Origin of the sequence: uncultured Leifsonia sp. (assembly GCF_945957465.1) — a bacterium.
GTDB lineage: Bacteria > Actinomycetota > Actinomycetes > Actinomycetales > Microbacteriaceae > Leifsonia.
The window spans coordinates 112,340-166,695 of record NZ_CAMFLC010000003.1 but is presented as its reverse complement, the minus strand read 5'-3'; the positions used below and the strand labels follow the sequence as shown (position 1 = coordinate 166,695).

General features: G+C 69.2%; 59 protein-coding genes, 2 tRNA genes, 1 other RNA gene and 1 pseudogene (1 of these 63 cut by a window edge). 36 read left to right on the top strand and 27 right to left on the bottom strand.

Going from position 1 to position 54,356, the window contains the following annotated elements:
* Positions 1-153 precede the first annotated feature (153 nt).
* Genes Q0Q23_RS03090 through Q0Q23_RS03060 form a run of 7 tightly spaced genes read left to right on the top strand, consistent with a single transcriptional unit; the run spans position 154 to position 6,090 of the window.
* Positions 154-1,218, top strand: a complete 1,065-nt coding sequence (locus Q0Q23_RS03090; RefSeq protein ID WP_295119107.1) for a response regulator — start codon at positions 154-156, stop codon at positions 1,216-1,218.
* Positions 1,215-2,225, top strand: coding sequence for an ATP-grasp domain-containing protein (locus tag Q0Q23_RS03085; protein ID WP_295119104.1), 1,011 nt, complete (start codon positions 1,215-1,217; stop codon positions 2,223-2,225). Before Q0Q23_RS03090 ends, Q0Q23_RS03085 begins: the two co-directional genes overlap by 4 nt.
* The gene (locus tag Q0Q23_RS03080; RefSeq protein WP_295119101.1) at positions 2,222-2,974 is read left to right on the top strand and encodes a PHP domain-containing protein; all 753 of its coding nucleotides are present in this window, start codon (positions 2,222-2,224) and stop codon (positions 2,972-2,974) included. Before Q0Q23_RS03085 ends, Q0Q23_RS03080 begins: the two co-directional genes overlap by 4 nt.
* On the top strand, positions 2,971-3,126 hold the full coding sequence (locus Q0Q23_RS03075) for a hypothetical protein (protein ID WP_295119098.1): 156 nt from the start codon (positions 2,971-2,973) through the stop codon (positions 3,124-3,126). The genes Q0Q23_RS03080 and Q0Q23_RS03075 overlap by 4 nt, the downstream gene beginning before the upstream one ends.
* Positions 3,123-3,512, top strand: coding sequence for a response regulator (locus Q0Q23_RS03070; RefSeq protein WP_295119095.1), 390 nt, complete (start codon positions 3,123-3,125; stop codon positions 3,510-3,512). Before Q0Q23_RS03075 ends, Q0Q23_RS03070 begins: the two co-directional genes overlap by 4 nt.
* Positions 3,509-5,287: a cell wall metabolism sensor histidine kinase WalK gene (locus tag Q0Q23_RS03065; RefSeq protein WP_295119092.1), complete on the top strand. Its 1,779-nt coding sequence runs from the start codon at positions 3,509-3,511 to the stop codon at positions 5,285-5,287. Before Q0Q23_RS03070 ends, Q0Q23_RS03065 begins: the two co-directional genes overlap by 4 nt.
* Positions 5,284-6,090: a carbon-nitrogen hydrolase family protein gene (locus Q0Q23_RS03060; protein WP_295119084.1), complete on the top strand. Its 807-nt coding sequence runs from the start codon at positions 5,284-5,286 to the stop codon at positions 6,088-6,090. Before Q0Q23_RS03065 ends, Q0Q23_RS03060 begins: the two co-directional genes overlap by 4 nt.
* 18 nt (positions 6,091-6,108) lie before the next feature.
* Here Q0Q23_RS03060 and Q0Q23_RS03055 read toward each other — a convergent pair whose 3' ends face one another.
* Positions 6,109-7,305: a pyridoxal phosphate-dependent aminotransferase gene (locus Q0Q23_RS03055; protein ID WP_295119080.1), complete on the bottom strand. Its 1,197-nt coding sequence runs from the start codon at positions 7,303-7,305 to the stop codon at positions 6,109-6,111.
* A gap of 183 nt (positions 7,306-7,488) precedes the next feature.
* On the opposite strand from Q0Q23_RS03055, the gene Q0Q23_RS03050 reads away from it, so the two are divergent.
* From Q0Q23_RS03050 to Q0Q23_RS03035, 4 genes are all read left to right on the top strand, one after another.
* Positions 7,489-9,225: a S1C family serine protease gene (locus Q0Q23_RS03050; protein ID WP_295119077.1), complete on the top strand. Its 1,737-nt coding sequence runs from the start codon at positions 7,489-7,491 to the stop codon at positions 9,223-9,225.
* Positions 9,226-9,373: 148 nt separating this feature from the next.
* Positions 9,374-10,417 (top strand): glycosyltransferase family 2 protein, encoded by a 1,044-nt coding sequence (locus Q0Q23_RS03045; protein ID WP_295119075.1) that lies wholly within the window; start codon positions 9,374-9,376, stop codon positions 10,415-10,417.
* Between the two features lie 2 nt (positions 10,418-10,419).
* Positions 10,420-11,238, top strand: a complete 819-nt coding sequence (locus Q0Q23_RS03040; protein WP_295119073.1) for a CDP-alcohol phosphatidyltransferase family protein — start codon at positions 10,420-10,422, stop codon at positions 11,236-11,238.
* Entirely contained in the window at positions 11,231-12,112 is an 882-nt protein-coding gene (locus Q0Q23_RS03035) for a glycosyltransferase family 2 protein (RefSeq protein ID WP_295119070.1), read from the top strand. Before Q0Q23_RS03040 ends, Q0Q23_RS03035 begins: the two co-directional genes overlap by 8 nt.
* On the opposite strand, the gene Q0Q23_RS03030 is transcribed toward Q0Q23_RS03035, so the two are convergent.
* The 6 genes from Q0Q23_RS03030 to Q0Q23_RS03005 form a co-directional block, all read right to left on the bottom strand.
* The gene (locus Q0Q23_RS03030) at positions 12,109-13,032 is read right to left on the bottom strand and encodes a hypothetical protein (RefSeq protein WP_295119067.1); all 924 of its coding nucleotides are present in this window, start codon (positions 13,030-13,032) and stop codon (positions 12,109-12,111) included. The genes Q0Q23_RS03035 and Q0Q23_RS03030 overlap by 4 nt on opposite strands.
* Positions 13,033-13,094: 62 nt before the next feature.
* A complete protein-coding gene (locus tag Q0Q23_RS03025) occupies positions 13,095-13,394 on the bottom strand; it encodes a helix-turn-helix domain-containing protein (RefSeq protein WP_295119064.1) in 300 nt (99 codons plus the stop codon).
* A gap of 126 nt (positions 13,395-13,520) precedes the next feature.
* Entirely contained in the window at positions 13,521-13,838 is a 318-nt protein-coding gene (locus tag Q0Q23_RS03020) for a hypothetical protein (RefSeq protein WP_295119061.1), read from the bottom strand.
* 138 nt (positions 13,839-13,976) lie between these two features.
* Positions 13,977-14,711, bottom strand: a complete 735-nt coding sequence (locus Q0Q23_RS03015) for an ABC transporter ATP-binding protein (RefSeq protein WP_295119058.1) — start codon at positions 14,709-14,711, stop codon at positions 13,977-13,979.
* Positions 14,712-15,575 (bottom strand): ABC transporter permease, encoded by an 864-nt coding sequence (locus tag Q0Q23_RS03010; protein WP_295119136.1) that lies wholly within the window; start codon positions 15,573-15,575, stop codon positions 14,712-14,714.
* 99 nt (positions 15,576-15,674) lie between these two features.
* On the bottom strand, positions 15,675-16,367 hold the full coding sequence (locus Q0Q23_RS03005; RefSeq protein ID WP_295119055.1) for a phosphocholine cytidylyltransferase family protein: 693 nt from the start codon (positions 16,365-16,367) through the stop codon (positions 15,675-15,677).
* A gap of 310 nt (positions 16,368-16,677) precedes the next feature.
* On the opposite strand from Q0Q23_RS03005, the gene Q0Q23_RS03000 reads away from it, so the two are divergent.
* From Q0Q23_RS03000 to Q0Q23_RS02990, 3 genes are read left to right on the top strand one after another with little or no spacing between them, the layout of a single operon-like run.
* On the top strand, positions 16,678-17,772 hold the full coding sequence (locus Q0Q23_RS03000; protein WP_295119052.1) for an ABC transporter ATP-binding protein: 1,095 nt from the start codon (positions 16,678-16,680) through the stop codon (positions 17,770-17,772).
* On the top strand, positions 17,748-19,325 hold the full coding sequence (locus tag Q0Q23_RS02995) for a hypothetical protein (RefSeq protein WP_295119049.1): 1,578 nt from the start codon (positions 17,748-17,750) through the stop codon (positions 19,323-19,325). The genes Q0Q23_RS03000 and Q0Q23_RS02995 overlap by 25 nt, the downstream gene beginning before the upstream one ends.
* Positions 19,326-19,374: 49 nt before the next feature.
* Positions 19,375-19,653 carry a DUF3039 domain-containing protein gene (locus Q0Q23_RS02990; protein ID WP_295119046.1) on the top strand — a complete coding sequence of 93 codons (279 nt, stop codon included), beginning with the start codon at positions 19,375-19,377 and terminating at the stop codon, positions 19,651-19,653.
* A 9-nt stretch (positions 19,654-19,662) separates the two neighbouring features.
* On the opposite strand, the gene Q0Q23_RS02985 is transcribed toward Q0Q23_RS02990, so the two are convergent.
* Positions 19,663-20,967, bottom strand: a complete 1,305-nt coding sequence (locus tag Q0Q23_RS02985; RefSeq protein WP_295119043.1) for a nicotinate phosphoribosyltransferase — start codon at positions 20,965-20,967, stop codon at positions 19,663-19,665.
* A gap of 44 nt (positions 20,968-21,011) precedes the next feature.
* Here Q0Q23_RS02985 and murI point away from each other — a divergent pair, with 44 nt between their 5' ends.
* From murI to Q0Q23_RS02965, 4 genes are all read left to right on the top strand, one after another.
* The gene (gene murI / locus Q0Q23_RS02980) at positions 21,012-21,830 is read left to right on the top strand and encodes a glutamate racemase (RefSeq protein WP_295119040.1); all 819 of its coding nucleotides are present in this window, start codon (positions 21,012-21,014) and stop codon (positions 21,828-21,830) included.
* 50 nt (positions 21,831-21,880) lie between these two features.
* The gene (gene rph, locus Q0Q23_RS02975) at positions 21,881-22,636 is read left to right on the top strand and encodes a ribonuclease PH (protein ID WP_295119037.1); all 756 of its coding nucleotides are present in this window, start codon (positions 21,881-21,883) and stop codon (positions 22,634-22,636) included.
* Positions 22,636-23,232 carry an RdgB/HAM1 family non-canonical purine NTP pyrophosphatase gene (gene rdgB, locus Q0Q23_RS02970; protein ID WP_295119034.1) on the top strand — a complete coding sequence of 199 codons (597 nt, stop codon included), beginning with the start codon at positions 22,636-22,638 and terminating at the stop codon, positions 23,230-23,232. The genes rph and rdgB overlap by 1 nt, the downstream gene beginning before the upstream one ends.
* A gap of 80 nt (positions 23,233-23,312) precedes the next feature.
* Positions 23,313-24,215, top strand: coding sequence for a cation diffusion facilitator family transporter (locus Q0Q23_RS02965; protein ID WP_295119031.1), 903 nt, complete (start codon positions 23,313-23,315; stop codon positions 24,213-24,215).
* A gap of 18 nt (positions 24,216-24,233) precedes the next feature.
* Here the strand turns inward: Q0Q23_RS02965 and Q0Q23_RS02960 are convergent, their stop codons facing one another.
* From Q0Q23_RS02960 to Q0Q23_RS02945, 4 genes are all read right to left on the bottom strand, one after another.
* A complete protein-coding gene (locus Q0Q23_RS02960) occupies positions 24,234-24,941 on the bottom strand; it encodes a DedA family protein (RefSeq protein WP_295119029.1) in 708 nt (235 codons plus the stop codon).
* A gap of 147 nt (positions 24,942-25,088) precedes the next feature.
* Positions 25,089-25,170: transfer RNA gene (locus tag Q0Q23_RS02955), tRNA-Leu, on the bottom strand.
* A 27-nt stretch (positions 25,171-25,197) separates the two neighbouring features.
* Positions 25,198-26,235: an LLM class flavin-dependent oxidoreductase gene (locus tag Q0Q23_RS02950; RefSeq protein WP_295119026.1), complete on the bottom strand. Its 1,038-nt coding sequence runs from the start codon at positions 26,233-26,235 to the stop codon at positions 25,198-25,200.
* 57 nt (positions 26,236-26,292) lie between these two features.
* The gene (locus Q0Q23_RS02945) at positions 26,293-27,573 is read right to left on the bottom strand and encodes an MFS transporter (RefSeq protein WP_295119023.1); all 1,281 of its coding nucleotides are present in this window, start codon (positions 27,571-27,573) and stop codon (positions 26,293-26,295) included.
* A 91-nt stretch (positions 27,574-27,664) separates the two neighbouring features.
* Between Q0Q23_RS02945 and prfB the strand changes: the two genes are divergently transcribed.
* From prfB to Q0Q23_RS02915, 6 genes are all read left to right on the top strand, one after another.
* Positions 27,665-28,777 (top strand): peptide chain release factor 2, encoded by a 1,113-nt coding sequence (gene prfB / locus Q0Q23_RS02940; protein ID WP_295119020.1) that lies wholly within the window; start codon positions 27,665-27,667, stop codon positions 28,775-28,777.
* Between the two features lie 127 nt (positions 28,778-28,904).
* Positions 28,905-30,002, top strand: a complete 1,098-nt coding sequence (gene ftsE, locus Q0Q23_RS02935) for a cell division ATP-binding protein FtsE (protein ID WP_295119017.1) — start codon at positions 28,905-28,907, stop codon at positions 30,000-30,002.
* A complete protein-coding gene (gene ftsX / locus Q0Q23_RS02930) occupies positions 29,999-30,904 on the top strand; it encodes a permease-like cell division protein FtsX (protein WP_295119014.1) in 906 nt (301 codons plus the stop codon). Before ftsE ends, ftsX begins: the two co-directional genes overlap by 4 nt.
* Before the next feature lie 67 nt (positions 30,905-30,971).
* Positions 30,972-31,448 (top strand): SsrA-binding protein SmpB, encoded by a 477-nt coding sequence (smpB, locus tag Q0Q23_RS02925; RefSeq protein WP_055919602.1) that lies wholly within the window; start codon positions 30,972-30,974, stop codon positions 31,446-31,448.
* A 45-nt stretch (positions 31,449-31,493) separates the two neighbouring features.
* The gene (locus tag Q0Q23_RS02920; protein ID WP_295119007.1) at positions 31,494-32,267 is read left to right on the top strand and encodes a tyrosine-protein phosphatase; all 774 of its coding nucleotides are present in this window, start codon (positions 31,494-31,496) and stop codon (positions 32,265-32,267) included.
* A gap of 77 nt (positions 32,268-32,344) precedes the next feature.
* Positions 32,345-33,076, top strand: coding sequence for a DUF5666 domain-containing protein (locus tag Q0Q23_RS02915; RefSeq protein WP_363316230.1), 732 nt, complete (start codon positions 32,345-32,347; stop codon positions 33,074-33,076).
* A 21-nt stretch (positions 33,077-33,097) separates the two neighbouring features.
* Here the strand turns inward: Q0Q23_RS02915 and Q0Q23_RS02910 are convergent, their stop codons facing one another.
* A complete protein-coding gene (locus tag Q0Q23_RS02910) occupies positions 33,098-33,766 on the bottom strand; it encodes an SIMPL domain-containing protein (RefSeq protein ID WP_295119004.1) in 669 nt (222 codons plus the stop codon).
* Positions 33,767-33,893: 127 nt separating this feature from the next.
* On the opposite strand from Q0Q23_RS02910, the gene ssrA reads away from it, so the two are divergent.
* Positions 33,894-34,289: a transfer-messenger RNA gene (gene ssrA, locus Q0Q23_RS02905) on the top strand.
* Between the two features lie 80 nt (positions 34,290-34,369).
* Positions 34,370-34,861 (top strand): hypothetical protein, encoded by a 492-nt coding sequence (locus Q0Q23_RS02900; protein WP_295119001.1) that lies wholly within the window; start codon positions 34,370-34,372, stop codon positions 34,859-34,861.
* Here Q0Q23_RS02900 and Q0Q23_RS02895 read toward each other — a convergent pair.
* Entirely contained in the window at positions 34,858-35,298 is a 441-nt protein-coding gene (locus Q0Q23_RS02895; RefSeq protein ID WP_295118998.1) for a CGNR zinc finger domain-containing protein, read from the bottom strand. The two genes, Q0Q23_RS02900 and Q0Q23_RS02895, sit on opposite strands and share 4 nt — an antisense overlap.
* A 73-nt stretch (positions 35,299-35,371) precedes the next feature.
* On the opposite strand from Q0Q23_RS02895, the gene Q0Q23_RS02890 reads away from it, so the two are divergent.
* A complete protein-coding gene (locus Q0Q23_RS02890) occupies positions 35,372-35,680 on the top strand; it encodes a hypothetical protein (protein ID WP_295118995.1) in 309 nt (102 codons plus the stop codon).
* Entirely contained in the window at positions 35,677-36,726 is a 1,050-nt protein-coding gene (locus tag Q0Q23_RS02885) for a transporter (protein ID WP_295118992.1), read from the top strand. Before Q0Q23_RS02890 ends, Q0Q23_RS02885 begins: the two co-directional genes overlap by 4 nt.
* Positions 36,727-36,742: 16 nt before the next feature.
* Here Q0Q23_RS02885 and Q0Q23_RS02880 read toward each other — a convergent pair whose 3' ends face one another.
* A complete protein-coding gene (locus Q0Q23_RS02880) occupies positions 36,743-37,183 on the bottom strand; it encodes a MarR family winged helix-turn-helix transcriptional regulator (protein WP_295118989.1) in 441 nt (146 codons plus the stop codon).
* Positions 37,180-37,389, bottom strand: a complete 210-nt coding sequence (locus Q0Q23_RS02875; protein ID WP_208041735.1) for a hypothetical protein — start codon at positions 37,387-37,389, stop codon at positions 37,180-37,182. Before Q0Q23_RS02875 ends, Q0Q23_RS02880 begins: the two co-directional genes overlap by 4 nt.
* Before the next feature lie 70 nt (positions 37,390-37,459).
* Between Q0Q23_RS02875 and Q0Q23_RS02870 the strand changes: the two genes are divergently transcribed.
* A complete protein-coding gene (locus tag Q0Q23_RS02870; RefSeq protein WP_295118984.1) occupies positions 37,460-38,347 on the top strand; it encodes a hypothetical protein in 888 nt (295 codons plus the stop codon).
* 62 nt (positions 38,348-38,409) lie between these two features.
* Here the strand turns inward: Q0Q23_RS02870 and Q0Q23_RS02865 are convergent, their stop codons facing one another.
* The 6 genes from Q0Q23_RS02865 to Q0Q23_RS02840 all read right to left on the bottom strand — a co-directional run bounded on the left by Q0Q23_RS02865 (position 38,410) and on the right by Q0Q23_RS02840 (position 44,919).
* Positions 38,410-39,618, bottom strand: coding sequence for a toxic anion resistance protein (locus Q0Q23_RS02865; RefSeq protein ID WP_295118981.1), 1,209 nt, complete (start codon positions 39,616-39,618; stop codon positions 38,410-38,412).
* 268 nt (positions 39,619-39,886) lie between these two features.
* Positions 39,887-40,735, bottom strand: a complete 849-nt coding sequence (locus Q0Q23_RS02860) for an alpha/beta fold hydrolase (protein WP_295118978.1) — start codon at positions 40,733-40,735, stop codon at positions 39,887-39,889.
* A complete protein-coding gene (locus Q0Q23_RS02855) occupies positions 40,723-41,736 on the bottom strand; it encodes an adenosine deaminase (RefSeq protein ID WP_295118975.1) in 1,014 nt (337 codons plus the stop codon). The genes Q0Q23_RS02860 and Q0Q23_RS02855 overlap by 13 nt, the downstream gene beginning before the upstream one ends.
* 74 nt (positions 41,737-41,810) lie before the next feature.
* Entirely contained in the window at positions 41,811-42,797 is a 987-nt protein-coding gene (locus Q0Q23_RS02850) for an NAD(P)H-quinone oxidoreductase (protein WP_295118972.1), read from the bottom strand.
* A complete protein-coding gene (locus Q0Q23_RS02845) occupies positions 42,797-44,041 on the bottom strand; it encodes an ABC transporter permease (protein WP_295118969.1) in 1,245 nt (414 codons plus the stop codon). The genes Q0Q23_RS02850 and Q0Q23_RS02845 overlap by 1 nt, the downstream gene beginning before the upstream one ends.
* A 2-nt stretch (positions 44,042-44,043) precedes the next feature.
* Complete coding sequence (locus Q0Q23_RS02840) at positions 44,044-44,919, bottom strand: ABC transporter ATP-binding protein (RefSeq protein ID WP_295119130.1); 876 nt, start codon at positions 44,917-44,919, stop codon at positions 44,044-44,046.
* 191 nt (positions 44,920-45,110) lie between these two features.
* On the opposite strand from Q0Q23_RS02840, the gene Q0Q23_RS02835 reads away from it, so the two are divergent.
* Together Q0Q23_RS02835 and Q0Q23_RS02830 are read left to right on the top strand one after the other, a co-directional pair.
* Positions 45,111-45,494: a helix-turn-helix transcriptional regulator gene (locus Q0Q23_RS02835; protein WP_295118966.1), complete on the top strand. Its 384-nt coding sequence runs from the start codon at positions 45,111-45,113 to the stop codon at positions 45,492-45,494.
* A 5-nt stretch (positions 45,495-45,499) separates the two neighbouring features.
* Complete coding sequence (locus Q0Q23_RS02830; RefSeq protein ID WP_295118963.1) at positions 45,500-45,973, top strand: SRPBCC family protein; 474 nt, start codon at positions 45,500-45,502, stop codon at positions 45,971-45,973.
* A 22-nt stretch (positions 45,974-45,995) separates the two neighbouring features.
* Here the strand turns inward: Q0Q23_RS02830 and Q0Q23_RS02825 are convergent, their stop codons facing one another.
* Positions 45,996-46,802: an inositol monophosphatase family protein gene (locus Q0Q23_RS02825; RefSeq protein WP_295118960.1), complete on the bottom strand. Its 807-nt coding sequence runs from the start codon at positions 46,800-46,802 to the stop codon at positions 45,996-45,998.
* 122 nt (positions 46,803-46,924) lie between these two features.
* On the opposite strand from Q0Q23_RS02825, the gene Q0Q23_RS02820 reads away from it, so the two are divergent.
* A tRNA-Lys gene (locus Q0Q23_RS02820) sits at positions 46,925-46,997 on the top strand.
* A 401-nt stretch (positions 46,998-47,398) separates the two neighbouring features.
* Here Q0Q23_RS02820 and Q0Q23_RS02815 read toward each other — a convergent pair.
* Positions 47,399-47,977 (bottom strand): response regulator transcription factor, encoded by a 579-nt coding sequence (locus Q0Q23_RS02815; RefSeq protein ID WP_295118959.1) that lies wholly within the window; start codon positions 47,975-47,977, stop codon positions 47,399-47,401.
* 21 nt (positions 47,978-47,998) lie between these two features.
* Complete coding sequence (locus tag Q0Q23_RS02810; RefSeq protein ID WP_295118956.1) at positions 47,999-49,036, bottom strand: sensor histidine kinase; 1,038 nt, start codon at positions 49,034-49,036, stop codon at positions 47,999-48,001.
* Between the two features lie 565 nt (positions 49,037-49,601).
* Here Q0Q23_RS02810 and Q0Q23_RS02805 point away from each other — a divergent pair.
* Together Q0Q23_RS02805 and Q0Q23_RS02800 are read left to right on the top strand one after the other, a co-directional pair.
* A complete protein-coding gene (locus tag Q0Q23_RS02805) occupies positions 49,602-49,910 on the top strand; it encodes a hypothetical protein (protein ID WP_295118953.1) in 309 nt (102 codons plus the stop codon).
* A gap of 592 nt (positions 49,911-50,502) precedes the next feature.
* Positions 50,503-50,808 (top strand): nucleotidyltransferase family protein, encoded by a 306-nt coding sequence (locus tag Q0Q23_RS02800; protein ID WP_295118950.1) that lies wholly within the window; start codon positions 50,503-50,505, stop codon positions 50,806-50,808.
* Positions 50,809-51,166: 358 nt separating this feature from the next.
* Here Q0Q23_RS02800 and Q0Q23_RS02795 read toward each other — a convergent pair whose 3' ends face one another.
* Complete coding sequence (locus Q0Q23_RS02795; protein WP_295118948.1) at positions 51,167-51,616, bottom strand: hypothetical protein; 450 nt, start codon at positions 51,614-51,616, stop codon at positions 51,167-51,169.
* Between the two features lie 99 nt (positions 51,617-51,715).
* On the opposite strand from Q0Q23_RS02795, the pseudogene Q0Q23_RS02790 reads away from it, so the two are divergent.
* Positions 51,716-51,868, top strand: a pseudogene (locus Q0Q23_RS02790) (glutathione-dependent formaldehyde dehydrogenase); the annotation flags it as partial.
* Between the two features lie 59 nt (positions 51,869-51,927).
* Here Q0Q23_RS02790 and Q0Q23_RS02785 read toward each other — a convergent pair.
* Positions 51,928-53,034 (bottom strand): AI-2E family transporter, encoded by a 1,107-nt coding sequence (locus Q0Q23_RS02785; RefSeq protein ID WP_295118945.1) that lies wholly within the window; start codon positions 53,032-53,034, stop codon positions 51,928-51,930.
* Between the two features lie 241 nt (positions 53,035-53,275).
* On the opposite strand from Q0Q23_RS02785, the gene Q0Q23_RS02780 reads away from it, so the two are divergent.
* Positions 53,276-54,356: the 5' portion of an ROK family transcriptional regulator gene (locus Q0Q23_RS02780; protein ID WP_295118942.1), read on the top strand. Its footprint extends 131 nt past the window's final position; 1,081 of the gene's 1,212 nt are visible here — the first part of the coding sequence; it begins with the start codon at positions 53,276-53,278; its stop codon lies off the right edge, out of view.

Genomic DNA, 54,356 nt, shown 5'->3' with positions numbered 1-54,356 from the left:
CCAGCGAGCTACCGAGCTGCTCCACCCCGCGGCACAAGAAATGACTCTAGCACGGTCGTCGTGCGCTGTGAAATCCGTTGTCGGCCCGGGCGCGTCCGGGGTGACTAGACCGCTCGTCCCACTAGAGTCGTGCCAGGACCCAGGAGAGTACGTATGGCGAATTCCCAGAAGTACCGCGTGTGCGTGATCGAGGACGACCCCGACGTCGCCTTCTACATGAAGACCGTGCTCGAGAAGCGCGCGGACGCGCAGGTCGTCGCGGTCACGGATCCGTCGATCGCCCCGGACACCATCGCCTCGTTCGACCCCGATGTCGTCATCACCGACATCGAGATGCCCGGCATCTCCGGCATCGACCTGCTGCGGGAGGTGCGCAGCCGGCATCCAGGCCTGCCCGTCGTCGTCATGACGGCGCACGTGTCGGTCGACTATGCGGTCTCCGCGCTGCGCGCCCAGGCCGACGAATTCCTCACCAAGCCGATCGCCTCCTCGGAGCTCGTCTCGATCGTGAACCGGCTGGCCGAAGAGGGGCGCACCAAGCGGGCGGCGAGCCAGCAGCAGGTGGTCCTCGCCATCGGCGCCCACCCGGACGACGTCGAGATCGGCGTCGGCGGCATCCTCTCCGCGCACCGCGACGCGGGCAACCAGGTCGTCATCCTGACCCTCTCGCGAGGTGCCAGGGGCGGCGACGCCGACGACCGGCAGCATGAGTCCCTCGCCGCCGCGGAACTGCTGGGCGCCCGGCTCTTCCTCGAAGACCTCGAAGACACCCGCATCTCGGCCGCGGATCCGACGGTGAGCATCATCGAGCGGGTCGTCGCCGAGGTGCATCCGGACATCGTCTACACGCACTCCGCCCACGACCGGCACCAGGATCATCGGGCCGTGCACGCGGCGGTCAGCGTCGCGACCCGCAACGTGCGCACCGTGTGCTGCTTCCAGAGCCCGTCGGCGACCATCGACTTCCGGCCGACCCGGTTCGTGCCGATCGACGGCTTCACCGACGCGAAGCTGCGCCTGATCGACTGCTTCCGCTCTCAGACGGAGGTGCGCTCGTACCTCGACCACGACTTCGTCCTCGCCACCGCCCGCTACTGGTCGCGGTTCGGGGGCGGCACGAACTGCGAGCCGCTGGAGGTGATGCGCGACACCGCGGACATCTCCGTCCCGGCCTCCGCCATCCAGACCGACGCCCGAATCCGGAGGAACCAGGAATGACCGCATCGCGCACCCGCGTCCTTGTCACGGGAGCGGGCGGACCGGCGGGGATCGCCGTCATCCGCTCACTGCTCAAGCGCGACGACGTGGAGGTCATGGCGGCCGACATGGACGGTTGGGCGAGCGGTCTCTATCTCGTTCCGGAGACCGACCGGCGCATCGTGCCTCCGGGACGCGTGCCCTCGTTCGTGGACGACGTGATCGCCCTCTGCGCTGCCGACGGCGTCGACGTGCTGTTCTCGACGGTCGATGTCGAACTGCCCGGGCTGGCCGCCCGCCGCGACGACCTGGCCGCCGTCGGGACCGCGCTCGCGGCCCCGAGCCACGAGACGCTGGTGACCTGCCTCGACAAGTACCGGCTCGCGCAGGCGGTCACGGGCAAGGCGAGGATCCCGGAGACCCGGCTGCTCGACCGTGACGGCATCGGCGCCGAGTGGGTGTTCCCGGTGATCGTCAAGCCGCGCAGCGGCGCCGGTTCGCGCGGAGTGCGCCTGATCGCCGATCGCGCCGCGCTGGAGGCGCTGGGGGAGGACACCGGCACCCTCATCCAGGAGAACCTCCCCGGCGAGGAGTTCTCCGTCGACGTCCTCGCCGGACTCGACGGCTCGGTGATCGCGGCCGTGCCGCGCTCGCGCGAGCGCGTCGACTCGGGCGTCTCGATCGCGGGACGCACCGTGCGCAGGGACGAGCTCTCGCAGACCGCATCCGCTGTCGCCGAGGCGATCGGCCTGACCGGCGTCGCCAATGTCCAGCTGCGCTACAGCAGCGAGGGCGTGCCCGCACTGCTGGAGGTCAACCCGCGATTCCCCGGCGCGATGCCGCTGACGATCGCCGCGGGAGTCGACATGCCGTCGCTGCTGCTCGACCTGGTGCTGGGACGACCGGTGCCCTCGGCCGTCGACTTCTCCGAGCTCGCCAACGTGCGCTTCCTCGAAGACGTGTTCCTGGACCCCGCCGACGTGCTCGTCTCCGAGAACGCCGCCCACGCGGAGGGACCGGGGGAGTGACCGAACGCCTGCGCGCGCTGTTGCGCGGCGACTTCCACGTGCACTCCTCCTTCTCGGACGACGCCAGGAGCACACTCGGCCAGAACATCGCCGCCGCGTCGGCGGCCGGCCTCACCGAACTGCGTCTCACCGACCACGTGCGCGCCTCCACCACGTGGGTGCCGGAGTTCCTCGCAGCGGTGGCGGCAGAGCCCGTGCCGGACGGCCTGACCGTGCTCACCGGCGTGGAGGCCAAACTCCTCGACGCCTCCGGCGCGGTCGACGTCCCGGCGGGCCTCACCGTCGGTGCGGCCGGAGTCGACGCGATCGTCATCGGCGACCACCAGTTCCCCGGAACCGACGGGCCGTGGTCGCCCGATGAGACGCGGCGGAGGATCGCCGAGGGACTGTCGGCGGACGATGCGCTCGACCTGCTGATCGAGGCCAGTATCCGGGCGATGGAGCGCACCAGGCACGCACAGCTCGCCCACTGGTTCTCCATCCTCCCCAAGGTGGGGCTCGCAGAAGAGCAGCTCGGTCCCGACCGACTCGCCGCCTGGGCGGCCGCTGCCGCGGCCACGGGGACGCTCGTCGAAGTCAACGAGAAGTGGGCGTGTCCCGGCCCGGAGGCCGTCGTCGCCCTCCGAGCCGCCGGAGCGCGTATCGTGGCGTCCACCGACAGTCATGACGCGGCCGACGTCGGCCGCTACGACCGGGTGACGGCCGTGCTCGACGCTGTGGATGCGATGGAACGGGAGGAGCGGCAATGAGCCCCGTCGACCTCACCCGCGCCCAGCGCGAGGAGCTCCAGCGGGAGATCGACCGCAACCGGCGCTGGGAGCTCCGCCTGCCGGTCTACGGCGGGATCGCCCTCGTCGTCATCGCAGCGGTCGTCGTGGTGCGGGTGGTGTTCTTCTCGTGACCGACCTCAAGCGCATCGTCATCGCGGACGACGACGACGACATCCGCCGTCTCATGGTGATCGCGGCCAACCGGGCCGGCGTCGAGATCGCCGCGGCCGTCGACAACGGGCGCTCGGCGCTCGAGGCGGTCGCCGCGGGCGGTATCGACCTCGCCGTGCTCGACATCTCCATGCCGGGGCTCAACGGGGTCGAGGTCGCCGAGGCGATCCGCGGCGACGAGGCGACCAAGGGGACGCTCATCCTGATGGTGTCCGCCTCGGTGCAGCTGCTCACCGATCACGGTGTCGTCGCGGACCGGTCCGACAGCTTCATCATCAAACCGTTCAGCCCGCGCGCTCTGTCCGAGCGCATCCGGGCGATGCTCGGCCTGGGAGAGCCCGCATGACCCTCGATCGTTGGCTGGGCCGGCTCCCGCTCGATTCCCCGTCCGTCTTCCTGAAGCTCGTGCCGACGCTCGTCGGCTTCGTGATCGCACTCGGCCTGACCTTCATCCCCAGCGTCGTGAGCGCGCATCTTCCCGTGTTCATCGTCGGTGCGAGCGCGGTGATGCTCGGAGCGCTGCTGCTCTCGCTGCTCGTGCCGTGGAGTCGCATCGATGGTCGCTGGACGGTCGGCGTCCCGCTGGTCGCGATGCTGTCGATCGGGTTGATGCGCATCGGCACAGGGGGTTCCACCTCGGCCGTCGGGGTCATCCTGCTGCTGCCGTTCGTCTGGATCGCCACGGAGGAGGGCCGGCGCAACATCGCCGTCGCCGCGGCGGGCATCTTCGTCGTGCTCATCGGCCCGATCCTGGTCGATCATGCCGGCACGACCCCGGCGGATCTGCTCCGGGCCTTCTTCTCCCCGGTCATCTATCTGATCGTGGCCGCCGTGGTCAACGAGATCGCCCACCGGTCGCGCGTGCAGCTCGCGGCATCCCGTGCGGTGGCGGCTCAGCGCGAGGAGCTCCTCGAGCAGGCCGTGCGCACCCAGGACGAGCTCGTGCTCAACGAAGCGCGCCTCAAGACCGCCAACCGTCTGATCCAGAGCATCTGGAACGCCGTGACGGAGCAGTCGGTGATCGGGACCGACCTGGACGGCGTCATCGATGTCTGGAACCCGGGCGCCGAGAAGATGCTCGGGCTGACCGAGAAGCAGGTCGTCGGCCACGACCGTCGCGTGATCGAGTTCCACCTGGTCAGCGAACTGGAGCAGCGGCTGCGCGACATGGACGCGCGCTTCACCACGGTCACCAGCGCCGACGACTTCTCGGCCCTCGTCGACACGGTGCGTGCCGGCTACGCGGACGTCCGGGACTGGACCTATGTTCGTGCCGACGGCAAGCATGTTCCCGTTCAGGTGGCCGCGACCCCGCGCATCGACGAGAACGGTCACCGGGTCGGCTTCATCTTCGTCGCCACCGACATGACGCAGGCCCGCGAGTTCGCTCGGTTGAAGGACGAGTTCGTCGGGCTGATCTCCCACGAGCTGCGCACCCCGCTCAGTTCGATCCTCGGCTACCTGGAGCTGATGCGCGAGGACGAGGAGTCGCCCCTCTCCGACGAGCAGCTCCAGTACCTCGGCGTCGCAGAGCGCAACGCCCACCGGCTGCTGCGGCTCGTCGGCGACCTCCTCTTCACGGCGCAGGTCGAGTCGGGGAGGTTCCCGATCGACATCACGGACGCGGAGCTGCGCGCGGTCGTCCAGGCCTCGGTCGAGTCGGCGACGCCGGTGGCGGCCGCGGCCGGCGTGGCTCTGGAGGTGGACGTGCCCGACGAGCCGCTCGCCGTGCGCGGAGACGCGGTCCGCCTCGGCCAGGCCGTCGACAACCTCGTCTCCAACGCGCTGAAGTTCACCCCGGCGGGAGGCACGGTGACGGTCTCGTTGCGTCGAGAGGGCGACGAAGCCGTCGTCGCCGTGACCGACACCGGCATCGGCATACCCGCGGTCGAGTTGAGCCAGCTCTCTCAGCGGTTCTTCCGGGCATCGACGGCCACGCGCAACGCCGTCCCGGGCGTCGGTCTCGGACTGACGATCACCAAGGCGATCGTCTCAGCCCATGGCGGCCGGCTCGACATCGCGAGCGACGAGGGCGTCGGCACCTCGATCAGCCTCCACCTGCCGCTCGAGACGCCGGCTCGGGTCGCCGAGGCGGTCCCCGGGGCGGAGGCAATGCCGTGAGCGCGGTCGCGGTAGCCGTCGCCCAGTTCACGCCGGGCGACGACCGCGTGCACAATCGCGACGTGGTGGCGGGACTGGTCGCGGTCGCAGCCGCACGCGGGGCACGCCTGGTCGTCTTCCCGGAGTACTCGTCCTACTTCACCGATCCGCTCGGTCCGTCGTTCGCCCGGAACGCCGAGCCCCTCGACGGCGAGTTCGTGCAGTCGCTGGCGGCCGCGGCGCGCGAGCACGGCGTCTACGCGATCGCCGGGCTGGTGGAGCAGACGGGGATCCGCGGCAAGTTCGCCAACACCCTTGTCGCGGTGGGCCCGGACGGCGCGACGCTCGCCGTCTATCGCAAGCAGCACCTGTACGACGCGTTCGGATCCACGGAGTCGGACTGGGTCGTTCCGGGCGACCTCGCCCTGCCCGAGACCTTCTCCGTCGACGGACTCCGGGTCGGCATGCAGACCTGTTACGACCTGCGGTTCCCGGAGGTGACGCGCCGGCTGGCCGACGCCGGCGCCGAGCTGGTCGCGGTTCCCGCGGAATGGGTGCGCGGGCCGCTCAAGGAGTACCACTGGTCGACGCTGCTCGCCGCCCGTGCCATCGAGAACACCCTGTACGTCGCCGCGGCGGACCACACCCCTCCGATCGGGGTGGGCCACAGCATGGTCGTCGATCCGATGGGCGTCGTGCTCGCGGGTCTGGGCGAGACGACCGGTGTCGCCGTCGCCGAGGCGTCCGCCGAGCGCGTGTCCGAGGTGCGCAGGCGCAACCCGGCGCTGCAACTGCGACGTTACCGGGTGGAGCCGATCGACTGAGCCGCTTCCGCGCCCGGCTCAGGTGCGCAGGGCTGCGAGGCGTGACGCGGCCTCCTCGAGCACCTCGACCCGCTTGCAGAAGGCGAAGCGCACCAGCGACGCCGTCCGGAGGGCGTAGTCGTCGCGGCAGAACGCCGCCAACGGCACCGCGACGACGCCCGCGAGCTCGGGGAGCCTGCGGCAGAACTCCATCGCGTCCGCGTGGCCGAGCGGTGCGGCGTCGGCGACGACGAAATAGGTTCCGTCGGTCGGATGCACGCCGAACCCGGCGGCGCGCAATCCGGCCGAAAGCACGTCGCGTTTGTGGGCGAGGGCGCCGGCGATCCCGGTGAAGAACGAGTCGGGCAGGGCCAGCCCCGCGGCGATCGCCGGCTGGAACGGCGCGCCGTTCACGTAGGTGAGGAACTGCTTGACGGCCAGGATCGCGGTGACGAGCTCGGCCGGCGCGGTCAGCCAGCCGACCTTCCAGCCCGTCGTATTGAACGTCTTGCCGCCGGACGAGATCGTCACCGTCCGCTCGCGTGCGCCCTCGAGCGTGGCGATCGGGATGTGCGGCGGCCCGAAGGTGAGGTGCTCGTAGACCTCGTCCGTCACGATGATCGCGTCGTGGCGCTCCGCGAGCTCGACCACGGCCTGGAGGGTCTCGCGGTCGAGCACGGCGCCTGTCGGGTTGTGCGGGGTGTTCACCAGGATGACGCGTGTCCGGTCGGTGACCGTGCTGCGCAGCCGGTCCAGGTCGGGCCGGAAGGCGGGCGTCTCGAGCGGGACCGTGCGATGCACGCCACCGGCGAGGGCGATCACGGCGCCGTACTCGTCGTAATAGGGCTCGAAGGTGACGACCTCGTCACCCGGCTCGAGCAACGCCAGGAGCGTCGCCGCGATGGCTTCGGTGGCGCCTGCCGTGATCAGGACCTCGCGGTCGGGGTCGGGTTCGAGCCCGTAGAAGCGACGCTGGTGGTCGGCCACGGCCTGGCGCAGCGACGGGATGCCGATGCCGGGCGGATACTGGTTGACCCCGTCGCGGATGGCGGCGACCGCCGCGTCGAGGACCGCACCCGGCCCGTCCTCGTCGGGGAAGCCCTGCCCCAGGTTGATCGCCCCCGTGCGCACGGCCAGGGCGCTCATCTCGGCGAAGATCGTGGGTCGCACCGCGCCGTCCGCGCCGAGCAGGCCCGCTCCGCGGGCTGCTGCCCGCCAGGCTCCCGAAACCGTCATCGTCGCACTCCCGTCGTGGCCGTCGATCCCAGGCTAGGGCAGGCGGGGGGTCTCCCTCTCACCGCATCCATTCGGTACGTTGTGGAGAGTCATCGGGAGGCGGAAGGTCGCCCACAGGACCCGCAAATAGAACGCTCAGGTTGGCATCCCAAGCTGTCTAGTGCTTGGAAGGAGCACCACACCATGACCGACACCCCGATCACCCCGGAACCCGCGAAGCCCCAGCACGACGCCGAGACCGAAGCGGTCGTGGATGCCGGCGCGGCGCAGAGCGCTTCGCCCGCTGCCGAAGTGCCGCAGCCGGCTCAGCCGCAGGCGGCTCAGCCCGCTCAGCCGACTCAGCCGCAGGCGCCGTCAGCCGACCACGGCTGGACCGCTCCGGCCGCCCAGGGCGCGGCCCCCGGATCGCAGCCCACCGCTCAGCAGCCGACGGCGCAGCAGCCGACGGCGCAGCAGCCGACCGTCCCGCAGCCCTCAGTGCAGCCTCCCGCAGCGCAGCACGCTCACCAGGCGCAGCCGACCCCGCTGGCCGGCGCCCAGCAGCCCTACGGCCAGCCCACGGCTCCGCAGCCGAACTACGGCAACGGCTCCTTCGGGCAGCCGAACGCCTACGCGCAGGCTCCGTACGGCCAGCAGCACGGCGGCCCGCAGCCTCCCTATGCCACAGCTCCCGGCACGGCCACCGCCGAGAAGCCGGCGCGCAAGCGCAACACGGGCCTGATCATCGCCACGCTCGCCATCGGTGCGCTCATCGGCGGGGTCGCCGGTGCGGGTGCCGGCATAGGCCTCTACTCGGCCACCGGCAGCAACGCCACCATCAAGACCGTCTCCGGTCCGCAGAACATCACCGTCAACGACGCCAACAACGCCACGACCGTGACGGCGGTCGCCGCCAAGGCGTCGCCGAGCGTCGTGACCATCTCGGTCACGGCCTCCAGCGAGGGCGGCACCGGTTCGGGCGTCGTGCTCTCGTCCGACGGGTACATCCTGACGAACACGCATGTGGTCACCCTCGACGGCGCCGCCTCCGACGTCAGCATCAGCGTGACCGACAACAACGGCAAGATCTACACCGCCAAGATTGTCGGCACCGACCCGATCACCGACCTGGCCGTCATCAAGCTCGACGGGGCGAGCGGGATGACCCCGATCACGTGGGGCGACTCCAGCAAGCTCAACGTGGGGGACACCACCGTCGCCATCGGAGCTCCGCTGGGCCTGTCCGGCACCGTCACCGACGGCATCGTCAGCGCTCTCAACCGATCGATCAGCATCGCCTCCTCCGCGGTGCCGAAGTCGAGCGACGGCAACGGCGGCGGGAGCTCGCAGAACCCGTTCAACTTCGACTTTCCGAACCAGGGCGGGGGCCAGCAGCAGCAACAGCAGCAGAACTCCAACCAGGGCACGATCTCGCTGCCCGTCATCCAGACGGACGCATCGATCAACCCGGGCAACTCGGGCGGCGCACTGCTCGACAGCAAGGGCGAGCTGATCGGCATCAACGTCGCCATCGCGAGCGCCGGCGGAAGCAGCTCCAGCGGCAGCCAGTCCGGCAGCATCGGCGTGGGCTTCTCGATCCCGTCCAACCTCGCCAAGCGCGTCTCCGACGAGCTGATCAAGGACGGCTCCGCCACCCACGGGCTCCTCGGGGCCTCGGTCAGCGACGCCAGCAGCTCCAGCAAGGCGACCACGGTCGGCGCGCAGATCAAGGATGTGACCTCCGGTGGCGCCGCAGCGAGCGCCGGGCTGCAGTCGGGTGACATCATCGTCAACTTCAACGGCCTCCCGATCACCGACGCCACCGACCTGACCGCGCAGGTGCGGGCCCTGGCCGCCGGCTCCAAGGCCGACGTCACCTACATCCGCGACGGGCAGACCAAGACCACGTCCGTGACGCTCGGTTCGCTCCCCGCGAACTGAGCCGACCGACGCCCGCCCGGAAGGCCGCCCCGCACCCGCGGGGCGGCCTTCCGCAGTACGGAGAGGCGCGCTCACCGGATCGCCCCGCCCCCGGATCGGGCGTCCCCGGCTGGTAAGCTCGGCCCGACCCGAACGACGAATGGATCAGATGCCGGACGACAGCGTGAACACCCTCCCCGGTGTGTCCTACGTGATGCCCGTCCTCAACGAGGCGACCCATGTGCGGGCCGCCGTGGACAGCCTCCTGGCCCAGGACTACGCCGGTCCGTTCGAGGTCACGATCGCCCTGGGGCCCAGCATCGACGGCACCACGGAACTGGTCGCCGAGCTGGCCTCCGTCGACGCGCGCATCCGCGTCGTCGACAACGTGGTCGGCTCGACACCCGCTGGACTGAACCTGGCGATCCGCCGGTCGCAGTACCCGGTCGTCATCCGCGTCGACGCGCACAGCGTGCTCCCTCCCGACTATGCGCGCATCGCCGTCGAGACCATCCTCGAGACGGGCGCGGACAACGTGGGCGGCCTGATGGACGCCCAGGGGACCACCCCGTTCGAGCGCGCCGTCGCGCGTGCCTACGGCAGCCGGGTCGGCCTCGGCGGCACCAAGCTGCATGTCGGAGGGGCCGCGGGACCTGCGGAGACGGTCTACCTCGGAGTGTTCGACCGCGAACGGCTGTTGGAGGTCGGCCTGTTCGACGAGGAGATCAAGCGCGGCCAGGATTGGGAGCTCAATCGCCGCATCCGCCAGGCCGGCGGCACCGTGTGGTTCACGCCGCGGCTGCGCGTGGTCTACCGGCCCCGCCCCAATCTCTACCGGCTTGCGCGCCAGTTCTTCTCCACCGGAATCTGGCGCGGCGAGCTGGCCAGGCGGTTCCCCGCCTCCAACGGACTGAGATACTTCGCGCCTCCGGTGATGGTGCTCGGCGTGGCACTCGGTGTGCTGCTCGGGCTCGGCGGCGTGCTGCAGGCCGCCCTCGGAGCCGCACCGTGGCTGCTCTGGGCCTTCGCGATCCCCGTCGCGTATCTGCTCATCGTCATCGCATCGGCCCTGGTCTGGGGACGGCGCGATGGCTTTTCATCGTTCCTGTGGTTGCTCGTAGTCTTGCCGTGCATCCATTTCAGCTGGGGGATCGGGTTCATCCTCGGATACCTCTCCCTCACCAGGAACATCACCGCACACACCGGAAGGTAGGCATGACAGCAGCCGGACCCGCTGCGCACGGAGCGCGGCCGTCGTCGATCGCGGAGCTCAAGGCGGTGGCGCAGCCGCCCGAGGTGCGCGGTCGTCGCAACGCCGAGCACTGGACGGCGTCGCTGTACCTGCGCAACCTCTCGCCCTACCTCACCTGGTTCCTGCTCAAGACCTCCATCTCGGCCAACGGCGTCACCGGCCTGATGATCCTCACCGGCTGGGCGACCGCCGCCAGCCTGCTCATCCCGGGCATCGGGGGCGCGGCGCTGGCCCTGGTGCTCGGGCAACTGCAGATGCTCATCGACTGCTGCGACGGGGAGGTCGCCCGCTGGCGCAAGACGTCGTCTCCCGCGGGCATCTTCCTCGACAACGTCGGGCACTACACGACCGAGACGCTCATCGCGATCGCACTGGGCGTGCGCGCGGCCGGGTATCCGTTCGAGGCGCCGCAGGACTTCCTGTGGACCAACCTCGGCACCCTCCTGGCGCTGGTCATCGTGCTCAACAAGGCGCTCAACGACATGGTCCGCGTGGCCCGCGCCAACGCCGGCCTGCCCAAGCTGGCCGACACCCGGGCCGCGTACGCCCCCACCCACGGCGTGGTCGCACGCCTGCGCAGGGCCGCCCGGTTCGTTCCGTTCCATCGTCTGTACCACTCGGTCGAGTTGACGATCATGATCTTCCTCTTCTCGATCGTGGGCCTCTTCATCGGTGCGACGCTCGCCGACCGCATCCTGCTCTCGGTGCTGGTGCCGCTCTCGGTGCTGGCCGCGATCGGGCACTTCGTCGCGATCATGACCTCCAAGCGGGTCCGTGGCTGACCCGACGGTCGGCGTCGTGGTGCTCACCCAGGGCACCCGGCCGCACGATCTCGTACGCGGCGTGGAGTCCGTCTTGCGCCAGCAGGGTGTGACGACCGACGTCGTGGTCGTGGGCAACGGCTGGGACCCCGCCACGGCGGCGCCGGCGCTGCCCGCGGGCGTGCGCGCACTCGCCCTCTCGGAGAACCTGGGGATCCCGGCGGGCCGCAATCAGGGCGTGCCGCTGGTCGAGGGGGAGTACCTCCTGTTCCTCGACGACGATGCCGACATCCCCTCGCCCACCTTCCTGTGCGACGCCATCGCACTGCTGCGCGCCGACCCGTCCGTCGGGATGATCCAGCCGCGGTTGCGCGCACGCGACGGCCGGCCGTCGCCGCGTCGGTGGATCCCGCGTATCCGCAAAGGCGACCCCGAGCGCTCCTCGGCGGTGTTCTCGGTCCTGGAGGCCGTGATCGTCCTGCCGCGGAGCGTCTTCGAACGTGCGGGAGGCTGGGCCGATCCGTTCTTCTACGCGCACGAGGGCATCGAGCTCGCCTGGCGCGTCTGGGACCAGGGCAAGCGCGTCTGGTACGCGGGAGACCTCGTGGCCGAGCACCCGGCCGTGTCGCCGACCCGACACTCGTACTATTACCGCCTCAACGCCCGAAACCGGGTGTGGCTCGCCCGCCGCAACCTCCCGGCGGTGCTGGTTCCCCTCTACGTCGGATCGTGGACCGGCATCCAGCTTCTGCGCTGGTTCCGCAAGCCCGAGATCCTCCGGGCGTGGTTCGGCGGCTGGCGCGAAGGCTGGTCCGCCGACCCGGGGCGGCGTCGCCCGATCCGGTGGCGGACCGTGGCACGGATGGCGCTGGCGGGGCGTCCGCCGATCGTCTAAGCAGGTTCCTGGCCGCCGGGATTCGTCGTCGGCCGGTTCTCGATCGCGGCCGGAGCGTCCTCCGTCCGGGGATGCTTGTCGCGGCGCACGATCCGGCCTGGCAGTGCGCCGAGCGCCGTACCGGCTCGGACGACGCGGCGGCCGGTGCTGCTGCCGAGGCGGTGGAGGGCGCCGGGTCCTTCCGCCGGGGTGAGGGCCTCGGGGATGACGAAGGGTACCGGACCGAACGCCAGGCGCGAGTTCGCGACGACGCGCCGCCCCAGGATGTTGTTGCCGGTGCCGCCGACCACCGCGCCGATTCCGAACGGGATGGCGCGGGCCACGATCGAGGCGCCGCCGCGGACCGCGAACTGCCGGATGAACACGGTCCTCAGCCGGTCGACCAGGGGCCCGACGACCATCGAGGGAAGAGTGGTCGTGACCAGTTCGCCCCAATAGGCCGTGCGTGTGACGCCGGCGCCGGTGATCTGCCCGGCCAGCTGGCGCACGAGGTCGGAGCCCTCCCGTCCGAGCATCATCGTGAGCACGAGTGCGCGGGCGCGCGCCGGGTCGTCCACGGCGATGCCGTGCAGCTCGCTGAGCGACTGGGCGTAGAGCGCCGTCGCCTCGAGGAAGCCGGCCGTCTCGAGTCCGGAGAGTGCGAGGGTGATGCCGGTGCCGATGGCCGGGATGACGGCTGTCGCACCGACGGCCGCGCCGCCGGTGGTGACCGCGGCGAGATAGCGCCGCTCGAGGATCGCGGCGAGTTCGGCTGCGGATGCGCTCGGGTGCCGGCGGCGCAGGCTGCGCAGGTGAGCGAGAACGGCAGGACGTTGGATGCCGAGGAAGCGGTCGAGTGTCGCGTCGACCGCGCGGGGGGTGTCCCCACCGCGCGGCGGTCCGCCGGTCGCGGAGACGAGGGGCTGGGGTCGCTTGGCCATCCCTACCGAGTGTAGGCCTCTGTGCGAAGCCCTCCAGTGCCGGTCGGCAGTCGATCTGCTGCTCAGAGACGGCGAGCCCGCTCTCGAAGGAACTCCGCCGCGGGGAGCACCTCGAACTCCACGGGAAGATGGTCGCGCGAGAGCCCGGCAGTGAGGGTGGCGACGTCCGTTCCGAGGACGCTGGCGATCCGAAGGATGGTCACCAGACTGGGATTGGCGATCCCGCGCTCGATCTTGCCGTAGTTCGTCACGTGCATCTGGGCGAGCTCGGCGATGTTCTCCTGGCTGAGGCCGAGCTCGATCCGAACGCTGCGTACTTTCTCCCCGAACTGCGCTGCAGCGGGCGACATCGAATGATTCATGCTTCATGACTATCCGGTTGCGTCTTCCCGGACCAGAGCGCTCGGTACGTCGGCGTGAGTGCCTGAGGTCGAGGCGTCGGAAAATGCTGGCAGCGGCGGCGCAGCATGCGGCGCCGCTGCCAGAGCTCAGAAACTCACCTGCCAGAGGTATTCGTGTCCGTCGGGCGGGAACCAGCGAACGACCAGGAGCGTGTCGCGGGCGGGGTCGCCTCCGAACAGGCTCGCGCGCACCGCCTCGCCCGGTCGGATGGACGAGGGGGAACTGACCCGCAGGGAGGCGCTGCCCGCGATGCTCACGGTGACCCCGCGCAACTCGTCGGAGCTGGAGTTGACGATTCGGAAGTGCGGGGCACCGCTGCGGTCGATGGTCCAGGGCACCCGGTAGGCGAGGCGCCGGGGTCGGAGCGGGGCGAGGGGGCTGCGAAGGTTCCGAAGGTGTTTCATGCGGCCCAAGTTAGCCACGCCCTCCGACGCTCGAGCCCCGAAATCGGGCCTAGAGACCCCATCCGTGGACAACTCGCCGAGATTCTTTCTGTGGAGGAGTTCTCGTCCCCCCGAAAAGCACGTCTGACCAGCGGTTATCTAGCTGCCGTAGTCCTTGTTGTACAGGTCGAGGACCTCGTCGATCGGGCCGTCCAGGACGAGTGCGCCCTTGTCGAGATAGAGCCCCCTGGCGCAGAAACGTCGCAGATCCTTCTCGTTGTGCGACACGAAGAACATCGTGCGGCCGCCGGCGAGCAGCTCCTCGATCTTCGCGTAGCACTTCTCGCGGAAGGAGCGGTCGCCCACCGCCAGCACCTCGTCGACGAGCAGCACGGGCTCCTCGAGCTGCGCGATCACCGAGAATGCGATGCGCACCTTCATACCGCTGGAGAGATGCTTGTAGGGAGTGTCGACGAAGTCGCCGATCTCGGCGAACGCGATGATCTCGTCGAACCGGGCCTCGATCTGCTGCCTGGTCATGCCGTGCAGCCCCGCCGTGAGGAACACGTTGTCGCGGACCGTGAGGTCGTCGACGAAGCCTCCGGTGATCTCGATCAGGGGAGCAACGCCCTCCGTGACGCGCACCGTGCCCTCATCGGGCAACAGCACGCCCGCGACGAGCTTGAGCAACGTCGACTTGCCCTGGCCGTTGCGTCCCACCACCCCGATGGCCTCGCCGGGCTCGACACGGAACGACACGTTGCGCAGCGGCCAGAAGTCGTCGGGCCGCGACCGCCGCTGGCGCGAACCGAACAGGTCTTTGAACGACCGCCGTGCGCCGCGGTTGCGCTTGAACCGCACGCCGAGGCCGGCGACGTCGATGACGGGTGCCACCTAGATCTCCTTCAGGATGTCGCGCTCGAAGCGCTTGAACACCAGCCAGCCGACGCCGAGGAGGATCAGGGACATCAGCGCGGCCACGATCACCAGGTACCAGTCCAGCTCCTCGGGGAAGAAGGCCGACCGATACAGGCTGAAGATTCCGGTCAGCGGATTGAACGCCGACCAGAAGTGCAGGGAGAACAGCGTCTCCGCCTGCGCTCCCGGATGCGCGGCCACGTACGCCGCGCAGTGCTTGGCCGCGACCCCGGCTCCGCAGCCGCCGGGCAGATCGCGGGCGCTGTAGATGATCGGCGACGCGTAGAAGAGGAAGCGCAGGGCCAGTTTGGCTGCGCGCTCGAGGTCGCGGAAGAACACCACCAGCGGTGCGACGATGAGGCCGACGCCGACGGTCAGCACGATCTGGATCAGGATCGCGAGCGGGAACAGCAGGATGTCGACGTTGACCTTCGCCCCCGTGGCGATCGCGAAAATGGCCAGCACCGGCAGCGACAGCAGGAACTCGATGCCTTTCGAGGCGACGATCCGGTTCACCCAGATCGTGCGGGGGATCATCGTCGACCGGATGAGCTTCGCCTCGCGGATGAACGCTCGTGTGCTGTCGGAGACGGCGCCGTTGAACCACATCCAGGGCAGCAGCGCCGCGAGGAGGAAGACGATGTAGGGGTTCTCGCCGACGCTGCGGTGGAAGATGACCGTGAAGACGAACCAATAGATCGCGCTCATCACGAGCGGATCGAGGATCGACCACAGGTACCCGAGCGCGCTGGTCGAGTAGCGGACACGGAGGTCGCGTCGCGTCAGCAGCCACAGGGAGTGGCGGTACCGCGCGAAACGGGTTCGCTGCGCAGGGCGCAGGTCGACGGAGGTACTGGTCACGAGAACCTATCGTATTGATCGAAGGCTGCGCGTTCGCAGCACACCGACGCGTCGGCCCCTACCCGTGACCGCCGGCGACTAGACGAAGAGGTTCGCGCGCTCCAGGTCTTCCTGGAAGTCCACCTCGACGGCATACAGATCGGAGATGTCGACGGGCTCCACCAGCATGCGGTCCTGGTCGATGGCCAGCTCGATGCCGCGCTCGAAGTAGTCCTGGTCGCCGACGCGCTGCAGCTGGCGCAGCAGGGCGGTCTTGTCGGCGCTGGAGACGTAGTTGATGCCGACCGCTTCGCCGAGGCCGCCCTTGACGGTCTTCGACAACTCCTGGATGTAACCCTCGGGGCCGGTCGTGTACTTGACCTCCTCGTCGGCGACCGACGAGGTGTTGACCGTCACGAAGGTCTGGTCGCGGGCCACCATCGCCGCGCCGCGCACGAGGACGGCGGGGTCGAAGACGACGTCGCCGTTCATCCAGAGCACGCCGCCGGGGCCGGAGGCCTGGAGGGCGCGCATCAGGCTCTTGGACGTGTTGGTCTGGTCGTACTGCTCGTTGTAGACGAACTCCGCGTCCGGGAACGCCTCGATGATGTGCTCCAGCTTGTAGCCGACGACGATCGTGACCGTGACGTCCGAGCCGAACGCCGCATGGATGTTGTCGAACTGCTGCTGCATGATGGTGCGGCCGTCGCTCAGCTCCGTCAGCGGCTTCGGAAGGCTCCGGCCGAGACGGCTGCCCATGCCCGCTGCGAGGATCACTACCTGGGTCGTCACAATCAATCTCCTTGAATCTGCGCCGAACCGTGCAGCAGCCCTACGGTGTGCTGTGCAGCGAGCGGATGGCGTCCGGTGCCGGGACCCGCTCCTCCCGGAATCGTTCTCAGGGAGTTCATTCGCGCTTTACGTGTTTCGACACGCCTTCATGCCTACGCCAGACTACCGGCGGCCCTCGTCCGGGGGCAGGGGTTGACGTCCGTTGTTGTGGGGTCGTTATGTTCCTCACAGGTGATTCCTAGGCGAGGAGATGTCCCCCGGTGACACGGCGGGGGGTACGCAAGCTCGGCTTGCTTGGTACGGTGGCGAGGTGAGTTCCGAGCGCGCGCAATCCGGCCGTACCGAGCCGGGGACCGACGTGCCCGAACCGCTTGGTCGTGACGAGGGGGAGCCGATGGCCGAGGCCACAGACAGCGGGACGGAGCAGGCGCCGCCCGCGGCGCGCCCCGTCCGCAAACGCACGCAGCCCAAGACGGCGGCGGCCTCCGCCGCGTCGAGCACGCGCGCGCCGGCACCGCGCAAGCGCGCAACGCCGGCCAAGCCCCGCACTCCCAAGGTGGTGGCGGCGGCCGACGGTGTGCGCGGGTCGGAGCGGTCCCCGGTGCCCGAGCCCCCCGCGGCTCCGGCTCCGGTCGTCGACACCCGCCCCAGCGTGCTCACCGTCCACGGCGTGAGCAAGCATTACGGCGCGACGGCGGCCGTCGACGACGTGTCGCTCGATGTGCGCGAGGGCTCCTTCTACGGCATCGTGGGCCCGAACGGGGCGGGGAAGACCACCACCCTGTCGATGGTCACCGGATTGCTTCGCCCCGACGAGGGTCGCGTCGTCGTGCACGGCGTCGACGTCTGGACCGAGCCGGTGCGCGCGAAGCACGTCATCGGCGTGCTGCCCGACAAGCTCCGGCTGTTCGACCGGCTCACCGGGGCGCAGTTCCTGTACTACGCCGGCACGCTGCGCGGCCTGTCGGCCAAGACGGTCCGCTCCCGCAGCACCGATCTCGCCGTCGCGTTCGGCATCGAGGACGCCCTCGACCGGCTCGTGGCCGACTACTCGGCCGGCATGACGAAGAAGATCGCGCTGGCGGCCGCGATGATCCACTCGCCCCGTCTGCTCGTGCTCGACGAGCCGTTCGAGTCGGTCGATCCCGTCTCCGCGGCCAACGTGGTCGACATCCTGCAGCGGTACACCGCCGCGGGCGGCACCGTCGTCCTGTCCAGCCACGGCATGGACATGATCCAGCGCGTGTGCGACAGCGTGGCGATCATCGTCCGCGGCAAAGTCCTCGCCGCAGGCACGATCGACGAGGTCCGCGGCGAGCAGACCCTCGAGGAGCGGTTCGTGGAGCTCGCGGGTGGGCGCAAGGCAGCGGAAGGCATGGAGTGGTTGCACAGCTTCTCGGACTGAAACTGCGCCTGATGGGCAACGCCTTCCGGCGCAGCCCGTGGCAGGTCTTCGGCCTGGTGCTGGGCCTCGCTTACGGACTGGTGACCGTCGTGCTGGTCATCGCGGCCCTCGTGGCGGCCCGCGTCGCGCCGGTCGTCGCCGACGTGCACAGCGTGCTGGTGGTGATCGGCTCCCTCGTGGTGGCCGGGTTCCTGCTGCTGCCGCTGCTGTTCGGGATCGACGACACGCTCGACCCGCGCAAGTTCGCGCTGTTCGGGATACCCGATCGCCGGCTCGCCCTCGCCCTCGGCCTCTCCGGCCTCATCGGGGTTCCCGCGATCGTGCTCTTCGTATGCGCGCTGGCCACGGTGATCACCTGGTCGCGCGATCCGGGCGCAGCCGCGCTCGCGGTGCTGTCGGCTGTGATCGTCGTCCCGACGTGCGTTCTGGCCTCGCGGATCTCCACGGCCGTCGCCTCGTTGTTCATCTCGTCGCGGCGGTCGAAGGAGGCCGGCGGCGTCGTGGTCGTCCTCGTGCTGGTGCTGATCGCACCGGTGCTCGTCCTGCTGCTGACCGTCGACTGGGGCCGTGACGGACTCGGCGCCCTGCACGGTTTCGCCGGCTGGCTGCAGTGGACGCCGCTGGGCGCCGTGTGGAGCATGCCGGGTGCCGCTGCGGAGGGTGCGGGAGGAGCGGCCTTCGTCCAGTTCCTCATCGCGGTCGCCACGGTCGGCGTGCTCTGGCTGGTCTGGCGCGCGCTGGTGACCCTGGTCGTCGTCGCCCCGGAGCGCGAGGCGCACGTCCGCGAACACAACGGGCTCGGCTGGTTCGGTCGCCTGCCGGGCGGCCCCACCGCGGCGATCGCCGCACGATCGATGACCTACTGGGGACGGGACGCCCGGTACTGGGTCGCGCTCGTGATGATCCCGGTGATCCCCGTCTTCGTGATCGTCGCCCTGACGCTCGGCGGCCTTCCCCTGCACTTCGCGTCGCTGGTGCCGCTGCCGCTGGTGTGCTTGTTCCTCGGCTGGACGATCCACAACGATGTGGCATTCGACAGCACGGCCATCTGGCTGCACCTGGTCTCCGGCACCCGTGGGTACGCGGACCGGCTCGGCAGGATGTTCCCGCCGGTGCTGGTGGGCATCCCGGTCATCGCCGTCGGTTCGATCGTGACCGCCGCCGTCTTCGGCGACTGGGCGGTGCTCCCCGCCGTGGCTGCCCTGAGCGGGTCCATCCTCGTGATCGGGCTGGGGCTGTCGAGCATCTTCTCGGTGCTGTTCCCGTACCCGGCCACCAAGCCGGGGGACAGCGCGTTCACGCAGCCGCAGACCTCCGGGGCGTCGTCTGCGCTCGCCCAGGCGCTGAGCTTCTTCGCCATCGTTGTCCTCGCGTCGCCCGCGATCGTCTTCCTGGCGCTCGGTCTCACCGTGAACCCGTTCTGGCTCGGCGTCTCGCCGATCGTCTCGGTGCTGGTCGGCTTCGCTGCGCTCGGCGGCGGAATCTGGGCAGGCTCACGCCTGTTCGACAAGCGCGGCCCTGAGCTGATGGCGTTCGCCAGTCGCAACGACTGAGGGCAGGCTCCCCGGGCCCGTCGGCGTGGCGCTCGTTTAGACTGGGACGATGAACGACGCCAGTATCCTCGAGTCGGGCGGTGAGCCCGGAGGCGGTGGACTCAGCACGCTGGAGCGCGAGCTCCTGGAGACGCCGCAGATCTCCGAGCCGGGCGACCACGAGCGTTTCTCGCACTACGTCAAGAAGGAGCAGATCCTCGAGTCGGCGATGACCGGCAAGCCGGTGAAGGCGCTGTGCGGCAAGATGTGGACGCCTGGCCGCGACCCGGAGAAGTTCCCGGTCTGCCCCACCTGCAAAGAGATCTACGAGACGCTGCGGGACGAGTAGGGTCGCTCCTCAGGCGAAGATGGTCGGGAGCACCGGATCGCCGCGACCCAGGCGGAACGCCTGATCCGGCAGCTCCCGCATCGCAGCCTCGCGGTGCTCGCGTGCGCGCAGGGTGCCCGCCGGCCCGAGGTGCTCGCGGTGCAGCTCGCCCTCGGTGATCAGCGGAACGAGGAGGTCGCGGCCGGTGTCGTCCGGTGTGTCTCCGGCCTCCACGATGTGCACGACCTCGGCGACGGCGTGCCCCGAGGCGTCCAGTCGCCGCACCGGGTGCTTGCGGCCGCCGATGCTCGGCTTGCCGTCGGACTTCTTGGCCACCGCCACCCAGTCGCCCGCGTCGTCACGGTGTGCGACCAGCTTGTAGACCATGCCGGATGCCGGCGAGCCCGACCCGGTGACGACCGACGTACCGACCCCGTAGCTGTCGACGGGGGAGGAGGACAGCGCCGCGATCGTGAACTCGTCGAGGTCGTTGGTCACGGTGATGCGGGTCTTCGTCGCTCCGAGCCGGTCGAGCTGCTCGCGCACCCGGCGCACCAGCTTCGGCAGATCTCCCGAGTCCAGCCGGATCGCCCCGAGCTCGGGACCGGCGACCCGCACCGCGGTCTCGATCGCGCGTTCCACATCGAAGGTGTCGACGAGCAGGGTGGTCCCCGGCCCCAGAGCCGCGACCTGCGCCCGGAAGGCGTCCTCCTCATCGTCGTGCAGGAGCGTGAACGCGTGCGCGGCGGTGCCCATCGTCGGCACACCCCAGGTGCGACCGGCCTCCAGGTTGGAGGTGGCACCGAACCCGGCGACGTATGCGGCGCGTGCGGCAGCGACCGCACTGTGCTCGTTGGCTCGCCGCGAACCCATCTCGGCGAGCGGCCGACCGGCGGCGGCGGTCACCATCCGCGCTGCGGCGGAGGCGACGGCCGAGTCGTAGTTGAAGACGCTCAGGATGAGCGTCTCCAGGATCACTCCCTCGGCGAAGGGGGCGTCGACGATCAGGAACGGCGAGCCCGGGAAGAACACCTCGCCCTCGCGATAGCCGCGGATCGTGCCCGAGAACCGGTAGTCGGCCAGCCAGTCCAGCGTCTCCTGCCGCACGACCCGGTTGTCGCGCAGGTACTCCAGCTCGGCGTCGCCGAACCGGAACTGCTCGATCAGCTCGAGCAGGCGGCCCGTACCCGCCAGGATCCCGTACCGGCGGCCCGCGGGGAGGTGGCGCGTGAACGCCTCGAAGACGCACTCCCGGTCGTGGGTGCCCCTGAGCAGGGCGGCGTCGAGCATCGTGAGCTCGTAGCGGTCGGTCAGGAGCGCGGAGGACTCGGTCACGGCTCCACCTTAGCTATCGGCCCGGACGGGTAGGCTGGACTGCTGTGACGGATGCGCCGATTGGGATCTTCGACTCGGGTGTCGGCGGGCTCACCGTGGCACGCGCGATCCGCGATCAGCTGCCGAACGAGTCGCTGCTGTATGTCGGCGACACGGCACATTCGCCCTACGGCCCGAAGTCCATCGCCGATGTGCGCCGCTACTCGCTGGAAGTGCTCGACTTCCTGGTCGACCAGGGCGTGAAGCTGCTCGTGATCGCCTGCAACACGGCCTCGTCCGCGATGCTGCGCGACGCCAGGGAGCGCTACTCCGTCCCCGTGATCGAGGTCATCCAGCCGGCGGTGCGGCGCGCGGTGGCGGCGACCCGCTCCGGGCGGGTGGGCGTGATCGGAACGGCGGGCACGATCTCGTCGCGCGCGTACGAGGATGCCTTCGCCGCTGCACCGTCGCTGGACCTGTTCACGCAGGCGTGCCCGCGATTCGTCGAGTTCGTCGAGGCCGGCATCACCAGCGGCGACGAGGTGCTGCGGGTCACCGCCGAATACCTCGAGCCGCTCCGCCGGGCCGACGTCGACACGCTGGTGCTCGGCTGCACCCACTACCCGTTCCTCAAGGGCGCCATCTCGTACGTCATGGGGGAGGGCGTCTCGCTGGTGTCGAGCGACACCGAGACCGCCAAAGACGTCTACCGCACGCTGGTGAGCGGGGGCCTGGAACGGCGCGAGACGGCCCCGCCGACCATCCGCTACGAAGCCACCGGCACCGACGCCGACTACTTCCTGCGCCTCGCGCACCGGTTCATCGGCCCGGAGATCTACCGGGTCGACCTGGTGCAGACCGGGGTGATCGACCTCCCGCAGTGACGGCGGAAACCCGCTGCCACGACCACCACCGACCCTTCGAGGAGACAACCGTGACCGAGACCACCCGTGCCGACGGCCGCAGGCCGGACGGACTGCGACCCGTCACCATCGAGCGCGGCTGGAGCCGTCAGGCCGAAGGCTCCGCGCTGATCTCGTTCGGCAACACGCGCGTGCTGTGCACGGCGTCGTTCACGAACGGGGTGCCGCGCTGGATGGCCGGAAAGGGCCGGGGCTGGGTTACGGCCGAGTACGCCATGCTGCCCCGCTCCACGAACGAGCGCATGGACCGTGAATCGGTCAAGGGCCGGATCGGCGGACGGACCCACGAGATCAGCCGGCTGATCGGGCGCAGTCTGCGAGCCGTCGTCGACATGAAGGCCCTCGGCGAGAACACGATCGTGATCGACTGCGACGTGCTTCAGGCCGACGGCGGCACGCGCACCGCGGCCATCACCGGGGCGTACGTCGCCCTGGCGGATGCGCTCGAATGGGGGCGCGACCACCGCTTCATCGCACAGAAGGCCACTCCGCTCATCGACTCGGTCTCCGCCGTCTCCGTCGGCATCATCGACGGCGAGCCGATGCTCGACCTGGCGTATGTGGAGGACGTGCGCGCCGAGACCGACATGAACGTCGTCGTGACCGGCCGCGGCCTCTTCGTCGAGGTGCAGGGCACCGCGGAGGGTGCGCCGTTCGACCGCAGGGAACTCGACGCACTGCTCGACCTCGCGCTCGAAGGCACCTCCACGCTGGCCGAGGTGCAGCGGGCCGCGCTGGCGTCGTCCGAGCTCGGCATCGAGGGCTGATGGTCCGCGTCGTCCTCGCCACGCACAACCGCCACAAGGCGGCGGAGTTCCAGCAGATCCTCGGCGACGCCGTCCCCGGGCTCGAGATCGTCGGCTACGACGGCCCCGAGCCCGTTGAAGACGGCGTGACCTTCGCCGAGAACGCTCTGATCAAAGCGCGCGCGGCCGCCGCACGCTCGGGGCTGCCCGCGCTGGCGGACGACTCCGGCATCTGCGTCGACGCCATGGGCGGCGCGCCGGGCATCTTCTCGGCACGGTGGGCGGGCCGGCACGGCGACGCCGAGGCCAACCTCCGCTTGCTGCTCGATCAGCTCGCCGACCTCCCCGACGGCGCCCGGGCCGGCCACTTCACGGCGACGCTGGCACTCGTGACCCCGGAGGGCGCGACGACCGTGGTCGAGGGCGTCTGGCCCGGGCGCATCGCGCGCGAGGCCAGAGGAGCGCACGGGCACGGCTACGACCCGATCTTCATCCCCGAGGGGCACGAGGCGACGGCCGCGGAGCTGGGGCCGGACGCGAAGAACGTCGAGAGCCACCGTTCGCGCGCGTTCGCTGCGATCGTCCCCGCGCTGAGGGAACTGGTCGCTGCAGGCTGACGAGAATGAGAACGGCACTCATTCCCATCTAGCCGGACGGCTGGCGGGCGCCGGTGGCTTCGACTTACCGTAGAAGAACCATGAGCCATGACCACGGGCACGCCGCCAACCGTAATCGACTCCTGATCGCCATCGGGATCGTCGCAGCGGTGCTCGTGGTGGAGGTCGTCGGCGCGTGGATCAGCGGTTCGCTGTCGCTGCTCGCCGACGCCGGCCACATGCTGAGCGATCTCACCGGGCTCGTCGTGGCGCTGATGGCCACCATCGTGGCCGCGCGGCCCGCCACCGACCGGCAGACTTTCGGCTACCGGCGCGCAGAGGTCTTCGGAGCGCTCATCAACGGGCTGATCCTCGTCGTCGTGGCCGTGACGGTCACGATCGGCGCGATCGGCCGGCTCGTGTCGGGCGAAACCGGCGTGCAGTCCGGCGCCATGCTGATCGTCGCGGTCATCGGCCTGGTGGCGAACTTCGGCGCGCTGCTTCTGCTGCGCCCGGCCGCCGGGCATTCGATCAACATGCGCGGCGCCTACCTGGAGGTGTTCGGCGACCTCATCGGATCGGTGACGGTCATCGTCGCGGCAGTGGTGATCATGTTCACCGGCTTCCAGGCCGCCGACGCGATCGCGTCGCTCCTCATCGCCGCGTTCATCGTGCCGCGCGCCGTGATGCTGCTGCGCGACGTCGTGCGCGTGCTCAGCGAAGCGGCACCCGCGGACACGGATGTCGCGGAGATCCGCGACCACATCCTGGGGACGAAGGGCGTCGTCGCCGTGCACGACGTGCACGTCTGGGCGATCACCTCAGGAGCACCCGTGTTCACTGCACACGTCGTCGTCGAGCCGGGAGTGTTCAGCTCCGGGGGCGCCGGGAAGCTCCTGGACGAGCTCTCCGGGTGCCTGTCGACCCACTTCGACGTGGAGCACTCCACGTTCCAGCTGGAGCCCGCGGAGCACGCCGCCCACGAGGACGAGTTCCACCGCTGACGTGCGGCGGCCCTCTGGTCAGACGTCGGGGGTCGGGCGCGGCTCGGCCGGCTCTGCCGCGGCCGCTGCGAGCCGCTTCCTCTTGGCCTTGCGCAGCGACTGGAAGTAGTGGAAGAGCGTCGGGATGAGCGTGATGACGACGGCTCCGATGAGGATCACGTCGATGTAGTTCGAGACGAACGTCGCCACCGGCGGGATGTATCCGATGACGTAGCCGAAGAGGGTGAGGCCGGCGCCCCAGATCAGCGCCCCGATCGCGTTGTAGAGCGAGTACTTCTTGTAGTTCATGTGGCCGACGCCGGCGGCGACGGGGGCGAACGTGCGCACGATCGGCACGAAGCGGGCGAGGATGACCGCCAGCGCACCGAACCGGTCGAAGAAGGCGTTGGTGCGGCGCACATTCTCCATGCTGAACAGCCCGGTCTCTCTGCGTTCGAAGACCCGTGGCCCGGCTTTGTGCCCGATCAGGTAGCCGACCTCGCCGCCGAGGAACGCGGCGAAGGCGATCGCGAGGCACACCCACCAGATGTCCACCCCGAAGACGAGCGAGGTGTGGGTGAGCAGGCCGGAGATGACGAGCAGGGTGTCGCCCGGGAGCAGGAAGCCGACCAGCAGGCCGGTCTCGGCGAAGACGATCCCGCACACCACCAGCAGCGCCCACGGACCCGCGGCCGAGATGATCGTGTGCGGGTCGAGCCAGGGGATGAGGCCGGCGTGATGGATCACGTGTCTCCAGGGTTTCGGTGTCGGATTCACGCCGAGTTTAGTGGGACGAACCTGCACGAAGCGTGCGAATCGTGGAAGCGCGAGCGAAGATCACCCTGTGGTCCCACTGGGCGGCAGCAGTGTTCATCCGATGGATGGTCGATGCGGTGCGGGAGAAGGGACTCGAACCCTCACGCCGTGAAGCACAGGAACCTAAATCCTGCGTGTCTGCCAGTTTCACCACTCCCGCGGCTCGCGCCGCCGAAGCGCCGCGCGGCTACGACAATAGCTCATCCACGCGCGGCGCCACCTCGCGACCGAGGAGGTCGATCGCCCGCATGATGTGCTCGTGGCCGAGCGTCCCGTTGCTGAGCTTGACGTCGAAGCGGGTGAGCCCGAGCCCGCGGGCGGCATACGCGATCTTCTGCGCCACGGTCTCGGGGGAGCCGACCACCAGTGCGCCGTCCTCCGCCGCCTCGTGCTCGAACCGCGCGCGGGTGGCGGGCGGCCAGCCGCGCTCCCGTCCGATCCGGTTGGTCATCGCCTCCCAGTGCGGCCAGAGGGTGTCCTTCGCCTCCTGGTCGGTCTCGGCGACGAACCCGGGGGAGTGCACGCCGATCGGCAGCGTGGTGTCGGGTCCGAACTGCTCCAGCGCGTTCCGGTACAGCTCGGTGAGCGGTTGGAAGCGCATCGGGCCGCCGCCGATGATCGCGACCATGAGCGGGAGGCCGTAGCGGGCGGCGCGCACGACGGACTCGGGACTGCCGCCGACGCCGATCCACGTCTTCAGGAGGCCGTGCTCGACCGGTGGGAAGACCGACTGGTCGGTGAGAGGCGGTCGGAGGCTGCCCTCCCAGGTGACCGGCTGCTGCCTGCGTAGGGCGGCGAAGAGGTCGAGCTTCTCGTCGAAGAGCTCCTCGTACTGCGCGATGTCGAACCCGAACAGCGGGAAGGACTCGATGAACGATCCGCGGCCGAGGATGACCTCGGCTCGGCCGTTCGAGACGCCGTCGAGCGTGGCGAAACGCTCGAACACCCGCACCGGGTCGTCCGAGCTCAGCACGGTGACGGCCGACCCGAGGTGGATCCGGTCGGTCTGCCCGGCGATCGCGGCGAGCACGACGTCGGGCGCCGACACCGAGAAGTCCTGCCGGTGGTGCTCGCCGATGCCGATGAAGTCGAGGCCGGCCTGATCGGCCTGGATGCCCTCTGCGACGACGTTGCGCAGCACCTGTGCGTGCGACAACGGCGCCCCGTCGGCGTCCAGCGTCACGTCGCCGAACGTGTCGATCCCGATCTCCAGTCGTGCCGCCATGCGTCGTCCTCCTGCTCGATGCGTTTGCATACGTCTGGAACTGTACTGGGGCCGCCGCTATTCCGTCAGGCCGTCGGCACGCGGTGGGCGGCGCGGGATGTAGCGGGGGATGAAGCGCGCGAGAAGCCCGGCCCCGAGCAGCCCGAGCAGGCCCATGACCCCGCTCGCGAAGGCGATCGAGACCAGACCGGTCAGCAGTGAGACCACGAGTGGCGCCACCGCCTGACCGGCATCGCCGGTGAACCTCCAGGCGCCGAGGAAGGCGGCAGGGGCCTCGCTCGGCGCCAGGTCGGCGCCCAGCGTCATGATGATGCCGGAGCCGATGCCGTTCGCGAACGCGAGGAAGAGCGAGACGCCGATGTACCAGGCGACGTTCGCCGGCAGGTCGTGACTGAACGCCAGTGCAAGGAAGCCGGCTCCCAGCCCGAGCATGGAGGGCACGACGCTCCACATCCGGCCGAACCGGTCCATGAGTTGACCGCTCGCGTAGAACAGCGCGAAGTCGACGGCCCCCGCGATGCCGATGATGAGCGCCGTGTTCGACTCGCTGAGCCCGATCGAGACCGCCCAGAGGGGAAGCAGCACGGTGCGCGCCGAACGCACGGCGGCGACGAGGGAGATGCCGGATCCCATCCGCGCCAGGACGCCGCGGAACGCCCAGATCGTCGAGAACAGTCCGCGGGTGCGCTCGTCGGCGTCCTCCTCTCCGGCGGTCAGCTGCTCCCCGTCGTGACCGGGAGACGTGGGCGCCGGGCCGAACATCCGCTCGGGATCGGGAAGGACCAGGAGGACGACGACGGAGCCGAGACAGCTGACGATGAAGATCCAGAACACGGACCGGGTCGAGCCGGTGAGGGCGATGACGCCGGAGGCGATGAGCGGCCCGACGAACCAGCCCGCGCGGAAGATCCCGCCGAGCGTCGACAGCGCCCGGGCGCGGTAGCGCACGGGGACGTAGGTGGTCATGAACGCGTGGCGGGCGAGCGCGAACACGGCGGTGGCGAGCCCGACCACGAAGATGCCCGCCATCAGGACCCAGTAGTTCGGGGCGAGCAGGCAGATGACGACCCCCACGACCGCCACCGCCGCCGCGCCGATCATCGCGGTGCGCTCGCCGATCCGTGAGACCACCCAGCCGCTCGGGATGTCGCCCGCGAGCTCGCCCAGCATCAGCATCGAGGCGATGAAGCCGGCCATCGCGAGCGTGGCACCGAGGTTGCCCGCGGCGATCGGGATGATCGGGATGATCGCGCCCTCGCCGATCGAGAACAGCAGCGTGGGCAGAAAGGCGGCCAGGGCGACGGCGCGGAACGAGAACGGGCGCTCATCGGAAGTCATTTGGTTTACACACTACAACTGCCCCCGTGCCGTCACGCGAGCGCCGTCACGCGAGCGCCCGGGCGGCGGCGCCGGTAGGCTGGAGGACGCCATGATCGAACTTGACCTCTCCCCGCAGATCGCGGACCTCCGCTCGACTCTCGCCGACATCGTCGCCGTCGTGAACGTGGAGAAGCTCCGCGCCGACATCGCCGACCTCAGCGAGCAGGCCGGAGCGCCCGACCTCTGGGATGACACGGCGAACGCGCAGAAGGTGACGAGCGCGCTCAGCCACCGCCAGGCCGAGCTCGGTCGCATCACGTCCGTCGAGCAGCGCCTCGACGATCTCGAAGTGCTCGTCGAGCTCGCCAACGAGGGCGACGACGAGGAGTCGGCGGCCGAGGCCCGCGCCGAGCTGGAGGCCCTGCAGAAGACGCTGGGCGACCTCGAGGTGCAGACCCTGCTGAGCGGCGAGTACGACGAGCGCGCCGCCATCGTCACGATCCGCTCGGGCGCAGGAGGCGACGACGCCACGGACTTCGCCGAGATGCTCATGCGCATGTACCTGCGCTGGGCGGAGCAGCACAAGTACCCGGTCAAGGTCATGGACACCTCCTACGCCGAGGGCGCCGGCATCAAGTCGGCCACGTTCGAGGTCGACGCCCCCTACGCGTTCGGCACGCTCTCCGTCGAGGCCGGAACGCACCGGCTCGCGCGCATCAGCCCCTTCGGCTCCGCCGACAAGCGTCAGACGTCGTTCGCGGCGGTCGAGGTCATCCCCCTGATGGAGGAGGCGACGGCCGTGGAAGTGCCCGAGGGCGACATCCGCGTCGACGTCTTCCGGTCCTCCGGCCCGGGCGGGCAGTCGGTCAACACGACCGACTCGGCTGTGCGCATCACCCACCTCCCGACCGGCATCGTCGTCTCGATGCAGAACGAGAAGTCGCAGATCCAGAACCGCGCGGCCGCCATGCGCGTGCTGCAGACGCGCCTGCTCCTCCTCCAGAAAGAGGAGGAGGCCGCGAAGAAGAAGGAGCTCGCCGGCACCATCACCGCGAGCTGGGGCGATCAGATGCGCTCCTACTTCCTCTACGGACAGCAGCTCGTGAAAGACCTGCGCACCGGCTACGAGTCGGGCAACCCGGCCTCCGTGTTCGACGGCGACCTCGACGGCTTCATCGCAGCGGGCATCCGCTGGCGGGCCGGCTCCAAAGACGACGACTGAGCAGGCTCACGGCCCCGGGCGGCCGACGGCGGCGCGCATAGCCCGCGTTCCGGCGACTGTCAGGCTTGCAGCCCGCTGGCATGTCGCTACTGTGGATCGCGCAAGTGTTGCTTAGTCTCTAACAGTCATGATCCGGTTCGAACACGTATCCAAGCAGTACTCGGGCACGACGCGCCCAGCGCTCAACGGCATCAACCTGGAAGTGCTGCGCGGCGAGTTCGTCTTCCTCGTCGGCGCCTCCGGCTCCGGCAAGTCGAGCTGCCTCCGGCTGATCCTCAAGGAGGAGCGGCCGACCAAGGGTGCCATCCATGTCCTCGGACAGGACCTGGGCTCGATCTCCTCGCGCAAGGTCCCGTACTTCCGACGCAACATCGGCGTCGTCTTCCAGGATTTCCGGCTCCTCCCGAACAAGACCGTCTTCCAGAACGTGGCCTTCACGCTGCAGGTGATCGGCAAGTCCCGCGGATTCATCCAGGAGGCCGTGCCGGACGTCCTGAAGATGGTGGGCCTGGACGGCAAGGCGCAGCGCCTTCCCCACGAGCTCTCCGGTGGTGAGCAGCAGCGCGTCGCGATCGCGCGCGCCGTCGTCAACAAGCCGCAGATCCTGCTCGCCGACGAGCCGACCGGAAACCTCGACCCCGCCACCAGCGCGGGCATCATGCAGGTGCTCGCGCAGATCAACGCCGGAGGCACCACGGTGTTGATGGCGACGCACGAGGCCGCGATCGTCGACCAGATGAAACAGCGCGTGATCGAGCTGGTCGGCGGACAGATCGTCCGCGACGAGCGTCACGGCGGCTACGGCGTGACGACCTCCATCCCGCTGCCGCGACCGACGGCGGAGGGCCTCGCCGTCCCCGCCGCGACGGCGACGGGTGTCGTCGCCTCGCCCGCGGCCTCCGAGCCCATGACGCGGCCGCATACGCCGGTGTCGAACCCCACCGGTCCGGTGAGGGTCGGCGGAACGGGCCCGGTCCAGCCGGTGTCGGCTCCCGTACCCGCGTCCGCCGCGCCGTCGCAACCGGCACAGACGGAGGCCCCCGTGCAGCAGGCCGCGCCCCAGCAGGCACCTGCGCCCGCGGTGCCGGTGCCGGTCACGGTGCCGGCGGCCGCCGCAGGGGAGGACCTCCCCGATCACCTGAACTTCACCGCCAACCTCGACCTGAGCGGACTGCGCGACGCGTCCGACCGTGACGGCGAACAGAATGTGGGACCCACGAAATGAGATTCGGGCTCATCTGGTCGGAGGTCGGCAATGGCCTGCGGCGCAACCTCTCGATGGTCGTCTCCGTCGTGCTCGTCACCTTCATCTCGCTGACCTTCGTCGGCACGGCCGCGCTGCTCCAGCTGCAGATCGCGCAGATGAAGACGTACTGGTACGACCGCGCGCAGGTCGCCGTCTACATGTGCACCGAGACGGACAACTGCCCGGGCGGCGCTGCGACCGAGCAGACCGTGGCCGCGGTGAAGAAGCAGCTGGAATCGCCGGAGATCGCGCCCTACATCCAGAAGTTCTACTTCCAGGACCAGAAGCAGGGCTACGAGCAGTTCAAGCAGCAGTTCAAAGGCAACCAGATCGCCGACTACGTCACACCGGACATGATCCCGCAGACGTTCTGGGTCAACCTCAAGGATCCCAACCGTTCCGATGTGCTGACCGAGACCCTGTCGAACTCGCCCGGTGTGCAGAGCGTGGTCGACCAGCGCAGCTATCTCGACCAGATCTTCAACATCCTCAACGCCGCGAGTCTCACCGCCATCGGCATCGCGATCCTCATGCTGGTCGCCGCCGTTCTGCTGATCGCGACGACGATCCGGCTCTCGGCGTTCTCGCGACGGCGTGAGATCGGCATCATGCGACTGGTCGGCGCTTCGAACCGGTTCATCCAGACGCCGTTCATCATCGAGGGCGTGATCGCCGCACTCATCGGCTCCATCCTGAGCTGCGTCGTGATCTGGCTGGGCGTGCAGTACTTCGTGCGGGGATTCCTCAGCCCGCGGATCCCGTCGATCAACTTCGTGGGGATGGACCAAGGCTGGCTGGTGATCCCGCTGCTCATCATCGTGGGCGTCGTCCTTGCCGCGGCCTCGGCGAACTTCGCGATCAAGCGGTATCTGAGGGTCTGACCCGTATAGACTGGTCTGCTGCCCGGCGACGTGCCGGGCAGCACCATCTTCGACGTCAGGAGCAGCTGTGCCCAGGGAACGTGGCCAGAAGGTCGTGGCCACCAATCGCCGAGCGCGCCACGACTACACCATCGAGGACACCTACGAGGCGGGACTCGTCCTGACCGGTACCGAGGTGAAGTCGCTGCGCGAGGGACGTGCGTCGCTGGTGGACGGGTATGCGTTCGTCGACGGCGGCGAGGCGTGGCTCGACGCGGTGCACATCCCGGAGTACCTCGACGGGACGTGGAACAATCATGCGCCGCGCCGCAAGCGCAAGCTGCTGCTCCACAAGGCCCAGATCGTCAAGATCGAGAACAAGGTCAAGCAGGGCGGCTACACGATCGTGCCGCTCTCGATCTACTTCAGCGACGGACGCGCCAAGGTCGAGATCGCCATCGCCAAGGGCAAGCGCGAGTACGACAAGAGGCAGGCTCTACGCGAGCGGCAGGACAATCGCGAAGCCGAGCGGGCGATGTCCAGCAGGCGTCACCTCGGCGAGTGACCCGAACCGGGGTGTCCTGTCGGGAGCGGGTGGCAGGATGAGGTCATGAGCACGCACGACGAGCGGACCGGCGGCCGGGTGACCGACATCGCCGAGCGCATCCCGGTGAACGGCACGTACAACTTCCGCGATGTCGGCGGCTACCCCGTGCCGACGGGGGTCGTGCGTCGCGGCAAGCTGTTCCGTTCGGACGGCCTGGCGCGTCTCGGCGAGCAGGGCCGGCGGTCGCTGCGCGATCTCGGCGTCCGCATCGTGATCGACCTGCGCGACGACTTCGAGACGGAAGTGATGCCCGACGACGTCGACGGGCTCGGCATCGAACGTCTGCATCTCCCGGTGTTCGAAGGGTCGGGTGCGTCCGCATCCACGATCGGCGTCACCCTGGCCGGCCTGTACGAGAAGATCCTGCTGCAGCACCGCGACGTGGTGGTCACCGCGCTGCGCGAGATCGCGGACACCGGCGACGAGGCGGTCGTCGTGCACTGCACCGCGGGCAAGGACCGCACCGGCGTCGTCGTCGCGCTCGCTCTGAGCGCCGTCGGCGTCGACCGCGAGACGGTGGTGGCAGACTATGCTGCCACCCAGGCCAATCTCGATGGCCCGTGGCTGGAGGGGATGATCGCACTGGTGAGGAGTCATGGTGTTGAGGTGACACCGGCTCTGCGCATCATCCTGGGTGGGAGCCCTCCCGAGGCGCTCGAGGAGTCGCTCGATCTGCTCGACCGTGAGTTCGGCGGGGTGCGCGACTATCTGCTCGAGGCCGGCCTGAGCGAGGTCGAGCTGGCGAAACTGCGTTCGGTGCTCGTGGAGCCGACCTGACCGATGAATCAGCGCCGACGTTCACATCCAAGCCATAACCGCCTCCCAGCCGGAATGCGGTTCGATCGGGTGTTCTGGTGAGTATGGACGAGTCCCAGCCCACGGAGCCGCTGCCGCCGGCGCAGCCGCAGCCGCAGTATGGTCAGCCGCAGTACGGGCAGCAGCAGTACGGGCAGCAGCAGTACGGTCCCGGTCCGCAGCAGCCGGGTGCGTTTCCTCCGACGTACGGCACCGGCGCCCAGCGGGCGTCCGCGGCCGAACCCTTCTACAAGCGCCACGGGCTGGCCTTCGCGATCTCGACGCTGGTGCTCGCGGTCATCATGCTGATCGGCATCGCCGGGGCGGGAGCGTTCGCACTCGGTTCCGTGCTGCTGCACGCCTCGTCGGTGTCGCACGTCGTGCTGGGCGGCGGCCACCCGCCTGTCCAGCAGGCGCCGGGCCAGAAGGGTGGCGGCCAGAACGGCGGCGGCCAGAGCGGTGGAGGCCAGAACGGTCGTCAGGACGAGGGGCCGATCGCCAAGGGCGTCGTCCGTGGCAGCGTGACGAAGATCGACGGATCGACGTGGACACTCGTGACATCGCGCGGCGCCACTCTCACCGTCGACACGTCCTCGTCGACGTCCTATGGGGCTCCGGGGCAGGATCAGAAGGCCTCCGACTTCGCTGTCGGAGACGAGGTCATCGTGGTCGGGGAGCGGTCGGGGGCGACCGTGACGGCCGCGCGGATCCTCAAGATCTCCGACCTGCCGTGGCGGCCTCCGTCGCTCCCGGGCTCGACCGCGACGCCGGGTGCGACTCCCGGGAGCTGACCCGCGGCGTACGGCCGGCGGTCAGTTCGCGGCGAACCGTGCGTGCACCTGCACCGCGACCGTGATCTGTTCCGGCTTGAGGGCGAGTGTCGCGCCGCCGAAGTCTGCGTTCATCGCGCGGGCCGCCAGAGGTTGGACCGGCTGCCCGGGCGCGGGTCCATCGCCCAGCATCCCGGGGTCGCTCAGTGCGAGCGGCCGCACGCTGCCGAGCCCGAGGCTCGTGGCGTAGACCGTCGCCTTCGCGACCGCGTTCTCGACGGCGCGCCGGCGGGCCTCCTGTGTGATCGTCTGCCGGCGCGCCTCCGTCAGCGTCCAGCTGACGCCCTGGATCGCGACGCCGTCGAGCAGCGACACCACGCCCACCCAATCCGACAGCGCTGCCGGCTCGTTGAAGGTGACGTCGATGCCGACTTCGGCGTGATAGACCGGCGCGAGCCGCCGGCCGTCCTGGTTCCAGGGGCGCTCACCCCACACACGCAGCTGGTCGGAGGACCACGAGGTCACCGGGCCGGTCTGCGGATTGTGCAGGTCGCGCAGCTCGGAGACCAGGGAGGCGTGCCGCTGCGTGGTCAGCGCGAGCGTTTCGTCGCGCTGCTCGCCCTCGTACGCGACCGCGATCCGGACCGCGCCGCGCTCGGCGGGATGCGTGAGTTCGTACTCGCCCTGAACGGTGATGATGGTGTCGGCCATCCATTGATGCTGGCATAGAACCGACGTCCCGGTTGTTGTAAGATGAGAAGCTCGCCGCCGCGTGCGGCGCATGCACCTGCACAACTCAACAGCGCGCGATGACGACCCGGCCTCACGGCCGTCGCACGGGGATGATCGGTTTCGACATTGTCTGCGAGAGTGTGAGAAGCGGGTCGAGGATGCATGGTTATCTCGCTAACGATCCATGCGAAAAAATAAGTGCCAATAACAAGAGCACTGTCTCGGCCAAGGCCGACTTCGCCCTCGCGGCGTAAGTTCCCCTTCGCCATTTGAAGAGACCGTCAGACCGGGAACTGTCTTCTACCCGGATCCTGGCGTCAGCTAGAAGACTTGCTTCTGCGTTGAGCATCAGGGCGCAGAGGGACTCTCACTGATACTGAGCCCGTCGGAGCAGGTGCCAGCGACAAGCTCCGGGGCTGAGAAAGCGACTTCACTGGCTACGCCCGTAGAAGGCACATGACCACAGCAGTGGACGGGGGTTCGATTCCCCCCATCTCCACCGATGGTCGTCATCGCGCGTTGTTCGAGTTCTTCCTCGCGCATTGCCCAGCCGCGGGTGTAGCGTGCGCTCGGGCGGTGGCGATGGCTCATTGGGTTCTGATCGTGCTGCACGCGGGGACCGCGGTGGCGGCGTTCGTGCTGGGCTGCCTGGTCTTGGCGGCGCTGCCTAGCACCGCACGCGCAGCCCGGTTCGTCGCGTTCTTCTGGTGCGTGATCGCCTCCATGTCGCTGCTGGTCGCTGTCGTGCTGTTCGACTGGGTGCAGTTGAACCCGACCAGGCGGATCGCGTTCGGCATCCTGTGCGCCCTCGCGGCCTACCTCGTCATTCGGGTGCTCCAGGCGAGAGCGGCGCTCGTACGCAAGCCCGCGACCTGGCGCAAAGCGCTCATCGGGCACGTCGGGTTCGTGATGATCTCGCTGTTCGACGGCTTCTGCATCGTGTCCGCGATCGATCTCCGGCTGCCGCCGTGGTTGATCGTCACCGTCGCTGTGCTCGGAGTCGTCGTGGGCGTCGTGGTGATCCGTGCTCTCGTTCGACGGGACGCGGCCGGTGAGCCCGCGGGCGCGAACTAACCGCGACGCTCCGCGCGGCGTGCGTAATGGCGGCGCGCCTTGATCCGGTTGCCGCAGTCGGCCATCGAGCACCAGCGGGCCGTGTTCGGCTTGCTGTGGTCGATCAGGAACTTGGTGCACTCGGGGTTCGCGCAGGGGCGGAGCCGTCCGGGGAGTTCCTGCTGCACGCGCGCCCACTCGAGCACCAGTTCCGCGCGGCCGTCGTCGGACGCGGTCTCCTGCGCCCACTCGACGCCCGTGTCCGTCATCACCGGTCGACGACTCACCCGCTCGAGATACGGCGCGAGCGTCGTCGGAACGGCCTCCCCGCGAATGACGGCCTGCAACCGATCGCGCAGCCGGATCAACTCAGGGTCGTCGAGCGTCTCCACCACGCGGCCGTCGACCACGGGCGCACTGTTGAGCACGGCGAGCAGGGCTTTCTCTGATGCGAGCACCTAACCACTATAACGCACTTGACAGGTTAGGATATCCGGCACTACAGTGATGCCGCTACGAAAGGAACCCCTGGTGACCACCGCTTTGATCGTCGGCCATCCCGACCTCACGGCATCGCGGCTCAGCGCCGCACTCACGGAGGCCGCACGCCACATCCCCGGCGTCGCTGTCCGCGTTCTGAGCGAGCTCGCCCCGACGGATGACGACGCGATCCGCGCGCCGCTGAAGGCGACGGCGCATCGCCTCGGAATGCGCTGGCAGCCGCCCGTGGTCGACCACGGCGTGCGCGGCCTCGATCAGAGCGACGTCGACGCCGTCACGCGCCGATTCGCCGACATTCTGACGGGCGCCCGGGAGGGCGAGAAGGAGCTGGTTCGATGAGCGACGCGAGCATGACCTCGACGGGGCAGGCCGAACCGGTCCCCGAACATCGCCGGACGGCCCCGCGCATCCCGCTCAACACCCTGGCGATCGCGTTCGGCCTTGCCGGTCTGGCAGCGGTATGGACGACCGCGGGCCGCCTGCTCGGAGCGCCGCAGGCGATCGCGCAGAGCCTGTGGGTGATCGCCGCGGTCGGGTGGCTCTGGCTGATCGTGGCCCATCTGCGTCGCGGTGCGAAGAGTTCCGAGACGCTCGCAGCCCAGCTGCGGCATCCCGCACAGGGCCCGATCGCCGCGCTCGTGCCCGTGGTCGGGATGCTGCTGGGGGCGGACCTGCACCGCTTCGTGCCGGTCGCCGGTGCGATCCTGGTCCTCGTCTCGATGGTGACGGCTGCCGGATTCGCCGCGTGGATCCTGGCGTTCTGGCACTCCGGCAACCTGGCGCCCGAGGCGTTCCACGGCGGTTACCTGTTGCCGACCGTCGGGGCCGGGTTCATCGCGGCGACGACCTCGTACACGGTCGGTCTGCCCGGTGTCGCGATCGCCGCCTTCGCGGTGGGCGCCTTCTTCTGGATCGTCGTGTCGACCGTGCTGCTCGCCCGGCTCGCGTTCTTCCCGCCGCTGCCCGATGCGCTGACGCCGACCTGCGCCATCCTCCTGGCGCCTCCCGCCGTGGCGGGGACGGCGTGGTTCACGATCAACGGAGAGCATGCCGACCCGGTCTCCATCGCGCTCCTCGGGCTCCTCGTGCTCATGGCGCTGCAACAGCTCGCCCTGCTGCCCCGCTACCGCAAGCTGTCGTTCACGCTCGGGTTCTGGTCTTTCACCTTCCCACTCGCAGCGGCCGCCTCGTACGGAGTCGACTGGCTGGCGCTGGCAGCGTTCCCGGGCTGGTCGATCCTGGCGTGGCTCCTGGTCGCGCTCGCCACCGTGGTGATCGTCGCCATCGGCGTGCGCTCACTCTGGCTGGTCTCGAGCGTCAGGCGGGGCGCGCGTCGGGCCGAGATCGTGCTGAGGCGCGCCGACGACCTCGTCGAGCGGCGCTGACCCCGAAACCGCTCGGCTACGGCTCCCGCGTCGCCCGGATGAGCCTGCTCATCGCGCGGTGGAGGTCGCGCAGGTCGTCCTCGGTCATCCCGAGGCGCTGCATCATGGTGCCGGGGATGCTCTCGGCGTACGCGCGCAGCTCGCGGCCCGACGCGGTCAGAGTGATCTCGACCACACGCTCGTCGGCCTCCGACCGTCGGCGGGCGACGTAGCCGAGCGCCTCGAGGCGTTTCACGAGGGGGGAGACGGTCGCGGGCTCGAGCGCGAGCAGGTCGGCGAGTCGCCGCACCGAGAGCGGCTCGTTCTCCCAGAGCGCGAGCATCACCAGGTACTGCGGATGGGTGAGACCGACCGGTTCGAGCACCGGGCGGTACGCGGCGATGACCGAGCGTGCGGCCACCGACAGGGCGAAGCACACCTGGCTCTCGAGGGCCAGCGGGTTGGCGGTGTCGGTCATGGGCAGTGGATCCGGGTCGAGGTGCGGGAGTCGGCGAAGCGCTCGATGACGTGCTGGTCGAGCGGTTTGCCGCACATCGGGCAGGCCGCATCGGCCCGTCGGATGTCCGGACCCTCCGGGTGGCCGGCGCCGAGCTGCGCGGGACCCGTGAAGGTGCGGACGACGTCGTTGGCGCGTTCGTAGAAGCGCCAGAACCGGCCAGCCATGGAGTTCCTCCTGATGAAACCGAAAATGATCAGTGCGCTAACCATTATTGCACTAATCAATGGCGACCAGATGTCCGCATCGCTGGTCCCAGCATGGCTGCAGTTCGGTTCGAGCGTCTACCATGTGGGCATCATGAGGGAACCGGCGGAGGCGGCAGAGGACCCGCAGGCCTTCCTGTCGGGCCTGATCGAACGCGTGCGCCGTGCGCTGCCGGCGGTTCTCGTCGCGCGCGTCCTGGAGGTCGAGCGCAGGCGCACGCTCAGCGACCGGGTCTCCGGCCGAGCCGGAGCGATCGTGCGGATCAGCCTCCTCGGACGGCAGGAGACGCTGACACTGGCGTACGAGCCGGGTCCGCACTGGGCGGGGGAGGCCGTGCTCGTCTACCGCGGAACGCCGGTCGCCCGCCGGCCGCTGCCGCTCGGGGACTGGCTGACCGCCTTCGCAGCGCGCATCGCCGCGTTGCAGGCCGAGATCGCCGGCGACGCCGCCACCTCGTCGCGCGCGCTGCAGTCACTCGGCCTCGAACCTCCCGGGTCGGAGCTGCACGTCCGGGACGCACAGATCCGGGTCGACCTCCGGACGCTGCCCGCACGCCTCGACCGTCGCGTTCCCGCCGAGGTGGCCGCGCAGGTCGGCCGGATCTCCGAGCTGCTGGTGGACGCCCTCGACCGGGTCGCCGGGCAGGGGGACGCCGAGGCGATGGTGCGGCGCACAGCGACCGTCTACCTCCCCGACACTCTGCGCGCGTACCTCGCACTTCCGGACGAATGGGCGGCGCGTCACATCCTCCCGGATGGGACGACCCCGGCCCAGACGCTCGCCGCTCAGCTGAACGAGCTCGAGAGCGCGGCGCGGCGGATGCGGGACGCCGCGGCCGAGCACGACGCGTCGGCGCTCCTGGTCAACGGGCGGTTCCTGTCACAGCGGTTCGGACCGTCGCAGCTCGACCTGCCCTGAGCGCCGGCCGCGCTGAGCGCCGGCCGCGCTGAGCGCCGGCCGCGCTGAGCGCGCCCGGCGGCTCAGGTGGCGCTGTTGTGCGAACGATCCAGATAGCTCCGCGACCGTTCCACCTGCTGCTCCAGGGCCTCGACGGTCTTGCCCATGCTCTCGACCGCCTTGACCCGGTAGGTGTCGATCGCGTCCATCGTCGCGAAGACGTTGTCGAAGGCGTGCTGGAGCGTCTCCAGGCTGACGCCGGTCGAGATCGCCTCCTCGTGCACGCGCGCCGTCTGCTGCCGCAGCAGTTCGCCGGTTCGGTCGATCATGGCGTTGGTCGCGTCGTTGAGCGCGCCGATCTGGTCGAGCACCAGCTCCTGGTTGCCGAGCGCCTGGGCGACGATGATCGCCGTGCGCAGTGCGGCGACCGTGGTCGTGCGTGCCCGCTCGACACCCTTGATGAGTTCCAGATTGTTCTTGCGGATGGCGTCGAGCGCCAGGTAGCCCTGCACGGACACGGCGATCTGGGTGGTGAGGTCCTGTCGCCGCTGCCGGATGGGGAACAGAGCATCGGCGAGCAGCGAGTCGGCCCGCTTCGGATCGGTCGCCCGCAGCTGCGCGGCCTGTGTCTCGATCGACTCGTCGAGGGCCTTAGCGAGTGCGGCGTACTCGCCCAGCTTGCCCATCGTCGCCCACAGGTTGGTGCGCTCGAGATCGATCGCGGCGTTGTCCTTGAGGAGCGCGTCCTGTCCGGAGATCAGCGCAGTGATGATCGCATCGAGCTGTTTCTGGGCAGGCTGGTAGCGCTCGAAGTACCGCATGAGCGACTTTCCGCCGGGCAGGCGGCCGAGAAAGCCCTTGGCGCCGGCCAGGTTGGCGTGACCGGGGTCGAGCTCGGTGATGGTCGTGCGCAGCTGCTGCAGCGTCTGAGCCACCTGCGTCTGCGGGTCGGACGGGCCGCCGCGGCCGCGCGCGGCGGCCAGCGACGATTCCGGGCGCTGCAGCATCCGGTTCGAGACCTCCGACGAGGACCGGATCTCCTGCACGCCCATCCGCGCGATCTCATCGACCTTGCGCGTGAACTCGGGGCTGCCGGGCTCTACGGCCGCGAGGCCGGCGACGAACTCGTCGGCCTTGGCCTGGAGCTCTTCGCGCTTGTCCGGGGGAACGGCGACCATCCCGACCGCCTGATCCCCGCCGACCTCCGGCACGGCGGCGGGAGGCGTGAGCGACACGCCCTCTGGCGGCCCTTCGGGCGGCGTCAACGGCTGATTGAGGTCGAGTTCGGACATCGGAGACTCCTCCCGGCGCGTGGGCACATCATCCCCCGTGCGCCTGAAACCCACACTAGAGCGTGAGGGGCCGGTTCAGCGCGCGTCGTCCCGCTCCGACCCCACCGTGTTCGTGAACCCGGTCACCGGCTGGTTCTCGTCGAACGCGGAGGCTGTGCGGCGATGAGGAAGGTCGCTCCGCCGCTGAGTAGTGTGAGCGGGATCGCGCGCGGCATAGGCCGACGCCTCCGTCGACAAGAGCAGTCGAAGAGGGTGCTCGTGACAAGACTCACAGAGAGGCCGAGGCCCAATCCAGCGCGACGCCCAGTGCGGTCAGCACCGAGACGTGGCCCTCGCGCGGACGCAGCCACAGCTCGCCCCGGGGCAGCCGTTCGAGCATCCAGCCGGCGTGCGTGGCAGGGACGACCCGGTCTCTGCCGCCCTGCACGAGCAGCGCCGGTGCGCTCACCGCTCCGAGCTCGACCCCCCATGGTGCCACGAACGCGCCATCGTCGTCCGCCTCGCCGTCGGGGCCGGATGCCGCGCCCGCTCCGGCGTCGGCGCCGAGAGCGGCCCAGGCTCCCGCGAGCACGTCGTAGTCGCGGCGGGTGAACGAGTCCGGGTCGAACCGGGCCGTCTCGGCGTAGGCAAGGCGCGCCGGGCGGCCCGAGAGAGCCGCCCGCAGGCCGCCGGGGTCGGCCATCCCGGCGAACCAGTCGACATCGCCCCAGTACGGCGCGATGCCTGCGAAGGTGACGACCGCGGCGGTGCGCTGCGGCGCGAGCGCGGCGCAGGCCAGGGCGTGCGGGCCGCCGCCCGAGGCGCCCATCGTCGCGAACCGGTCCACGCCGAGCTCGTCGAGAACGGCGAGGACGTCGGCGGCGCTGTCGGCGACGGTGCGGCCGGGCGCGGCGTCGGAGCCCGGGTATCCGGGCCGTGCGCACGACACGACGCGGATGCCCCGTGCGGCCGCCTCGGAAGCCAACGGTTCGATGACGGCGCCGGTCTGAGGCGTGCCGTGGTGCCAGACCACCACGGGTGCGTCGGGCTCCCCTCCGCTGTCGAAGTAGCGCACGGCACGGCCGTCCGGACGTGCGACGGACCCCGACGGGGGCGCGCCGGCGGTCAGCCCCGCCACGCGTCCACCTCCCGCTGCAGTTCGGACTTGCGGGCCTCGGACGCGAACGACGCCTCGATGGAGGTGCGGGCGAACCGCTCGGCCCGCTCCGCGTCGACGCCGAGCGCGTCGCGGACGGCGAGATAGTTCTCGCCGACGTAGCCTCCGAAATAGGCGGGGTCGTCCGAATTGATCGTCACCCGGACCCCGGCGGCGTCGAGTCGCAGCAGGGGATGCTCGGCGAGGTCGCTCACCGTGCGCAGCCGCACGTTCGACAGCGGGCACACCGTGAGCGGCACGCCCTCGGCGGCGAGCCGCGACATCAACTCCGGGTCCTCGGCGGCGCGGATGCCGTGGTCGATCCGTTCGACGCCGAGCAGATCGAGCGCCTGGCGGATGTAGGCGGGCGGCCCCTCCTCGCCGGCGTGGGCCACCGCGTGCAGTCCGGCATCCTTCGCCCGGGCGAACACCCCGGCGAACAGCTCGGGCGGGTAGCCGACCTCGGCGGAGTCCAGCCCGACGCCGAGCAGCCGATCAGGGCGGCTGAGCGCGGCGCTCAGCACCGCATCCGCCGACTCGACCGGCTGGTCGCGCAGGAAGCACAGGATGAGGCCGCCGGAGACACCGAGATCGCGCTCGGCCTCCTGGAGCGCCCCACTGATCCCGTCCACGACCGCCTCGAGCGGCACTCCGCGGCTCACGTGCGCCTGCGGGTCGAAGAAGAGCTCGACATGACGCAACCCCTGAGCGGCGGCGGTGTGCAGATAGCGTCGCGTCAGCTCGGCGAAATCGTCCTCGGTGCGCAGCACCGCCATCGTGGCGTAGTAGAGGTCGAGGAAGGACTGGAGGTCGGAGAACTCGTACCGCGCGGCGAGGTCCTCCACCGACTCGTAGGGGAGTGCCACACCGTTCCGCCCCGCCAGCTCGAACGCGAGGTCGGGCTCCAGCGTGCCCTCGATGTGGAGGTGGAGCTCGGCCTTCGGCAGGGCGAGCAGGGCTTCGTCGGACGGCAGCGCGGTCATGCCTCCGATCCTCCCACCGATGGAGCCGCGAACCGGCATCGGGGCGGCGCTCGCCGTCGTCGCGGACCGGCCGGTCAGGACACGCGCAGCAGGATCTTCCCGAGATGCGCGGACGACTCCATCCGCCGATGCGCCTGCGCCGCATCCGCCAGCGGGAAGACGGAGTCGATGACCGGGCGGACGTCGCCGGCCTCGAGCAACGGCCAGACGTGCTCGCGCACGGCCGCGATGATCGCGACCCGCTCGGCGAGCGGACGCGCCCGCAGCGTGGTTCCCTGGAACCGGGCGCGCTTGCGCATGAGCAGCCCCATGTCGACGGAGGCCGGAGTGCGGTCGCGGACGGCGATCGACATGATCCTGCCGCCGGTCGCGAGCGCCTCGAGGTCACGGGCGATGTAGTCGCCGCCGACGATGTCGAGGATCACGTCGGCGCCGCGGCCGTCGGTGAACGCCAGGACCGCCGCGACGAAGTCGTCCGTGCGGTAGTCGACGGCCGCCTCGGCGCCGAGGGAACGGCAGAAGGCGGCCTTCTCCGGGCTGACCGCTGTGGCGATCGACCGGGAGCCGAGCGCGCGGGCCAGCTGGATCGCCATCGAGCCGATCCCGCTCGAGCCGCCGTGGACGAGGAGCGTCTCGCCGGGTGCGAGAGCGCCGAGGTCGAACACGTTCGACCAGACCGTGGCGACCACTTCGGGCAGTCCGGCGGCCTCCACCGGATCGACCCCGGCCGGCACGGGAAGCACCAGCCCGACGTCGACCGTCACCCACTCGGCGTACCCTCCGCCGGGCAGCAGCGCGCAGACCAGGTCGCCCTCGCGCCAGCGACCGTCCTCGATGCCGGCGCCGACCGCGTCGATGACGCCGGAGACCTCGAGCCCGGGCCACTCGGGCGCGCCGGCCGGTGACGGATAGTATCCGCGCCGTTGACTCAGATCGGCGCCGTTGAGACCGGCGGCGATGACCCGGATGCGCACCTCGCCGGGAGCGGGTCGCGGCTCGGGGACCTCGGCGAGGGTCAGCACCTCCGCCTCGCCGGGCTGCGGGACGATGACCGCGCGCATCAGCGGACCGCCGTTCGTCCCGGCCCGGATCGTCGCCCGAGCACATCCCGGATCCTGACTTTGCTGGAGTACTCGATCGAGCCGTACCGGAACAGCCGCACGGCCAGCCGCAGCACCACGAACGCGAGCACGAACAGCTCGACGATGATGACGATCGCCTGCCACAGCGGCAGCGAGCCGAAGGCGTTCAGGATGAGCGCGGTGATCGGCGCGGTGTACGGGAAGTACGCCAGAACCTGCACGATCGGCGCGTTCGGGGTGCTGATGGCGTAACTCGACGCGTACAGCGGGATCACGACGGCGAAGACGACGACGGAGAAGAACGGCGCGGCATCCTTCGCGGTCGGCATCACCGCACCGACTGCCACCAGGGTGCCCGTGAACAGCGCGAAGCCTCCGATCGTCACGAGCGCTCCGACGATCATCTTCTGCGGGTCGAACACGAGAGTGCTCAAGTCGAGGCTGGGGATGGCCAGCTGGTCGCGGAAGAACAGGTAGCCCACCACGACCGGCAACGCGAACACGGCGATCTGGATGAGCCCGATGGCGAACAGCGACACCACCTTGCCGACGAGGAGGTTCGTCGGGTTGATCGTCGTCAGGATCATCTCCGTGACGCGGTTCTCCTTCTCCTCCAGCGTCGAGTTGAGCATCTGATTGCCCAGGAACACGATGACGATGAAGAAGGCGGCCAGGAAGACGAGTGCGGGAAGGATGGCCTCGAAGCCGGGCGCGACCGCGCCGTTCTTGAACGTGGTGGTCGCCGTGTTGGTCTCGCCGCGCAGGATGGCCACGTCGATCGGGTTGCCGAGTTTCTGCTCGACGCTCGCCGACAGCAGCGACTGTGCCACGGCGGAGTACCGGCTGTTCTGGAAGACGCCGACGTCGGCTCCGTAGACCTTGATCGTCTGTGTGGAGGGGTCGGCGGGGTAGTCGAAGAACGCGGGAGTGCCGCCGATCTGCACCTCCTCGACGCCCTCCGAGCTGCTGGCGATCTCTCTGCCGCCGTATTTGTGCGCGATCGTCGGGTCGACCAGCCCCGACGCGTCGACGTAGAGGAAGTCGAAGCGCGCGTTCTTCTGCTGGTCGGCGGTGTTGGCACTGGTCACGTTCGCCGAGATCAGCAGCGCGCCGAGGCCGAAGACGAGGATCGGGAGGATCAGCGTCACCGCCCAGAAGCTGCGCTTCTTGATCGTGCGCGTGAACTCGAACCCGATGACGGTGGAGAGGTTGTGGCGGGCCATGGTCAGTCCTCCTCGCGGCTCTCGGCGCCGTAGACCTCGACGAAGATGTCGTCGAGCGATTTGCGGGTGGGGGCGAAGCGGGTGACGTGGAGGCCGGCCTCCACAAGCGCGAGGAGGATCGCGGCGGTGTCGGCGTCGTTCGCGACCTCCAGCTCGGCGTGCCCGCCCGCGTCCGTCGCGATGCGGTAGGCGGGGGAGGGCGGGATGCGCCCGTCGTGGTCCACGTGCACGATCGTGCCGCCGAACTGCTCCTGCACCTCGGAGACGGTGCCGTAGGCACGCGACACGCCGTCTTTGAGGAGGATGACGCGGTCGCAGAGGCGCTCCACCTCCTCCATCTGGTGGGTGACCATCATCACGGTCGAGCCGGCGCGCTTCTGGTCGTCGATGATGTCCATCAGCAGGCGGCGGTTGACCGGGTCGAAGCCCTTGGTCGGCTCGTCGAGGATGAGCAGCTCGGGCTGGTTCATGATCGTGACGCCCAGCTGCACCTTCTGCTGCTGACCGCCGGAGAGCTTGTCGAGCCTCACCTTCTCCTTGTCGCCGATGCCGACCCGTTCCAGGTACTCGCGCGACCAGCGCCTGGCCGGTTCGGCGCCGAGGCCCTTGAGCCGCCCGAAGTAGACCATGACGTCGATGACGGACTCCTTCTTGTAGAGTCCCCGCTCTTCCGGCAGATAGCCGAGACGCTCGCCGGCCTCGGGCGAGAAGTCCCGGCCGTCGATGTGGAGGACGCCCGCCGTCGGCTGGTAGATGCCGAGGAGTGCGCGGATCGTGGTGGTCTTGCCCGAGCCGTTGCTGCCGAGGAAGCCGAACGTCTCGCCCCGCGCGATGTCGAAGGACAGGTCGCGGATCACGGTCGTGCGTCCGAAGTCCATCCGGAACCCGGCGATGTGGACGAGCGGCTCGTCGGTGGACGGCCTGGTGCTGAGTGTGCGGGGAGGGCTGGGAGTGCTGGGAGTGCTCGGAGTGCTCACACGCCCGAGCCTATGGTGTCGGGCCGCTTGTGGGGTGGTGATCGACGGCGTATCGTATCCAACACAAGTGTTGATAAAAGGAATTGTTGAGTATGGCCTCGAGCGAAACGGACGCCTCCGTGCAGGAACGGCTCGACCGAGCCTTCCAGGCGCTCTCGGATTCGGTGCGCCGCGCCATCATCGCGCGGTTGAGCACCGGGCCCGCGACCGTGAACGAGCTCGCCGAGCCGTTCGCGATCACGACGCAGGCGGTGTCCCGCCACATCCACGTGCTCGAGGAGGCCGGGCTCGTCACGCGCAGCCGTGACGCGCAGCGCAGGCCGGTGCACCTGCGCGCCGGCGCGCTCGAAGAACTCACCTCGTGGATCGACCGCTACCGGCTGATCCACGAGCAACGGTTCCGCACCCTCGACACCGTCCTCGGCGACCTCGCGGGCGCGGGGGCGACCGACCACCAGAACACGAGCAAGGAGTGAGAGCAATGAGCAATGACGTCACGATCACCGCCCCGGAGGGCCTGCCCTTCATCGATATCGAGCGCGAGTTCGACTATCCGGTGGAGCTGGTGTTCCGCGCCCACAAGGAGCCGGAGCTCTTCAAGCGCTGGCTCGGACCCCGTGGGTACGAGATGGACCTGGAGCAGTTCGAGTTCACGACAGGCGGTCGCTACCGTTACGTGCACACCGTCGGCGGCGAGTCGTACGCGTTCAACGGGGTCTTCCACGTCGTCCGCGACAACGAGTTCGCGATCCAGACCTTCGAGTTCGAGGGCTTCCCCGATGTGGTGAGCATCGAGTCCATCCGGTTCGAGCCGCTGGAGGGCGGTCGCAGCCGCATCCGCGTGCACGCTGTCTACCCGACCCTGGACGCGCGCGACGGCATGGTCGCGTCGGGTCAGGCGAAGGGTGTCACCGAGGGCTACGAGCAACTGGACGAGGTGCTCGCGAGCATCTAGCCGGCTGCCGCGGACGCCTGGGTCAGGCCAGCGCTTCCAGCAGCGCCGGGTGGAGCAGCCCGTTCGAGGCCAGCGAGGAGCCGTTGCCCGGACCGTGCTCGCCGGTGACCGAGGTGAACGCGCCGCCGGCCTCCTCGACGATCGGGATGAGCGCCGCAAGGTCGTAGGTCTTGACGTCGAACTCGCCAACGGCGTCGAGCAGCCCCTCGGCGAGCAGCATGTACGACCACATGTCGCCGTAGGCGCGGTCGCGCCACACGCGGCGGGTCAGGGCGACGAGTCGGTCGAGGTACCCGGCCTCGTCCCACTGCGCGATGCTCTGGAAGCTGATCGAGGCGTGTTCGAGATCGGCGACGGCGGAGACCCGGATGGGGCGGGGCTGGGCGCCGGGCGCGTCGGTCGTCCAGGCGCCGTCGCCGGTCTCGGCCCACCAGCGCTTGCCGAGGGCGGGGGAGCTGACGACCCCGACCACCGGCCTGCCGTCGATCGCGAGCGCGATCAGGGTTCCCCACACCGGCACGCCGCGCAGATAGTTGGAGGTGCCGTCGATCGGATCGATGATCCACTGCCGGCTCGCGTCGCCCTCCGTCCCGTACTCCTCGCCGAGGATGCCGTCGCCCGGCCGCTCGGAGGCGAGAGCGTCCCGGATCGCGCGCTCCACCGCGAGGTCGGCCTCCGTGACGAACGTGCGGTCGGGCTTCGTGTCGACGTGGAGGCCGCGCTCGCGGAAGTGCGCCGCCGAGATGCCATCGGCGAGGTCGGCGAGCCGCAGCGCGAGCGCAAGGTCGGACGAAAGGGGCGGCCGGTCGGTGTCGTGTGCGTCGGTCACGGCAGGAGCCTAGCGGGCCGCCGACAGGACACGCCCGGACTGCGCGCCGGAGCCGCCCCGATTGGCGAAGCGCCCGATCCGGATGCTAGTGTTGAGCCTCGGTTCGGGAAACCGAAACGAACGCGCCTCTAGCTCAATCGGCAGAGCAATTGACTCTTAATCAATGGGTTCAGGGTTCAAGTCCCTGGGGGCGCACCCGACACCGCAGGTGGCGAGAAGCCCCCGATCCCTTGGAAACACTGGGATCGGGGGCTTCTTCGGTTTCCTGGGTCGGTGCGTGTGATACATCGGGACGTCTCTGACGAAGCTGCGTCGATAGAGCTCTTGGGTTCCAACGGGTTTGGTCCTCACAGTTTGCCCGCAATGTTTGAGGGATGAGCCGTATTGAGTTCGCCTCGATCTTTCCCAGGGTGCCCCAGCGGAACTGGCTTCACTGCTGTCTCCGCTCTCTGGCGATTCATTCGCACGGGAGACGTGAGCTGACCAACGCGACAGGCACGCAGGACGGATCCCGTAACGCTCACCGGTCTCGGGTCAGGCATCTTTCGAGTACGTTCGTGCGACGACGACCGCAAGCCTCTGGACTGGGTGGACGTTCACGTCTCAAGGAGGTTGAGCCGGACGACCTTGCGCACGGCGTCTATTCGTGAGGTCGCGCCGAGTTTCGCGTAGATGTTGGTCGTGTGTCGCTTGACCGTGCCTTCGGTGATGTTGAGGCGCATGCTGATCTCGCGGTTGGTGTACGCCTGCGCGATCATCCTGATGACCTCGAGTTCCCGCTCGGTGAGAACTCCGTCCGTCCGGTTCTTGTGTGGCGCCTCGTCCGGTGACGTGGCCGGTTGAGGTTGTGCAGTGGCGATCAGCTGGCGGAGCGCGCTCTCGCTGATGCTCTTGTTGGCGAAGGCGGATGCGCCTGCTCGACTGAGCTGGCGCTGGAGGACTGCGTCGGTGTGCATGGTCAGGATGACCACTGCCGTTCGCGGTGATCGCCGCCGGACAGTGCGAATGGTCTGCTCGGCCGGTGGACCCGGCATCTCGACATCGAGCAGGAGGATTTCGGGGGTGGTGTCTTCAGCGAGTCGGACCGCGGTATTCCCGTCGCTCGCCTCACCGACGGATGTCGAAGTCGCGTTCGATGAGGGCGCGCACTCCCTTGCGGAAGAGCGCGTGATCATCGGCGAGAACCACCGTCCGGGTCATCGTGCGCCGCCCCGCAGAGCGATCGACAAGGTGACGGTGGTCCCGGCTCCCTGCCGAGAGTCGATCGCGAGATCTGCTCCGATGAGTTCGGCGCGCTCCTGTGCTGCGATGAGGCCGAGTGCACCGGGACGGATCGTGTCCCGGCCGAATCCGACTCCGTCGTCGGCCACGCTGATCTGCAGCTCGTCATGGCCCCACTTGGAGACAACGATGATCTTGTCGCCGTGGGAGTGACGGCGCGCGTTGTGGATGGCCTCGCGAACGACGATGAACGCCTCCTCCTGAACGCCTGTGGGAAGGGTTCGCGGGGTTCCCTCGCGTGAAGCGGCGACGCGCGGCGGTTCGGTGCTGAGGTCGGCGACGTAGTCGAGGATGGCCTCATCGAGGAGTTTGTCGCCCACCGAGTGTCTGAGGTCCAGAGCCAGTGAGCGTGTCTCATCCAGAGCCGCCTCCAGAAGGTCGAGCGCTTCGGCGATGCGTCCGGCCGCCGAGTCCGTGGGTTGCCGGCTGAGACGGACGCGCTGGATTCCCGCGGCGATGCTGTGAGCTACCCGGTCGTGCAGTTCACGTGAAATGCCGAGACGCTCTTCGGTGTGAGCTACCGCCAGTCGTTCGAGCAACGCGTCGACGTAGGCGAGGGATGCCGGGACGACCTCATCCATGATCGCGGCATTGAGGGCGCGCGCCACCGCTGACGCGTCATGGTGGTCGACCGCGAGTTCGGTCAGCGCGATGTCGAACAGGAGGGTGGCGGCAGTGAGGCTGTCGCTCGGATGGATGTTCTGCGCCGCCCGCGTTTTCCGACGCTCGTCGCCGGTGATGGCGCGTTGTGGGTGGCGGTACCGAGGCGTTGGAACGTGCGCCGAAGGATCGTGCGCACTTGCGTCTCGACCTGCTGGGTGATCACCGGATCCGCGGTCAAAGCGCTCCCGCGTGCAGTCAGTCGGCGAACCAGTTCTGCGGTGATTCGGAGTTCGAGACGGGCGGCCTCCTCTTCTGAGACCTGGGCCGGGGTTTCGGAGACCACGAGACAAGCATGGATGCTCACGCGTCTGATTGTCGCCAACCGTGAATGTTACTTTCGCTACATTCCATCACTCGTCCGATCCCCGCTAGCGTCGTAAAGGTGCGTCGTTCCGGGGGGATTGCGACGCTGGGTGGCAGGTGCGGGGGGCCTGCCACCCCGAGTCACGAGTAAAGGGGCGGGTTCGTGGGAGAGACGCAACGGCGCGGACGGCTTCCGGCCTTGGCCGTTGGTGGCGTCTTTCAGGAGGCCTCACACGAATGAGACCTCTGCGTGCGCGGGTCGGCTTCGCGGGGGCGCTCCTGGTGCTGGCATCGGGGTCGATGCTGACGGCGTGCAGCTCCGTGGCTGTTTCGCGCGATGCGCCGACGGCGGTGCCATCTGGCTCGTCTTCTGGGGAGCAGTCGACTCCCCAGTTTCCGGTCACAAACCCCGGCGGGACCGTCGACGCGGCATCCCAGCATAAGGCGGATCTCTGGTTGACCGGCGTGGTCGTTCCGGCTGGCGCCGTGCGATCCGCCACCCGACCTGACGGCGTGGCGAGCGGCACGAGCACGGGCATGTGGTGCCGGCCGATGGCCGACGCCGTCGGATACTGGACGCTGCCGAGCATGTCCACCCATGACACATTGGCGTGGCTGCGGTCCCATCCAAGCCAGGGCATGCAGGTCATGGGCAGCAATGAGGCCGTGCAGGCGAGCAACACCCAGGCGTCGGGCGGGACGGTCGTCGACGAGCCAACGCCCATGTCCCTTGAGGCGTTGATCTTCACCGTGACGAGTGTGGGCTCGGGATCAGGAATCCGCGCTGACGCTTTCGCCAAGGCCGACAATTCGGTCTGCGCCACCGCGCCGCCGGGCGCAGAGCTGGGCATCGGCGGCTGAGGCGACGGCCGCAGCTGGAGCTCGCGTGCAGCGTCGTCGCACGAAATGCCGAGCCGTCATGCGATGCTGGGCGCATGGTGATGGGCGGTGGCTCCGAGTTCCCTACGGTGGATCCTCGATTCGACGTGCAACCGAGGCACCTGTTCGGACCGTTCTGGCAGCTCCAGGTGGTCGACACGGTTACGGGCGCCAACGTCAATCCGCGTGGCGGCGGGTTCCTGACGGGGTTCGCCTCGGTGCGACGAGCAGCAACGTTCTCGACGAGGCGCTACCTCATTCAGCAAGCACATCGCCAATAGAGACAACACAGGTGGGCGATCGAGGTCGGTCCCCTCGTGCCGCCAGCGAGGCGATGACCCCGTTGGCTCGAATCCGGCGGGACCTCGAAGCACGTCTCTCTGCCGCAGGTGTTCCGTTCGCCGGTCATCCGCCCACGCACTCTGCCGCAGCATTCACGAGGTGGATGGCGCGAAATGCCTGAGACACTGAGTCGGTGCGAACCGCTCTGGGGGGAGCGTAGATCACCGGCTCATCGAGGCACGAAGCTGCACGCTAATGCGGTGGAATCGGCCGGTATGGGACAATTCCTGCCATGATCGTCGCGGTGCCAATCGACGTGCAGGCGATCGCTCGCGCGTGCCACGCACATGGAGTCAAGCGACTTCGCATCTTCGGGTCGGTGCTCAGCGACAAGTTTGACCGCGAGACGAGTGATGTCGATTTCCTCGTCGACTTCCTCCCAGGTCGCGGGGGACTGCTCCACGACTATTTCGACCTCAAGGAAGAGCTGGAGCGGATTGTGGGTCGCGGGGTCGATCTGGTCGATGCCGACGCGATATGCAATCCCTACTTCGCGACTTCTGCATTCACAAGTGCCGAGGTCGTCTATGCGGTCTGAGGTGAGCCCCGGCAGTCCGACGAAACGAGCGTCGTGGATGGTTCGAGTTACTCAGACGAACCAGCACAACTGGATTCTCCTATTGGTTGTGGGCTCAGCTACGGCGATCGTCGGTGTCCTCGGCTTGATCGCAGGCAATGTCCCCGGTGGCCTGTTCGTCCTGTTTTTCGGAGCAGTCACGGCGGGACCGAGCGCCTGGTGGGTCCGACGGGCCACACGTATGCCGGTGGAAGGGATGCAGCCAGAACCGACTCAGGAATCACCTGAAGAACCAGGATCGTGAAGCTACGATCCGTCTACACGAACGTGTTGCACGGGCTTCTTGTCATCTCTCAGTGTCTCGCGCACCCCCGCCCCCTCACCCCTGTCCCTGGTCCCAGAGCCGCCATCCTGCTTTCGTCTGGACGAAGCAGAACGACCACGGCTTGGGGCCTGCGTCCATGGAGCCGTCGGTGCTCGCTGTCGTCGTGATGACGTAGTCCATGCACTGCCCGTCGTCTCCCGTACGACCGACGAGGCGATACGTCGTCAGGTGCGGGTCGTGGCACCACGCCGCCGTATGCGATGTCGTCAGAGCGCGGGTCATCCCGCAGTCCTCGTCCTTGGCCGCTTCGAGGTAGACGGCAGCGACGGTCGACATCGGTGCCGTCGCGCCCGGCACGGGGCCGCGTGGGGCCACCAGGCCGGCGCCATCCAGCGCGACGGCCGCCAATGCCAGCGCGCCCGCGGTTGCCGCGACGATCGCGAGGGCGAGCACCGTCAGCTTGCGACCCCGACGGAGCGGGCGCGGATCGAGCGGGTGCGCCATGCGCCGAGACTATCGCGTGCCCGCCCGCGACGCGGAGCACGGCTCGCGCGCCCTGTCGACCCCGGTCCGCGCCCACTCCAGGCGCGTAGAGACCGACCCATGAGAGCACTCAGCAGGCAGGCGACCAGGACACTCGCGGTGATCGATGCGCCGGACGCGCGCATCCAGGAGCCGACCGACGCGGTGATCCGGATCACATCCACCGCGCTCTGCGGGTCCGATCTGCACCTCGACGACGTGCTCGGTCCGTTCCCGGCCACGGACGACGACCGCGCGGCTCCCGGGCCGGCGGGGCGTGAGGCGACCGCTGGCTAGGTCCGGTCTTTCCGCGGCATCACGACCTCTTTGATGATGAGGATGATGCCCGCCGAGATCGGGATGGCGACCAGCGCCCCGGGGAGGCCGAAGAGGGTCGAGCCGGCGAGCGCGGAGATGAGCACGACGGACCCCGGCACCTGGACGGCCTTTCCCATCACCTTCGGCGTCAGGATGTAGGCCTCCACCTGCATGTAGATCAGCATGAAGACGAGCACAACGACGCCGCTGACGGGGGAGTGGATGAGGGCGAGCACCGTCATCACGGCGGTCGTCAGCACGGTGCCGATGAGCGGGATGAGCGTGATGAAGAACGCCGCCAGGGCGATCAGGAACGCCCCGGGCACGCCGGTGATCAGCAGCAGGATGAGGCTGTAGGTCGCGTTGAAGAACGCGAGGATGACCATGCCGCTCAGATACTTGCCGAAGTTCTCCAGGATCCGCTCCGAGTAGCCCTCGAAACGGGCGCGGTGCGATCGGCGCACGAGGTGGTACAGCGACTGCTTGGTGGAGTCGTAGGAGGCGATGAAGTAGATCGTCAGGATGGCGATGAAGAAGCCGGTGGTGAAGGCGTTCAGCACCGAGAGGCCGAAGCCAAGGAGACCGTTGCCGACGTTCGCCCAGGTCTGCGGGTTCTTCACCTGGTCGGAGATCCAGGTGAGCGCCTGCCCGAGGACGCCGTTGCTGGCTTCGTTCGTGGCGTCGAACCAGCCCTCGGCGCGCAGTTTCGCGACCTCGGCCGGGATGGCGGTCGCCAGGTTGGAGATCTGCGTGACCAGCAGGGGCACGACGACCCAGACGATCGCGACGAGCACTCCGACGATCAGCAGGATCACCGTGACGATGGCCCATGCCCGTTTCATCCCGTGCCGCTGGAACCAGCGGATCAGGGGGTCGAGCCCGACCGTCGCGAACGCGGCGAGGAAGACCGAAAAGATGATCGACCGCAGGCCGTAGAGCATGTACCCGGCGGCGATCGCTCCCAGCGCGCCGAGGGTGACCACGAAGCCGAACAGCAGCGGGCTGCGCCGCAGCAGCGGTGCCCCGGCCGGGTCTGCGCCGCGGGTCGCGGAGCGGCGCTCGGGCGACTGGATGAATCGCATGAAGGCTCCCTGCTCGCTCGTCGCTCGCTCATCGAACGTCAGGGCGAGCGTATTGGGCTCCGTGCGGGCCCGACAAGAGCGACGCGCCCGTCGCCGGCCCGGCTGCGTCGGTCGTGGACAATACGCAAGTTCTTTTGCTTGTATTCGGAGGTGTATTGACCTCGGGTGTTCAGTCGTGCTCTACTGTCCGAAAGCAATTACAAAAGCCAGTTTCTTTGTAAACGGACGGAGAGGTCCTGCGATGCTTCCGGTGGAGAACAGCGCGCACGATGCGCGCCAGGCGAACCAGAGCGGCGCCCGCGTCGCGGTCGCCCTCCGCGACGGCGGCCGTGCCACCGTGGCGCAGCTGGCCGAGCGCACCGGTCTCTCGCGTCCGACCGTGGAGGCCGCCCTTCCGTCTCTTCGCGAGCGCGGCCTGGTCGACATGATCGAGGAGCACACCGCCGGCGGCCGCGGAGCAGGGCGCCCCGCACGCATCTTCGAGTTCGCCGCCGACGCCGGCCTCCTCGTCGGAGTGGACGTCGGCATCCACCGGGTGCGGGTCGTCGTCGCCGACCTGAGCGGCCGGATCGTCGCCTGGTATCAGCGCGACATCGAGCAGCGCTTCGTGGGAGCGGGGCGGCTCGACAACGTCAAAGACGCGGTGAACACCTGCTTCAGCCGGGCCGGCATCGACATCGGCCGCCTGGCCTCCCTCTCGGGAATGGCGGTCGCCGTGTCGGGCATGGTCGGCCCGGACGGCCGGCTCGCCGTCTCGCACAACTTCCCCGACTGGGAGGGCGTCGACATCGCGGGCAGGCTGAGCGAGCAGTACGGCTGCCCGGTCAGCATCGAGAACGACATGCGACTGGCGGCGCTCGCCGAGCACCGCATGGGAGCCGCCCGCCTGGTCGACGACGTCGCCTACTTCTTCGCCGGTCACCGCATCTCCATGGGCTTGATCATCGACGGCAAGCTGCGCCGCGGACGGCACGGTGCCGCCGGCGAGATCGGCGGCAGTGTCTTCTCGATGCACGTCGACGACTCCGGCCAGCTGCGTTGGGAGACCGGCGAGACGGCCGAGGACGTGTTCCGCGCCGCAGCCGCAGGGGATGCCGCGGCGCGGGCGGAGATCGACGAGTTCGTCCGCGGCGTGGCGACCGGCATCGCGACGGTCACGATGGCCGTCGACCCGGACGTCGTCGTGGTCGGCGGCGGCCTGTCGCGCGCCGGCGAGGAACTGCTGCGCCCGCTGCGCGCGGCCGTCATGGCCGAGATCGGGGTGCCCGTCCGGCCGTCCATCATCCAGTCCGAGCTCGGTGCCGAATCGGTGGTTCTCGGCG

Excerpts from the sequence above, each read along its gene's own strand:
- Q0Q23_RS03090 (WP_295119107.1), top strand. The coding sequence starts at position 154 with ATGGCGAATTCCCAGAAGTACCGCGTGTGCGTGATCGAGGACGACCCC.
- Q0Q23_RS03085 (WP_295119104.1), top strand. The coding sequence starts at position 1,215 with ATGACCGCATCGCGCACCCGCGTCCTTGTCACGGGAGCGGGCGGACCG.
- Q0Q23_RS03075 (WP_295119098.1), top strand. The coding sequence starts at position 2,971 with ATGAGCCCCGTCGACCTCACCCGCGCCCAGCGCGAGGAGCTCCAGCGG.
- Q0Q23_RS03065 (WP_295119092.1), top strand. The coding sequence starts at position 3,509 with ATGACCCTCGATCGTTGGCTGGGCCGGCTCCCGCTCGATTCCCCGTCC.
- Q0Q23_RS03055 (WP_295119080.1), bottom strand. The coding sequence starts at position 7,305 with ATGACGGTTTCGGGAGCCTGGCGGGCAGCAGCCCGCGGAGCGGGCCTG.
- Q0Q23_RS03050 (WP_295119077.1), top strand. The coding sequence starts at position 7,489 with ATGACCGACACCCCGATCACCCCGGAACCCGCGAAGCCCCAGCACGAC.
- Q0Q23_RS03045 (WP_295119075.1), top strand. The coding sequence starts at position 9,374 with ATGCCGGACGACAGCGTGAACACCCTCCCCGGTGTGTCCTACGTGATG.
- Q0Q23_RS03040 (WP_295119073.1), top strand. The coding sequence starts at position 10,420 with ATGACAGCAGCCGGACCCGCTGCGCACGGAGCGCGGCCGTCGTCGATC.
- Q0Q23_RS03030 (WP_295119067.1), bottom strand. The coding sequence starts at position 13,032 with ATGGCCAAGCGACCCCAGCCCCTCGTCTCCGCGACCGGCGGACCGCCG.
- Q0Q23_RS03025 (WP_295119064.1), bottom strand. The coding sequence starts at position 13,394 with ATGAATCATTCGATGTCGCCCGCTGCAGCGCAGTTCGGGGAGAAAGTA.
- Q0Q23_RS03020 (WP_295119061.1), bottom strand. The coding sequence starts at position 13,838 with ATGAAACACCTTCGGAACCTTCGCAGCCCCCTCGCCCCGCTCCGACCC.
- Q0Q23_RS02990 (WP_295119046.1), top strand. The coding sequence starts at position 19,375 with ATGAACGACGCCAGTATCCTCGAGTCGGGCGGTGAGCCCGGAGGCGGT.
- rdgB (WP_295119034.1), top strand. The coding sequence starts at position 22,636 with ATGGTCCGCGTCGTCCTCGCCACGCACAACCGCCACAAGGCGGCGGAG.
- Q0Q23_RS02965 (WP_295119031.1), top strand. The coding sequence starts at position 23,313 with ATGAGCCATGACCACGGGCACGCCGCCAACCGTAATCGACTCCTGATC.
- Q0Q23_RS02950 (WP_295119026.1), bottom strand. The coding sequence starts at position 26,235 with ATGGCGGCACGACTGGAGATCGGGATCGACACGTTCGGCGACGTGACG.
- Q0Q23_RS02945 (WP_295119023.1), bottom strand. The coding sequence starts at position 27,573 with ATGACTTCCGATGAGCGCCCGTTCTCGTTCCGCGCCGTCGCCCTGGCC.
- prfB (WP_295119020.1), top strand. The coding sequence starts at position 27,665 with ATGATCGAACTTGACCTCTCCCCGCAGATCGCGGACCTCCGCTCGACT.
- ftsE (WP_295119017.1), top strand. The coding sequence starts at position 28,905 with ATGATCCGGTTCGAACACGTATCCAAGCAGTACTCGGGCACGACGCGC.
- ftsX (WP_295119014.1), top strand. The coding sequence starts at position 29,999 with ATGAGATTCGGGCTCATCTGGTCGGAGGTCGGCAATGGCCTGCGGCGC.
- Q0Q23_RS02920 (WP_295119007.1), top strand. The coding sequence starts at position 31,494 with ATGAGCACGCACGACGAGCGGACCGGCGGCCGGGTGACCGACATCGCC.
- Q0Q23_RS02910 (WP_295119004.1), bottom strand. The coding sequence starts at position 33,766 with ATGGCCGACACCATCATCACCGTTCAGGGCGAGTACGAACTCACGCAT.
- Q0Q23_RS02900 (WP_295119001.1), top strand. The coding sequence starts at position 34,370 with ATGGCTCATTGGGTTCTGATCGTGCTGCACGCGGGGACCGCGGTGGCG.
- Q0Q23_RS02885 (WP_295118992.1), top strand. The coding sequence starts at position 35,677 with ATGAGCGACGCGAGCATGACCTCGACGGGGCAGGCCGAACCGGTCCCC.
- Q0Q23_RS02880 (WP_295118989.1), bottom strand. The coding sequence starts at position 37,183 with ATGACCGACACCGCCAACCCGCTGGCCCTCGAGAGCCAGGTGTGCTTC.
- Q0Q23_RS02875 (WP_208041735.1), bottom strand. The coding sequence starts at position 37,389 with ATGGCTGGCCGGTTCTGGCGCTTCTACGAACGCGCCAACGACGTCGTC.
- Q0Q23_RS02870 (WP_295118984.1), top strand. The coding sequence starts at position 37,460 with ATGTCCGCATCGCTGGTCCCAGCATGGCTGCAGTTCGGTTCGAGCGTC.
- Q0Q23_RS02865 (WP_295118981.1), bottom strand. The coding sequence starts at position 39,618 with ATGTCCGAACTCGACCTCAATCAGCCGTTGACGCCGCCCGAAGGGCCG.
- Q0Q23_RS02855 (WP_295118975.1), bottom strand. The coding sequence starts at position 41,736 with ATGACCGCGCTGCCGTCCGACGAAGCCCTGCTCGCCCTGCCGAAGGCC.
- Q0Q23_RS02850 (WP_295118972.1), bottom strand. The coding sequence starts at position 42,797 with ATGCGCGCGGTCATCGTCCCGCAGCCCGGCGAGGCGGAGGTGCTGACC.
- Q0Q23_RS02845 (WP_295118969.1), bottom strand. The coding sequence starts at position 44,041 with ATGGCCCGCCACAACCTCTCCACCGTCATCGGGTTCGAGTTCACGCGC.
- Q0Q23_RS02840 (WP_295119130.1), bottom strand. The coding sequence starts at position 44,919 with ATGGACTTCGGACGCACGACCGTGATCCGCGACCTGTCCTTCGACATC.
- Q0Q23_RS02835 (WP_295118966.1), top strand. The coding sequence starts at position 45,111 with ATGGCCTCGAGCGAAACGGACGCCTCCGTGCAGGAACGGCTCGACCGA.
- Q0Q23_RS02830 (WP_295118963.1), top strand. The coding sequence starts at position 45,500 with ATGAGCAATGACGTCACGATCACCGCCCCGGAGGGCCTGCCCTTCATC.
- Q0Q23_RS02815 (WP_295118959.1), bottom strand. The coding sequence starts at position 47,977 with ATGATCACGCGCTCTTCCGCAAGGGAGTGCGCGCCCTCATCGAACGCG.
- Q0Q23_RS02805 (WP_295118953.1), top strand. The coding sequence starts at position 49,602 with ATGGCCGACGCCGTCGGATACTGGACGCTGCCGAGCATGTCCACCCAT.
- Q0Q23_RS02800 (WP_295118950.1), top strand. The coding sequence starts at position 50,503 with ATGATCGTCGCGGTGCCAATCGACGTGCAGGCGATCGCTCGCGCGTGC.
- Q0Q23_RS02795 (WP_295118948.1), bottom strand. The coding sequence starts at position 51,616 with ATGGCGCACCCGCTCGATCCGCGCCCGCTCCGTCGGGGTCGCAAGCTG.
- Q0Q23_RS02785 (WP_295118945.1), bottom strand. The coding sequence starts at position 53,034 with ATGCGATTCATCCAGTCGCCCGAGCGCCGCTCCGCGACCCGCGGCGCA.